Annotated in this window: 56 protein-coding genes and 1 pseudogene (2 of these 57 only partly in view); 18 read left to right on the top strand and 39 right to left on the bottom strand. The window is 73.8% G+C overall.

Going from position 1 to position 55201, the window contains the following annotated elements:
- A protein-coding gene (locus tag ACZ6ZT_RS03165) for a HAMP domain-containing sensor histidine kinase (RefSeq protein WP_469714972.1) crosses the window boundary here: on the top strand, positions 1 to 452 show its 3' portion. It extends 841 nt beyond the left edge of the window; only the last 452 of its 1293 coding nucleotides appear in the window; the start codon falls outside the window, past its left edge; it ends in the stop codon at positions 450 to 452.
- Between the two features lie 32 nt (positions 453 to 484).
- On the opposite strand, the gene ACZ6ZT_RS03160 is transcribed toward ACZ6ZT_RS03165, so the two are convergent.
- Positions 485 to 1231, bottom strand: a complete 747-nt coding sequence (locus ACZ6ZT_RS03160) for a COG4705 family protein (protein WP_469714970.1) — start codon at positions 1229 to 1231, stop codon at positions 485 to 487.
- Positions 1232 to 1434: 203 nt separating this feature from the next.
- Positions 1435 to 2568: a bile acid:sodium symporter family protein gene (locus tag ACZ6ZT_RS03155; RefSeq protein WP_469714969.1), complete on the bottom strand. Its 1134-nt coding sequence runs from the start codon at positions 2566 to 2568 to the stop codon at positions 1435 to 1437.
- 103 nt (positions 2569 to 2671) lie between these two features.
- Here ACZ6ZT_RS03155 and ACZ6ZT_RS03150 point away from each other — a divergent pair, with 103 nt between their 5' ends.
- Positions 2672 to 3490, top strand: a complete 819-nt coding sequence (locus ACZ6ZT_RS03150) for a COG4705 family protein (protein WP_469714967.1) — start codon at positions 2672 to 2674, stop codon at positions 3488 to 3490.
- On the opposite strand, the gene ACZ6ZT_RS03145 is transcribed toward ACZ6ZT_RS03150, so the two are convergent.
- The 7 genes from ACZ6ZT_RS03145 to ACZ6ZT_RS03115 all read right to left on the bottom strand — a co-directional run bounded on the left by ACZ6ZT_RS03145 (position 3471) and on the right by ACZ6ZT_RS03115 (position 9808).
- Entirely contained in the window at positions 3471 to 4847 is a 1377-nt protein-coding gene (locus tag ACZ6ZT_RS03145; protein WP_469714966.1) for a sensor histidine kinase, read from the bottom strand. The genes ACZ6ZT_RS03150 and ACZ6ZT_RS03145 overlap by 20 nt on opposite strands.
- Positions 4844 to 5506, bottom strand: coding sequence for a response regulator transcription factor (locus ACZ6ZT_RS03140; RefSeq protein ID WP_469714964.1), 663 nt, complete (start codon positions 5504 to 5506; stop codon positions 4844 to 4846). The genes ACZ6ZT_RS03145 and ACZ6ZT_RS03140 overlap by 4 nt, the downstream gene beginning before the upstream one ends.
- Before the next feature lie 31 nt (positions 5507 to 5537).
- On the bottom strand, positions 5538 to 6389 hold the full coding sequence (gene efeU, locus ACZ6ZT_RS03135) for an iron uptake transporter permease EfeU (RefSeq protein WP_469714963.1): 852 nt from the start codon (positions 6387 to 6389) through the stop codon (positions 5538 to 5540).
- A gap of 152 nt (positions 6390 to 6541) precedes the next feature.
- Complete coding sequence (efeO, locus tag ACZ6ZT_RS03130) at positions 6542 to 7684, bottom strand: iron uptake system protein EfeO (RefSeq protein ID WP_469714961.1); 1143 nt, start codon at positions 7682 to 7684, stop codon at positions 6542 to 6544.
- A gap of 158 nt (positions 7685 to 7842) precedes the next feature.
- Positions 7843 to 8517: a phosphatase PAP2 family protein gene (locus ACZ6ZT_RS03125; RefSeq protein ID WP_469714960.1), complete on the bottom strand. Its 675-nt coding sequence runs from the start codon at positions 8515 to 8517 to the stop codon at positions 7843 to 7845.
- A complete protein-coding gene (locus ACZ6ZT_RS03120) occupies positions 8514 to 9122 on the bottom strand; it encodes a phosphatase PAP2 family protein (RefSeq protein WP_469715036.1) in 609 nt (202 codons plus the stop codon). The genes ACZ6ZT_RS03125 and ACZ6ZT_RS03120 overlap by 4 nt, the downstream gene beginning before the upstream one ends.
- A 2-nt stretch (positions 9123 to 9124) precedes the next feature.
- Complete coding sequence (locus tag ACZ6ZT_RS03115; protein ID WP_469714958.1) at positions 9125 to 9808, bottom strand: DedA family protein; 684 nt, start codon at positions 9806 to 9808, stop codon at positions 9125 to 9127.
- 127 nt (positions 9809 to 9935) lie between these two features.
- Here ACZ6ZT_RS03115 and ACZ6ZT_RS03110 point away from each other — a divergent pair, with 127 nt between their 5' ends.
- A complete protein-coding gene (locus ACZ6ZT_RS03110) occupies positions 9936 to 10313 on the top strand; it encodes a BlaI/MecI/CopY family transcriptional regulator (RefSeq protein WP_469714956.1) in 378 nt (125 codons plus the stop codon).
- Complete coding sequence (locus ACZ6ZT_RS03105) at positions 10310 to 11245, top strand: M56 family metallopeptidase (protein ID WP_469714954.1); 936 nt, start codon at positions 10310 to 10312, stop codon at positions 11243 to 11245. Before ACZ6ZT_RS03110 ends, ACZ6ZT_RS03105 begins: the two co-directional genes overlap by 4 nt.
- 88 nt (positions 11246 to 11333) lie before the next feature.
- Here ACZ6ZT_RS03105 and ACZ6ZT_RS03100 read toward each other — a convergent pair whose 3' ends face one another.
- The 4 genes from ACZ6ZT_RS03100 to ACZ6ZT_RS03085 all read right to left on the bottom strand — a co-directional run bounded on the left by ACZ6ZT_RS03100 (position 11334) and on the right by ACZ6ZT_RS03085 (position 16431).
- Positions 11334 to 13103: a hypothetical protein gene (locus ACZ6ZT_RS03100; RefSeq protein ID WP_469714952.1), complete on the bottom strand. Its 1770-nt coding sequence runs from the start codon at positions 13101 to 13103 to the stop codon at positions 11334 to 11336.
- Positions 13091 to 14848, bottom strand: coding sequence for a helix-turn-helix domain-containing protein (locus ACZ6ZT_RS03095; RefSeq protein ID WP_469714950.1), 1758 nt, complete (start codon positions 14846 to 14848; stop codon positions 13091 to 13093). The genes ACZ6ZT_RS03100 and ACZ6ZT_RS03095 overlap by 13 nt, the downstream gene beginning before the upstream one ends.
- A complete protein-coding gene (locus ACZ6ZT_RS03090; RefSeq protein WP_469715035.1) occupies positions 14845 to 15546 on the bottom strand; it encodes a TnsA-like heteromeric transposase endonuclease subunit in 702 nt (233 codons plus the stop codon). Before ACZ6ZT_RS03090 ends, ACZ6ZT_RS03095 begins: the two co-directional genes overlap by 4 nt.
- A 267-nt stretch (positions 15547 to 15813) precedes the next feature.
- The gene (locus tag ACZ6ZT_RS03085; RefSeq protein WP_469714948.1) at positions 15814 to 16431 is read right to left on the bottom strand and encodes a hypothetical protein; all 618 of its coding nucleotides are present in this window, start codon (positions 16429 to 16431) and stop codon (positions 15814 to 15816) included.
- 265 nt (positions 16432 to 16696) lie between these two features.
- On the opposite strand from ACZ6ZT_RS03085, the gene ACZ6ZT_RS03080 reads away from it, so the two are divergent.
- Complete coding sequence (locus ACZ6ZT_RS03080) at positions 16697 to 18298, top strand: alpha/beta hydrolase (RefSeq protein WP_469714947.1); 1602 nt, start codon at positions 16697 to 16699, stop codon at positions 18296 to 18298.
- Between the two features lie 2 nt (positions 18299 to 18300).
- Here the strand turns inward: ACZ6ZT_RS03080 and ACZ6ZT_RS03075 are convergent, their stop codons facing one another.
- A complete protein-coding gene (locus ACZ6ZT_RS03075; RefSeq protein WP_469714945.1) occupies positions 18301 to 18726 on the bottom strand; it encodes a secondary thiamine-phosphate synthase enzyme YjbQ in 426 nt (141 codons plus the stop codon).
- Between the two features lie 119 nt (positions 18727 to 18845).
- Entirely contained in the window at positions 18846 to 20183 is a 1338-nt protein-coding gene (locus tag ACZ6ZT_RS03070) for a tetratricopeptide repeat protein (RefSeq protein WP_469714943.1), read from the bottom strand.
- Between the two features lie 318 nt (positions 20184 to 20501).
- Between ACZ6ZT_RS03070 and ACZ6ZT_RS03065 the strand changes: the two genes are divergently transcribed.
- From ACZ6ZT_RS03065 to ACZ6ZT_RS03055, 3 genes are all read left to right on the top strand, one after another.
- Positions 20502 to 21668 carry an alanine--tRNA ligase-related protein gene (locus tag ACZ6ZT_RS03065; protein ID WP_469714941.1) on the top strand — a complete coding sequence of 389 codons (1167 nt, stop codon included), beginning with the start codon at positions 20502 to 20504 and terminating at the stop codon, positions 21666 to 21668.
- A 54-nt stretch (positions 21669 to 21722) separates the two neighbouring features.
- A complete protein-coding gene (locus tag ACZ6ZT_RS03060; RefSeq protein ID WP_469714940.1) occupies positions 21723 to 22364 on the top strand; it encodes a TOPRIM nucleotidyl transferase/hydrolase domain-containing protein in 642 nt (213 codons plus the stop codon).
- Positions 22365 to 22446: 82 nt separating this feature from the next.
- On the top strand, positions 22447 to 22668 hold the full coding sequence (locus ACZ6ZT_RS03055; RefSeq protein ID WP_469714939.1) for a hypothetical protein: 222 nt from the start codon (positions 22447 to 22449) through the stop codon (positions 22666 to 22668).
- 5 nt (positions 22669 to 22673) lie between these two features.
- Here ACZ6ZT_RS03055 and ACZ6ZT_RS03050 read toward each other — a convergent pair whose 3' ends face one another.
- The 4 genes from ACZ6ZT_RS03050 to ACZ6ZT_RS03035 all read right to left on the bottom strand — a co-directional run bounded on the left by ACZ6ZT_RS03050 (position 22674) and on the right by ACZ6ZT_RS03035 (position 24223).
- Complete coding sequence (locus ACZ6ZT_RS03050; RefSeq protein ID WP_469714937.1) at positions 22674 to 22979, bottom strand: DUF4190 domain-containing protein; 306 nt, start codon at positions 22977 to 22979, stop codon at positions 22674 to 22676.
- A complete protein-coding gene (locus ACZ6ZT_RS03045) occupies positions 22976 to 23155 on the bottom strand; it encodes a hypothetical protein (RefSeq protein ID WP_469714936.1) in 180 nt (59 codons plus the stop codon). Before ACZ6ZT_RS03045 ends, ACZ6ZT_RS03050 begins: the two co-directional genes overlap by 4 nt.
- Before the next feature lie 167 nt (positions 23156 to 23322).
- Positions 23323 to 23745 (bottom strand): hypothetical protein, encoded by a 423-nt coding sequence (locus tag ACZ6ZT_RS03040; RefSeq protein ID WP_469714934.1) that lies wholly within the window; start codon positions 23743 to 23745, stop codon positions 23323 to 23325.
- Positions 23746 to 23974: 229 nt separating this feature from the next.
- The gene (locus ACZ6ZT_RS03035) at positions 23975 to 24223 is read right to left on the bottom strand and encodes a hypothetical protein (protein ID WP_469714933.1); all 249 of its coding nucleotides are present in this window, start codon (positions 24221 to 24223) and stop codon (positions 23975 to 23977) included.
- A 226-nt stretch (positions 24224 to 24449) separates the two neighbouring features.
- Here ACZ6ZT_RS03035 and ACZ6ZT_RS03030 point away from each other — a divergent pair, with 226 nt between their 5' ends.
- From ACZ6ZT_RS03030 to ACZ6ZT_RS03005, 6 genes are all read left to right on the top strand, one after another.
- Positions 24450 to 25505, top strand: coding sequence for an MBL fold metallo-hydrolase (locus tag ACZ6ZT_RS03030; RefSeq protein WP_469714931.1), 1056 nt, complete (start codon positions 24450 to 24452; stop codon positions 25503 to 25505).
- A 477-nt stretch (positions 25506 to 25982) separates the two neighbouring features.
- On the top strand, positions 25983 to 26216 hold the full coding sequence (locus tag ACZ6ZT_RS03025; RefSeq protein ID WP_469714929.1) for a hypothetical protein: 234 nt from the start codon (positions 25983 to 25985) through the stop codon (positions 26214 to 26216).
- Between the two features lie 176 nt (positions 26217 to 26392).
- Positions 26393 to 29050, top strand: coding sequence for a class III lanthionine synthetase LanKC (lanKC, locus tag ACZ6ZT_RS03020; protein WP_469714928.1), 2658 nt, complete (start codon positions 26393 to 26395; stop codon positions 29048 to 29050).
- Positions 29047 to 29190 carry a SapB/AmfS family lanthipeptide gene (locus tag ACZ6ZT_RS03015; RefSeq protein ID WP_469714926.1) on the top strand — a complete coding sequence of 48 codons (144 nt, stop codon included), beginning with the start codon at positions 29047 to 29049 and terminating at the stop codon, positions 29188 to 29190. Before lanKC ends, ACZ6ZT_RS03015 begins: the two co-directional genes overlap by 4 nt.
- 113 nt (positions 29191 to 29303) lie before the next feature.
- Positions 29304 to 31289: an ATP-binding cassette domain-containing protein gene (locus ACZ6ZT_RS03010; protein WP_469714925.1), complete on the top strand. Its 1986-nt coding sequence runs from the start codon at positions 29304 to 29306 to the stop codon at positions 31287 to 31289.
- A complete protein-coding gene (locus ACZ6ZT_RS03005; RefSeq protein ID WP_469714923.1) occupies positions 31286 to 33097 on the top strand; it encodes an ATP-binding cassette domain-containing protein in 1812 nt (603 codons plus the stop codon). The genes ACZ6ZT_RS03010 and ACZ6ZT_RS03005 overlap by 4 nt, the downstream gene beginning before the upstream one ends.
- A 39-nt stretch (positions 33098 to 33136) precedes the next feature.
- Here the strand turns inward: ACZ6ZT_RS03005 and ACZ6ZT_RS03000 are convergent, their stop codons facing one another.
- Positions 33137 to 33745, bottom strand: a complete 609-nt coding sequence (locus ACZ6ZT_RS03000) for a response regulator transcription factor (protein ID WP_469714922.1) — start codon at positions 33743 to 33745, stop codon at positions 33137 to 33139.
- A gap of 285 nt (positions 33746 to 34030) precedes the next feature.
- On the opposite strand from ACZ6ZT_RS03000, the gene ACZ6ZT_RS02995 reads away from it, so the two are divergent.
- A complete protein-coding gene (locus tag ACZ6ZT_RS02995; RefSeq protein ID WP_469714920.1) occupies positions 34031 to 34978 on the top strand; it encodes an alpha/beta fold hydrolase in 948 nt (315 codons plus the stop codon).
- Between the two features lie 38 nt (positions 34979 to 35016).
- On the opposite strand, the gene ACZ6ZT_RS02990 is transcribed toward ACZ6ZT_RS02995, so the two are convergent.
- The 3 genes from ACZ6ZT_RS02990 to ACZ6ZT_RS02980 are packed head-to-tail and all read right to left on the bottom strand — an operon-like array spanning position 35017 to position 37143.
- Positions 35017 to 35676 carry an HAD-IA family hydrolase gene (locus ACZ6ZT_RS02990; protein WP_469715034.1) on the bottom strand — a complete coding sequence of 220 codons (660 nt, stop codon included), beginning with the start codon at positions 35674 to 35676 and terminating at the stop codon, positions 35017 to 35019.
- Positions 35677 to 35725: 49 nt separating this feature from the next.
- Positions 35726 to 35953, bottom strand: coding sequence for a ferredoxin (locus ACZ6ZT_RS02985; RefSeq protein WP_469714918.1), 228 nt, complete (start codon positions 35951 to 35953; stop codon positions 35726 to 35728).
- Positions 35950 to 37143, bottom strand: a complete 1194-nt coding sequence (locus ACZ6ZT_RS02980) for a cytochrome P450 (protein WP_469714916.1) — start codon at positions 37141 to 37143, stop codon at positions 35950 to 35952. Before ACZ6ZT_RS02980 ends, ACZ6ZT_RS02985 begins: the two co-directional genes overlap by 4 nt.
- A gap of 113 nt (positions 37144 to 37256) precedes the next feature.
- Between ACZ6ZT_RS02980 and ACZ6ZT_RS02975 the strand changes: the two genes are divergently transcribed.
- A complete protein-coding gene (locus ACZ6ZT_RS02975) occupies positions 37257 to 37940 on the top strand; it encodes a TetR/AcrR family transcriptional regulator (RefSeq protein WP_469714914.1) in 684 nt (227 codons plus the stop codon).
- Positions 37941 to 37999: 59 nt separating this feature from the next.
- Here the strand turns inward: ACZ6ZT_RS02975 and ACZ6ZT_RS02970 are convergent, their stop codons facing one another.
- The 9 genes from ACZ6ZT_RS02970 to ACZ6ZT_RS02930 form a co-directional block, all read right to left on the bottom strand.
- Positions 38000 to 38431, bottom strand: a complete 432-nt coding sequence (locus tag ACZ6ZT_RS02970; protein ID WP_469714912.1) for a pyridoxamine 5'-phosphate oxidase family protein — start codon at positions 38429 to 38431, stop codon at positions 38000 to 38002.
- Positions 38432 to 38514: 83 nt separating this feature from the next.
- Complete coding sequence (locus ACZ6ZT_RS02965) at positions 38515 to 39558, bottom strand: terpene synthase family protein (RefSeq protein WP_469714911.1); 1044 nt, start codon at positions 39556 to 39558, stop codon at positions 38515 to 38517.
- 168 nt (positions 39559 to 39726) lie between these two features.
- On the bottom strand, positions 39727 to 41097 hold the full coding sequence (locus tag ACZ6ZT_RS02960; RefSeq protein ID WP_469714909.1) for an FAD-binding oxidoreductase: 1371 nt from the start codon (positions 41095 to 41097) through the stop codon (positions 39727 to 39729).
- 90 nt (positions 41098 to 41187) lie between these two features.
- Positions 41188 to 42030 (bottom strand): SDR family oxidoreductase, encoded by an 843-nt coding sequence (locus ACZ6ZT_RS02955; protein ID WP_469714907.1) that lies wholly within the window; start codon positions 42028 to 42030, stop codon positions 41188 to 41190.
- Between the two features lie 274 nt (positions 42031 to 42304).
- Positions 42305 to 42898 carry an NAD(P)H-dependent oxidoreductase gene (locus ACZ6ZT_RS02950; protein ID WP_469714906.1) on the bottom strand — a complete coding sequence of 198 codons (594 nt, stop codon included), beginning with the start codon at positions 42896 to 42898 and terminating at the stop codon, positions 42305 to 42307.
- 163 nt (positions 42899 to 43061) lie between these two features.
- Positions 43062 to 43724: an NAD(P)H-binding protein gene (locus ACZ6ZT_RS02945; protein WP_469714904.1), complete on the bottom strand. Its 663-nt coding sequence runs from the start codon at positions 43722 to 43724 to the stop codon at positions 43062 to 43064.
- A gap of 76 nt (positions 43725 to 43800) precedes the next feature.
- Positions 43801 to 44445, bottom strand: coding sequence for a GNAT family N-acetyltransferase (locus ACZ6ZT_RS02940; RefSeq protein ID WP_469714903.1), 645 nt, complete (start codon positions 44443 to 44445; stop codon positions 43801 to 43803).
- A 69-nt stretch (positions 44446 to 44514) separates the two neighbouring features.
- Positions 44515 to 45912: an alpha/beta hydrolase family protein gene (locus ACZ6ZT_RS02935; RefSeq protein WP_469714902.1), complete on the bottom strand. Its 1398-nt coding sequence runs from the start codon at positions 45910 to 45912 to the stop codon at positions 44515 to 44517.
- Between the two features lie 88 nt (positions 45913 to 46000).
- A complete protein-coding gene (locus tag ACZ6ZT_RS02930) occupies positions 46001 to 46732 on the bottom strand; it encodes an SDR family oxidoreductase (RefSeq protein WP_469714900.1) in 732 nt (243 codons plus the stop codon).
- 147 nt (positions 46733 to 46879) lie between these two features.
- Between ACZ6ZT_RS02930 and ACZ6ZT_RS02925 the strand changes: the two genes are divergently transcribed.
- Together ACZ6ZT_RS02925 and ACZ6ZT_RS02920 are read left to right on the top strand one after the other, a co-directional pair.
- Positions 46880 to 47485, top strand: coding sequence for a TetR/AcrR family transcriptional regulator (locus ACZ6ZT_RS02925; protein ID WP_469714899.1), 606 nt, complete (start codon positions 46880 to 46882; stop codon positions 47483 to 47485).
- A gap of 69 nt (positions 47486 to 47554) precedes the next feature.
- On the top strand, positions 47555 to 48112 hold the full coding sequence (locus ACZ6ZT_RS02920) for a pyridoxamine 5'-phosphate oxidase family protein (RefSeq protein WP_469714898.1): 558 nt from the start codon (positions 47555 to 47557) through the stop codon (positions 48110 to 48112).
- A gap of 12 nt (positions 48113 to 48124) precedes the next feature.
- Here the strand turns inward: ACZ6ZT_RS02920 and ACZ6ZT_RS02915 are convergent, their stop codons facing one another.
- The 7 genes and pseudogenes from ACZ6ZT_RS02915 to ACZ6ZT_RS02885 all read right to left on the bottom strand — a co-directional run.
- Positions 48125 to 48787, bottom strand: a complete 663-nt coding sequence (locus ACZ6ZT_RS02915; RefSeq protein ID WP_469714896.1) for a spherulation-specific family 4 protein — start codon at positions 48785 to 48787, stop codon at positions 48125 to 48127.
- Entirely contained in the window at positions 48784 to 49704 is a 921-nt protein-coding gene (locus tag ACZ6ZT_RS02910; protein WP_469714895.1) for an NAD-dependent epimerase/dehydratase family protein, read from the bottom strand. Before ACZ6ZT_RS02910 ends, ACZ6ZT_RS02915 begins: the two co-directional genes overlap by 4 nt.
- A gap of 7 nt (positions 49705 to 49711) precedes the next feature.
- Entirely contained in the window at positions 49712 to 50425 is a 714-nt protein-coding gene (locus ACZ6ZT_RS02905) for a nucleotidyltransferase family protein (protein WP_469714893.1), read from the bottom strand.
- 82 nt (positions 50426 to 50507) lie between these two features.
- The gene (locus ACZ6ZT_RS02900) at positions 50508 to 51509 is read right to left on the bottom strand and encodes a GDP-mannose 4,6-dehydratase (RefSeq protein ID WP_469714892.1); all 1002 of its coding nucleotides are present in this window, start codon (positions 51507 to 51509) and stop codon (positions 50508 to 50510) included.
- 62 nt (positions 51510 to 51571) lie between these two features.
- Complete coding sequence (locus tag ACZ6ZT_RS02895; RefSeq protein ID WP_469714890.1) at positions 51572 to 53044, bottom strand: hypothetical protein; 1473 nt, start codon at positions 53042 to 53044, stop codon at positions 51572 to 51574.
- Between the two features lie 377 nt (positions 53045 to 53421).
- Positions 53422 to 54954 (bottom strand): annotated as a pseudogene (gene pelF, locus ACZ6ZT_RS02890) (GT4 family glycosyltransferase PelF); the annotation flags it as partial.
- A 94-nt stretch (positions 54955 to 55048) separates the two neighbouring features.
- Positions 55049 to 55201, bottom strand: the 3' portion of a protein-coding gene (locus tag ACZ6ZT_RS02885; protein ID WP_469714888.1) for a hypothetical protein. It continues 2004 nt past the right edge of the window; only the last 153 of its 2157 coding nucleotides appear in the window; the start codon falls outside the window, past its right edge; it ends in the stop codon at positions 55049 to 55051.

Below are 55201 nucleotides of genomic sequence, written 5' to 3'. Positions count from 1 at the left end.
GGCCGGACACCGCCGAGGAGCATGCCGTCCCCCGCGAGCTGCTCGTCCAGGTACTGGCCCGCGCGGAGTCGCGCTGGCACGGCCCGCTCGCGGCCGCCGGACGGCGGCTGGAGCTCCGCACGTCCCCCGGGACCGACTCCTTCGAGGTCCCCGGCCGCACCACCGGGCAGATCCTCGACATCCTCCTCGACAACACGCTGCGACACGGCAGGGGTACGACCGTCGTGACCGTACGCGAGACCGCCGGAGCCGTCGCGATCGACGTGGCCGACGAGGGGACGCTCGCCCTCAACCCCGCTGCGGTCTTCGCGCGCGGCAGCACCACGGGCTCCGGTTCCGGCATCGGCCTGGCGGTAGCGAGGGAACTCGCAGAGGCCGACGGCGGAAGACTGAGCGTCCGCGCCTCGGCGCCCGCCACGTTCACCCTGCTCCTGCCCGGCCGGGAGGGCTGATCCCGGGCGCTGGCGCGCTAGCCCTGGCGCGCTCAGCCGGCCAGTGCGGTGGGGTGGACCTGCTGCGGCGTGTCGGCGCGGCTCACCTGGAGGTATCCGACGAGCGCGACGATGGGAACCAGCAGCGCGAGACTAACCAGCCCGGTGCCCCACCCCAGACCGTCGCGCGTGGCCGGGACGCCCATCCAGTCTGCGAACGATGCGCCGAGCGGGCGAGTGAGGATGTACGCGGCCCAGAAGGCTGCCACGGCGTTCAGCCCGAGGAAGCGGCGGCACAGGACCGGCAGCGCGATCAAGGCGGCGAAGAGGAACCCGGAGGGCAGGTAGCCCAGGTGCAGGGTGCCGGCGGTGAGGTCGCCCACCGCGGTGCCGAGGGCGAAGGTGGTGAGCACCGTCGCCCAGTAGAAGAACTCCCGGCGCCTGGTGTGGATGCTGTGGATGAAAAGGGTCCGCTCGCAGCCGTACCAGAGCGCGAGTACGGCACCCAGGGCGAGCGTGAAGCCCACGGCCGACACCGTGTAGGGAATGCCGGCGATGACGTGGACGACGTCCGCGGCCATCGTGCCGAACACGCTGACCATGACGATCGCCGACCAGTAGAGCCACGGCCGGTACCGTGCGGAGCGGAACTGCAGGACCAGCAGGGCCGTCAGGCCCGCGAGCCCCAGGCAGCCGGCCGGAACCGGACCCAGTGTCCGCGCCAGGAAATCGGAGGCGGTTTCCCCCATGCCGGTGGTGAGGATCTTCACGATCCAGAACCAGGCCGTGACCTCGGGCACCTTCGAGAGGGCCGCCCCGGCCCGGCCTGGACGGTGAGCTCCCCGCTCCGGAGACGTTATTGGCTGCCGGTGCGTCGTCGTCCTGCTGTCGGTCTCCGCCATCGTCGGTGCCCCCCTCCCGGCGCCGCGCGCGCCGCATAGCCGATGCTGGCCGGGGCAGCCGTCGGCGCCCGAAGTCCCGGGGGCGACCTCCCGACCAATGTCTACAGGACTGTAGACGATCGTGGAGGGGTGGTGGGACCGGGGTCCGGATGGCAGGCGGGCAGGGGCCGTTGGGGCCGCCGCCGGGACGGACGCACGGCATGCCCGGCGGCCAGCTTCTGCAGCAGGCTGTACGCGAGAACCGGAAGCAGGACATGGGGGCGGTCGGGCATGGCCGTGCCGATCAGTACGGCACTGGCGCTGCTGTTGTTCATTCCGCAGGCCAGCGTCACGCAGGTGCGGGCCCGAGTTTGGAGTCCCAGCAGCCGGCCGCCCGAGCGGCCCAGAAGGAACGACAGTGCGCACAGCGCAGCCGCGAGGGCCACGGCCACGGCCGGCAGAACGGCGTCCGGATGGTCCAGGAACGGCCCCAGGGCGCCACTGGCATTGAGGTACGTCAAGAGGAGCGAGGCGGCCAGCGCGGTGGGCGCAGCGGTCCGCAGGACGACGGGCAGCGCCCGCCGGGGCAGCACGAGGTGGCACACCAGTCCGGCCGCGCAGGGCAGCACGACGCCGGTGAGGGCGAAGCCCTGCCCCGCGATACGGGCCGCGCCGTCCAGGGTCCGGGCGTAGTCCCGGCTCAGCAGGGGGGCGAGGGCCCGGAGTGTGACGGGCAGGGTGAGCGGGCTGAGCAGGGTGGAGAGCAGTACGAGGCCGACCATTGTCGGCTGGTCGCCTTTAGCACGCGCGTTCCAGACCGTGGCCCCCGCCGCCACGGGCATCGCGGTGACTAGGATCAAGGCGGTGATTATTCCGCTGCCTCCGTCGGTGTCGGGGGTCAAGCGCAGCGCCGCCGCGAGAGGCGGGATGATCACCAGTGGAGCGGCGAGGTGCAGGGTGAGGCCGACCAGCAGGGTCACGGGCCGACGGAGCACGCGCAGCAAAGTCGTCGGTGGCACTTGAAGTGCGGCGGCGAAGAGGACGAGGGCGAGCAGGAGCGGGGCAGCTTCCAGCGTGAACCCGACACCCATGCCGTGCACGTGCCGCGGGTGGCGCAGCCACGTTCCCGGAGCGGCGAAGGCCGCGGCCGCGAGATAGGCGGCCGCGACGGCCCATCCCATGCGTGTGCGGATCTGTTCCCCGATCCGGGAGGACAACCGGGCACGGCCGGGACGCGGGGTGGGCGGGCGGATCATGGCCGGGACTGTAGCCCGCGCCCCTGCGCCAGGCGCGTTCGTCGGGGTGTGCCGCCATCGTGCTCAGGATGTGTTCAGGTTCGCGGTGGCACGGTCTGGTGCCATGACATCCGAGACATACAGCCGGCCCGGTGCCGCCCGTGGGCGCGGTCTGCGCTGGAACAAGGTGCCCGAGGTCACGGTCTTCTTCTGGGTCATCAAGATCCTGTGCACGACGGTGGGCGAGACGGCGGCCGACTTCCTCAACGGGCAACTGGGGCTGGGGTTGACGGGCACGTCGCTGGTCATGAGCCTGCTGCTGGTGGTGGCCCTGATCCTCCAGTTCCGTACCGACTCCTACCGGCCGGTGCTCTACTGGCTGGTCGTCGTGCTGGTCAGCGTGGTGGGGACACTGATCAGCGACAACCTGACGGACAATCTGGGTGTGCCGCTGGAGGTCACCACCGCGGTGTTCGCGGTGGCGCTGGCGGTGGTGTTCGTCAGCTGGCTGCGCAGCGAGCGGACCCTGTCCATCCACAGCATCGACACCGTGCGCCGCGAGGCGTTCTACTGGGCGGCCGTGCTGTTCACCTTCGCGCTCGGCACGGCGGCCGGCGACCTGGTCGCGGAGCGGCTGTCGCTGGGCTACTGGCTTTCGGCGGTCCTGTTCGCGCTGGCCATCGGCGCCGTCTGGCTTGGCCGTTCGCTGGGTCTGGACGCGGTGCGGAGCTTTTGGATCGCGTACGTCCTCACCCGCCCGCTCGGCGCGTCGATGGGCGACTACCTCTCCCAGCCGTCCGATGACGGCGGCCTCGGCCTGGGGACGGTCGTCACCAGCGCCCTGTTCCTGCTCGTGATCCTCGCTCTGGTGGTGTATCTGACGGTCACCCGTAAGGACGTGACCCCGCATGGGGAAGCAGAGCTCAGCCGGCCGGAAGCCTGACCACGAAGACCGCCCCCGCTGTCTGCTGCTCGTCCAGGAAGACATCCCCGCCCGCGGAGCGGGCCAGGCGGCGGGCGAGCGGCAATCCCAGGCCCGCCCCGTCGTGGCCGTCGCCCGGATCGGCCCGGCGGCCGGGCTGAAACAGGTGCGCGCGGAAGCCGTCGGGAACGCCGGGGCCGTCGTCGCCCACCTCGATGCGGACATGGCCCGCATCCCGGCAGGTCCGCAAGTGGACGGCTGTCGCCGCGTAGCGCAGCGCGTTGTCCCGCAGCGGGCTGACGATCCGCTCCAGGACTGCGGCGGGCACCCCGGCGACCACCTCTCCCTCTTCGCCGACGGCCAGGACGTGGACCCTGGCCCGGGCCGGGCCGGCGCCGGCCGCGAGCGCCTCCAGTACGGGGAGCACTGCGGTGGTGCCGGGCGCCGGGCAGGAATCCTCCCGGGCTTCGGCCAAGAGGGTGTCGCAGATGGTTTGCATGGTGCGGGCCGCGTCACCGATGGCCCGTTGCACGGTGAGCGTCTCGGCCCGGCTGCGGGGGCGGGCCTGCCACCAGTCGAGTTCGGCGACGATCGTGGCAAGCGGGTTGCGTAGTTCATGGGACAGCTCGCCGGTCAGCTGCTGTTCGTGGCGCAGGCCGGCCCGGATCCGGTCGAGGAAGGCGTCCAGCGAGGCGCCCAGCTGGGCGAGTTCGGCGGGCCGGGGGACCCCGCTGAAGCGTTCCTCAGAGGCGGTGGCACTCCATCGGGCAGCCTGGTCGGTCATCGTGCGGACAGGGCGCAGGGCACGGCCGACGGCGAGTCGGGTCACCGCGTACGTGCAGGCGAGCATGACGGTGTCCAGCGCCAGGGAGGCCATCAGCAGGGCGTCCCCCGACGCGCGGTAGGGGGTGAGGTCGAGCGCGGTGACCACGGCCGCGGTGCTCTGGCCTCCGCCCGGGGACGGTACCGGCCGCGCACAGAGCCGTACGTCCGCGCCGCCCTGCGAGGTGGTGGCGCACCGGGCGCCGCCCTGTGCTGCCAGACGGGCCGCCTCGCGGGTGGCGGGGCTGTCCGGCCCTGCGGAGGGGGGCTGCTCCACCAGCCTCCTCCCCTGGTAGATCCAGGCGTTGGCGTCGAGGAGGTCCTCCTGCGGGGTTTCCAGCACGCGCAGGAGGGGGCCGCTGGTGTCGATGGTGGCGGCGATGGCGGAGGCGCGGGCCCGCAGCTGGTCGTCCGCCTGGCGGGCCAGGTGCTGGTGCACGAACGCGTTGAAGGCGATCGTGAACATCGCCATGACGGAGGCGGCGGTGGCGAGAGCGAGCAGGGAGAGCCTTCCTCGCAGGGTGGCCGGCCGTGCTTCGGCCCGAGGCGGTCTCATGACAGGCGGTGCCCGACGCCCCGCGAGGTGGCGAGCGTCAATGTGCTGCCGGCCTTCCGCAGTTTGCGGCGCAGCCGGGTCAGGTATTGGTCGAGGGTGTTGTCGCTGACCTGGGCGCCTTCGGGCCAGCCGGCGCGCATCAGGTCCCGCCGCGGGACCAGGGCGCCCGCGGCGGCAAGCAGGGCGGCCAGGATCCTGAATTCGGTCGGGGTCAGGGGCACGGGCAGGCCGCGTACGGTGCATTGGTGGCGAAGGGCATCCATGACCACGTCTGCCGTGCCGGCAGGGGCGGCCGGAGGGGTGCGTTTGACGGCGGCCCGCAGTCGTGCGGCCAGTTCAGCGAGGTGGAAGGGTTTGGCGAGATAGTCGTCGCCTCCCGCGGAGAACCCGCTGAGCCGGTCCGTGAGGTGGTGGCGGGCAGTCAGGAAGATCACCGGGCGGTCGAATCCGTTGGCACGCAGGGCCTGACACACGTCGCGACCATCCGCGTCAGGCAGACCGATGTCGAGAACGACCGCGTCGACGCCGGCCACGGCCAGCCGCAGGGCCGCCGCCCCGTCCTGCGCGGGGGTGGCCTCGAAGCCCTCCTCGCGCAGACCGCGCAGCAGCACGTCACGCAGCCGGTGGTCGTCCTCGACGATGAGAACGTGTTGGCTCATGTGTACCCCTGTTCTGTCGGGCCGGCGGTGCTCAGCCGGTCTTCGCCGGCTCCGTGGCCGCACCGACGGCCGGTGGGGCGCTCTTGCCACGGGGGCGTGCGAGGAAGAGGGCCATCATGGGAACGACGTAGAGGGCCCAGACGGTGCTCTGGAGCAGGGTCGGGTTGGGCTGGAAGTTGAAGACGCCCTTCAACAGGGTCCCGTACCAGCTGTCGGAGGGGATGGCTGCACTGATGTCGAAGGCGAGGGTGTGCAGACCGGGCAGGAAGCCGCCTTCCTGGAGATCGTGGAAGCCGTACGCGAGGACCCCTGCGGCGACGACCACCAGCATGGCTCCGGTCCAGGTGAAGAACCTGGCCAGGTTGATCTTCAGGGCGCCGCGGTAGAACAGCCATCCCAGCACCACGGCGGTCACAAGTCCCAGCAACGCGCCGACCAGGGGGCGGACTCCGTCGCCGGTGGCCTGCACGGCCGTCCAGATGAACAGCGAGGTCTCCAGGCCCTCACGGCCCACGGCCATGAATGCGGTGAAGACCAGCGCGCCAGCGCCCACGGCGAGCGCGGCGTCGAGCCGGCCGTGGAGCGCGGACTTCAGGTGCCGCGCGGTGCGCTTCATCCAGAAGACCATCCAGGTCACCAGGCCGACCGAGATGATCGACAGGGTGCCGCCGAGCAGTTCCTGGGCCTGGAAGGTCAGGGTGGACGAGCCGAACTGGAGGGCGGCACCGAAGCCCAGCGACAGGGCGGCGGCCAGGCCGATGCCCAGCCACACAGGAGCCAGTCTGTCCTTGTGGCCGGTCTTGACCAGGTAGGCGATGAGGATGCAGGCGATGAGGCTGGCCTCCAGCCCCTCGCGCAGACCGATCAGATAGTTACCGAACACGGCGCGGGGTTCCTTCCAGTGGTCGCGTGAACAGCGTCCGGGCCGTGCCCGGTGCGCTCGCAGTTGCGGGGCGCAGATCTCTCACGCAGGACTTGACGTCCTCTCCAGCCCTCACCGCTCTGCCTGCTTCTGCTCTGCCGGCCGTGCCCGGGCTACTTGGCGGCGGCTGCGGCGAGCTTGGACAGCGGCTCGGCCAGCGCGTTGACGCCGTCCGAGAGCTCCTTGCGCTCCGCTTCACCGACCTTGTCGTAGGAGGTGAAGTCGTAGCCGTTCTTGTCCGCCCGGTACGTGTCCAACAGCGTGTTCAGCCCCGCGAACCGGGAGTCGAGGGTCTGGGCGAGCTCCGGGTTGTTCTTGACGGTGACCGGCTTCAGCAGCTCGTAGACCTTCTCCGCTCCCTCGACGTTGGCCTTGAAGTCGGCCAGGTCCGTGTGGCTGTAGCGGTCTTCCTCACCGGTGACCTTGTTGCGGGCGACCTCGTCGAGGAGTTCCTTGGCACCGTTGGCCATGGAGGTAGGCGTGAACTCCGCCGTGCCCACGCGCTTGTGCCACTCGGCGATGTCGGTGTCCAGCCGGGAAGCGAGAGCCTTCTCCTCGTCGCCGATCTTGTTGTCCGCCCACAGGGACTTTTCCAGCCGGTGCCATCCGGTCCAGTTCTGGCCGGGCTCCAGGCCCTCCTCGCGGACATCGGTCTTGGGGTCGATGTCCCCAAAGGATTCCGCGACCGGCTCGGTGCGTTCCCAGCCGCGCCGCGACGAGGCGAAAGCCTGCTTCGCGCCTTCCACGTCACCGGCGCGGACGGCGTCGGTGAACGTCTTGACCGCGGGCAGGGACTCTTCGACCTGGGCCAGTACGTAGCCGCGGTAGGCCGCGACTGCGGCATCCACCTCGGGGCTGTGCTCCAAGCCGCCGCCCTGACCGGTGGCCTTGACCTTGGTGCGGATGCCGTCACCCTTCATACCGGGCTTGCACGCGACCTCGTAGTCGCCCGCCTTGATCTCGGCCGCGATCACGGCCTTGGTGCCCGGGCCGATGTTCTCGCGCTCGGCAACAATCCTTCCGTCCGGGAAAAGGACGTACAGCTCAGTGACCTTGGTGCCCTTGTTCTCCACCTCGATGGAGACCTTCCCCGCCGGGAACTCCGTCCTGGAGACCTCACACGCACTGTCCGAAGCGGCCACCCGAAGCGCGCCCGCCGAGCCGACATCACTCTTCTGGGAACACCCCGAGGCTGCGGCCGTGACGATCGCGAGACCGGCGGCTGCAAGGAATACCGAGCGGGCGGATGAAGACATGGGTACTCCCAGGCATGGCAAAGCGGCGAGACCGCGGCAGACCTCGGCAAGGCAAGGCTACCCTTCCGTCTACGGAACTGTAGACGACAGGCGGCGATGCGTCTTCCACCCGGGGGTACGAACAATGTCCTTTCGGCGCCCCGCCACCGGCCGCCTCCTCATCGGTCGCTGCGGGCCGTCCTGCCCGGCCTCCTCCCGGCTGCGACCGCCAGGGCCGCGCTAAGCCAGGTGAGGGCGTAGAGCCAGCCGCCGAGGACATCGGTGGGCCAGTGGACGCCGAGGTAGACGCGGGTCAGGCCGACCGCGATGGCCCAGCAGGCCAGCAGGGCCCAGCAGAGCCGGGCCGTGGCCGGGGAACTCACGCGCCACGCTGCCCAGGCCAGCAGCCCGGATGCGAGCGCTGAGGTGGTGGCGTGTCCGGAGGGGAAGGCGAAGCCGGAGGCGTGCGCGGCCCAGTCGGTCACGGGCGGGCGCGGCCGGGCCACGGCGTACATGACGGCGTAGCGCACGCCTTGGGCGAGCAGTAGGAATCCGAGCGCGCCCGCGGCCGCCAGCAGCCTGCCACGGCCGGTCCGGCCCCATCCGGCGACGAGCCCGGCCGCTGCGGCGCACAGGTACGGGACGGGCCCGCTCCCGGTCGCGGTGATGCCCCGCGCGAGGGCCACCGCGACCGCGGGACGGTGTTGTACCGACCAGCGATGCAGACTCTCGTCGAGGGGGTACGGGGCACCGTGTCGAGCCGCGACCAGGGCGGCCAGCAGGGCGAACAGCACGGAGCACAGTGCTGCCGTCAGGGTCCAGCGGCCGGCTCGCGACGCGGGGCCGGTACTCACCGGGGAGCGACCAGGGGCCGCGGCGGTGAGGTGCCCAGCCGCTGCACGAGGCATGCCGCGCGGCGGGCCATGCGGGTCAGCAGCCAGGCGGTCACCGCTCCGACGGCCAGACCGAGGACGACGTCGTGGGGGTAGTGCGCGCCCACCCAGACCCGGGAGGAGGCCATCAGCAGAGCGGCAGGGACGGCGATGGCCGCGAGCCGGCGGTCGATGAGCCACAGGGCCATGGCCGCCGCGGCGGCGATGGCGGCGTGGTTGCTCGGGAACGACCAGTCGCCCAGCGGCGGACAAGCCTCCAGCGTGACCGTGTGCAGGCTCTGACAGGGTCGCTGCTCGCGGAAGACCGATTTGACGCCGGTGTCGATGAGGAACGCGGCGACCACGACAACGGGGGCCGCCAGCGCCATGGCCGTCCTCGCCGCCTCGACGCTCGCCCGGGCCCGCCACCAGGCGAGGACCATCAGTACGGCGAAGAGGCCGAGGCCGTACGTGGACCAAGCGGTGACCAGGCCGTCGAGCCATGAGGGCGCCTGCTGGGCGAGGTCGGTGATCCGGGTGTACAGGTTTCCGTCGACGGCGGGACCGTCCAGGGCGAGGCCGAGCAGGCTCAACACGAGCCTCCGTTCGAAGTGCGGGTACCCCGCCGGCGGAACACTTCCACGGCGATCGGGGTGAGGGAGACAAGAACCACAAGAGCGACGATCGGCAGGAGGTAACGGTCGACGTTGGGCACGGAGGAGCCGAGCGCGTAGCCGGCCAGCACCAGTCCCACCGTCCACACGAGCCCGCCGACGACCTGCCAGACCGTGAAAGTACGGGCAGGGACGCCCAGGGCCCCCGCCATCGGGTTCAGGACGGTGCGCACGACGGGGACGAAGCGCGCCAGAACGATGGCCTTCGCGTGGCCGTAGCGGCCGAGGAACTCCTCGGCCCGCTCGGCGCCCTCGTGGAGCTTGCGGCTGCGGCTGCGGGCCAGCAGGGCCCCTCCGCCGCGCCGTCCGATGAGGAAGCCGGTCTGCGCTCCGAGCAGGGCTCCGGCCACGGCCGCGCACAGCACCTGCGGGAGCGAGAGGTGGACCAGCCCGTGGTTGCCCGGTACGCAGAGCAGGCCGGCGGTGAAGAGGAGCGAGTCGCCCGGCAGGAAGAAGCCGACGAGGAGGCCGGTCTCGGCGAACAGGACGACCGCCACGCCGAGGGTGCCGAAGGCCGACAGGAGGGAACCGGCGTCCAGCAGGTTCACGGCCTGCGGGCTGAGTGCCTGCGACGCTGCGGCGAGAACGGTCAGGGCCATGTCGAACAGCTCCCATAAAGTGAGAGGGCAAGGGCTCGGTACAACGACACCCTTCCGAGCCATGACTACAGTTCCGTAGACGGTCTACAGAACTGTAGACGCTCAGATGTGTGGAGGAGTGCACCCCATGGGCGACAAGAGCGCGGAGCGGCGCCCTGCCGGCGAGCTGGAAGCCGGCGTGCTGGCGGCGCTCTGGGCGGCGGACGGCCCGCTGACCCCCGCCCAGGTGCAGGAGGCGCTCGGCGGGTCCCTCGCCCGTACGACGGTGACCACGATCCTGTCCCGCCTGCACGAGAAGGGCACCGTAGCCCGCAAGCGGTCGGGCCGCGGGTTCGCCTACGCCCCCACCGAGGACGCGTCCGGTCTCACCGCCCGGCGTATGCACGCGGAACTGGAGAAGGACGAGGACCGCGGAGCCGTACTCAGCCGCTTCGTCTCCCAGCTGAGCGGCGAGGACGAGCGCCTGCTGCGCGCCCTGCTCGACGGCGAAGGAGACACCACGTGATCCACGCCGCGCTTCCGCTGCTGGTGCCGTTCCTGGCCGGACCGGCAGGCAGGCGGCTGGCATCCACCCTCCCTCCACGGCGGGCGATCTGGCTGCTGACGACGACCGCTGCCGGCCTCGCCGCCGCCAGCACCTGCGCACTGGCCCTGCTCGTCGTGCCCGGCGCCACCCACCTGCGCGTCATCGCCGCGCTGGGCCACCTGCTCACCCCGCTCAGCAGCGGATCCCCCGACGCCGTCATCGCGATCGCCGTCGCCTCCGGGGCCCTCCTCGCCTGGTGCATCGTCCGGCTGGCACACGGGGTGCGGCGGCGCTGGACCCAGCTGCGCCGGGCCTCAAGGCTGGCCGCCCAGGCGCGCGGGGAACTCGTCGTGCTCACCGACGACCACCCCGATGCCTACGCCCTCCCGGGGCGCCCGGGACGCATCGTCGTCACCACCGGCATGCTGCGTGCGCTCTCGGCGCCCGAGCGCGAGGCCCTCCTCGCCCATGAACGCGCCCACCTCACCGGCCGTCACCACCTCTTCGCCGCCGTGGTCGACCTCGCCGGCGTGTGCCACCCGGCCCTGCGCACGCTGCGCGAACCCCTCGCCTACGCACTGGAACGCAGCGCCGATGAGTCCGCCGCCGACGCCGTCGCAGACCGCCGACTGGCCGCCCAGGCCATCGGCCGCGCCGCTCTCGCGACCCGGGCCTCCGCGGCCGTCGCCAGCGCCCGCCCCGGACTGGCCCTCGCCGCCACCGCAGGCCCCGTACCCCGGCGCGTCGCCGCCCTCCTCACCGAACGCCGCTCGCGCGGGCACGTAGCCTCATGCGTCGCGGCCATCACGCTGCTGGCCTGCCTGGCACTGTCGGCGGGCGCCTCACTCCAGGCGGCCGACGACCTCCACGACGGGGTCGAAGTGGCCCAGGGAGAATTCCCCCACCACTGAACGACTCACAACAAACCCTGTCGGAACAGAGGTCCGTTGCGGATCTTTTGCGGTCGAGGAACTCGCTGCGCAACCTCGAGTCGAGCCATCAGCGCCGCGGTGAGCCCCGCTGCGAAGGTTCGCGGGAAGGCGGCAAGGGTTCCTCTGGGCGGCGGCCGAGCAGATCATGGCGCCGTCCCAGGCAGCTGATCATTCCGAGCGAGAGGCCGGTCTCCTCTGCGAGCTCGCGGCAGGTGCGTCCAGCGGCGCGCTGGTCGCGGAGCCAGTCGAGATCGATCTGGCGCCAGCGGGTCGCTTTGCCCTCGCGCGTCATGCCGTATTCGCGGACCAGGACCTTGATCGCCTCGGCGTTCACGCCGACGTGCTCCGCGATCCACTTGAGCGACCGGTACTCCTCAAGGTAGAGGCGTGCGAACTTCTCTCTGGGGAGTGCGGCGCGAGCCTGGCGGATGACCGCTCCTCGCACCCACTTCGCGCTCGGCGTCTCGCTGGGAGGGGCCGGCTGTTCCTGCAGGACGAACCGGATGGTGTCATGACTGACGCCGAGACGGCGGGCGGCCTGCGCCGTCGTCAGGCATTCGCCTCTGATGAGGTGGTGCAGCATGCCAAGGTCTATGTCCCGCAGATCCCAGCCGGGCACCTCAAGATCGCGGATGATGTCCGTCGGCGGCTGCCAGGTGAGGGGTTCCCCGTGGATGCCCGCTCGGGTGAGGAACTCGGCGCCGTGTTGGTTGAGCTGGCCTGCCAGCGCAGGGGTGAGGTCGGTTTCGAAGGTCCGCAGCATGGTTCGCAGTTCCGGGTTGGTGGGCGCGTAGGCAACCGGGGCCATGGTCGCGGGGAGTCCGCTGAGACGCTCGAACAGCAACGCCCGGGCGAACTGGTGACGGCGTCCTTTCCCGGCTTCGAAGCCGATGTCCCGGCAGAGCTGCTTCCAGACGTCCAGCGGCAGTAGGTCCCGGTAGTCGACCGCGCGCCGGCGCGCGTAGTCGATCGGGGCCCCTTCCTGGTCGAGGTAGTCCGCCAGCACGGACAGACCACGGCTGATGGCGTTGAAGCGACCCCGCTGCATCAGCCGGAACGTGAGATGAGCTCCCACCTTCTCCGTGACCGGTGCGTGAAGGAGACGGGACGCCGCGCTGAAGCTCCCGGTGCCGCCGATCAGAAGGAGGTAGCACGACAGACCCGGGCGGATCGTGCGCGAGAGGGCTCCGTCCGCGGGACTCAGGCGGGCGGACCAGGACGGCCAGAGCTGCGTCGGAACGCGGCGGGCCCGCTCCGCGACCCGGGTTGCCGCCGAGCGGCCGGGCATCCTCGGAACCGGGTCCATACTGCGGAAACGAAGCTGCTCGACACCTTTGAGACGGGGTGCGAGGGCCGCGAGATAGACCGAGTCGAACACCGGGCTGGTGTGGCGCCACCGGAGAGCGACTTTGAGCGGGATGCTGCCGTCGGGTTCGCTGAGCAGATCGCGAAGAGCGGCTCCGGCCTCGTGGACGTCTCCGTGCTTGAGGACGTGCAGGGCCGCGCTGACGGCGAGAGCGGTGGTCGCGGCCCGCCGCGGGGCAAGACGTCCCGGACGGGTCTCCTCGACGGGATCGAAGGACCGCCGCTTCTCGGGCAGGGGCTCCTGGTGCAGTGCCAGGATCTCGGGTGCCACGAAGCCCGCCAGGCGGCCGGCGTCAGGGACACGGCGAAGGAGAATGCAGGCCAGCGCCCGAAGGTCTCCGAACAGCGCGAGGCTCGGCTGAGGACGCTCCTGGTAGACGCCGAAGCCGGCCTGCCCGCTGGAGATCGCCCTCTCGATGAGCTCCTGGGCCGCGACCACGGATGACTGCGCCGCGAGCGTCAGCGCCGGCACCTCCCCCAGCGGCTGGCCGCACCGTGACGAGGGGGAGTCCGTCCCCGAAGGGCTGTGACAGTGGCCCGGAGCAAGGGGGTGACGGGTGGTCGCCGCCATGTGCCGCGGCGTGCGGCGGCAGCGCGGGCAGGGGGGTCCAGCGCGGCGCCGTTGTAGCGCCGTCCGTGCAGGTCGATGCCGTAGTGCTGGATCCTGCGCAACTCCACCCGCAAGAACTCGAACGCCAAGTCCAGATCGCGCGGCACCTCGATGTAGCCCGCCCGGTTCAGCCCGTGCTCGAACATCGCCGCCGGCGACATCCGCAGCCCCGGCACCGAAGGATCAACCAGACTCGTGTGCGGCCGGTGGTGATAGACGCAGGCCACCCACTCACGGATGACCGCCTCCAGCTCGTGGAGGAAGAAGAACGCCTCCCCCTCCGGACGCTCCCCACGCGAGTGCAGATCGGGGCCCTTGTAGCCGGGCAGGGCCTGGAGCAGGTCCTCGCGCAGGGTCAGGAAGAACCGTTCCAGCGGACCCTTGTCCCGGCCCGTCCGCAGCCGGGCCGGCTGCACCGAGATCCCCAGCCGGCGGCAGACGCTGGTCAGATGCTCCGAGACGAACACCTTGCCGTGATCGACCAGCACCGTCTCCGGCACCAGCGTCGGCGACGCCGCCGAGCGCATCGGCCCCTCGAGCGCGGCGACGTCGACCAGCACCGAGCGCGGGATGCCGTGCTCAGGCCAGAGGGCGTGCGCCGGCCAGTCCGCCCCTGCGGGCCGCGGGCGGAACGCCTGGTAGAGGGCAAGGCTGGCATCGACGGCCTTGGTCGACACCGGCGTGACCCTGATCCCCACGACGCAGCGGGTGTACCAGTCCATCGCGACGGTCAGCTCCGCCTGCAGCCACTGCAGCGTGACCGGGTCCAGCGCGAAGACGTCCAGACGGTTGGTGTCCATCAGCAGGTACTCGCCCGGCCGGGTCGGCCGCAGCTTCCCGTAGACCCCGCCGGGCCGGGTGGCGATGTCCCGGTTTCGCTTCGTGCTCAGCCTGAACGTCGGATGACGCCGCTCCAGGTCCTCCAGGAGGCGGTAGGCCGTTGCCCGACTGGGCAGGTCCTCCTCGTCAAAGCCCCTGGCCAGCAGCCGGGCCCGGGTCCGCTCGATGACCATCTTGCGTGACGGCTTGGACCGGCCCGTGTGCTCGACCATCACCTCCAACGCCGCCTCTGACCACGGCTCAGCGTTCCGGTGCCCCGAGCGCGGCCCGCCGCGGGCCGGCACCAGTCCCGCCTCGCCGTCCCGGCGGAATGCCGCGACCCACCGCTTGACCGTGCGCGTCGCCACCCCAAGCTCGGCCGCCTTCGCCGCGTACCGGCTCTCCATCGGCTCCCCCGCCATGTAGGCGGGACGAGGCTCCCCCACCGACGGGAGTTCCTTGCTGCCGCTGCGGAACCCGGTGAGCACCTCCCTGACGTGCGCGGCGCGATCCAGCACCCGCTCCCGCTCGCCGGCGTCCAGCCGGTCCAGCACCACAGCCGCCGTCTCCTGCGGATCGTCGGAGGCCGGCCCGGGTGCGTCCGGGATGATGCGGGCGCGATCGGAGAGCAGCAGTTCCTTGACGGCCAGCCGCAGCAGCCGGCCCCGGCCGTCCTTCAAGACCACCTCGCCGCCCGCCCGCATGGCGGCGAATTCCACCACCTCGACGACCTCGCCGTCGTAGGCGAACCGGCTTCCCACTCCCACGCGCACCGCGGCCCGGCTCACGGCGCCGTCCTCAGCACGCTGCGGGCGCTCAGCGGAACGCTCAGGCCGGTCAGCCACTGCCGTTTCCAGAGCAGGCGCAGGACCGCGGCCCGCACCAGCGGAGCCGGGCGACCGGGCAGGCAGGTGAACGCCTCTCCCAGCGTGTCCCCGTCGGCGACCTGGCCGCGTACTTCGTCGAGGATGACCGGGTCGAACAGCCTCTCCGGCGCTGGATCCGCGTCCACCGTCTGCTCGTGCAGCCCCTCGGCCGTGGCCGGATCGAACAGCCAATCGCGGCGGTAGCCCGCAAGGAACCGGACGTTGGCCAGCTCGGCGTGCGGTGGTTCGCCCCAGACCTCGTAGTGCCAGCCGCGGGACTCGACCGCCTCGCGGGCCCAGGCAAAGGTGAACGCGTGCTCCGGCCTGGCCGCCCGGTGCCGCGGTTTGACGTCGACGACCAGCGGGCCTGCCGCGGTTGCCATCAGGTAGTCCGGGATGTGCCGGCACAGCACGCCGTCCACTTCGGCCCGCAGCAAGAAGGGCTGGGCCACGATCGCGGTCACATCCCGGTCGAAGTCCGCGTAGAGCAGCCGCGCAAGCTCCAGCCGCGACTCGTAGATCACGTGATCCGACTGCGTACTCGACCAGTACGAACCCGAGTAGTGCCGCTGCCCCATGTACCAGCGGAACGTCCGCCACGGCTCCGCCGCGTACAGCACGTCCAACGGCGCCGACTCCCAGGAGAGACCCTCGGCCCCCCTCTCCTCGGCAAGCCGAACACACACCTCCACAGCCACTAGCCACCCCCAGCACCCGCGTAACGGACCTTGATCGCAGGACAGTTACACGGGCACTGGAGCACGAACGATCACACGCACCTTCGATCACTCGAACGGGTGGCCATTCCGGACTTGGATCTCAGCACCACGTCATAAGTGCTACTCAGAGGTCATCGCTCGCGAGAAGATGACGCGGTTTCTGATTACCTACAGCCCCAGTTCCGTCATGATCCGCACCATGTCGGCCTGGTCCTTCAGGGTGAAGACGGCCAGGTTGAACTGGTTGTTCCGCTCGTCCTTGTACAGGGCTATCTGCTCGCCGACGCAGCCCGCACCGTCCGCGATCATGGCGGCCAGCCGGGGCCCCACACTGTCGGGCTCCGCGCACGACTCCATCACCGTCGAGCCCAGCCGGGTGAAGGTGGCACCGGAGGCGCCCTTGACCTCCGCCGGGAACAGGTCGGCGAGCGGTGCCATCGGCCGCCTGTCGGCGGGCGCGACGGCCGCGCCGCGCGCGGGCACGGGTGACGCGGAGAAGGCGCGTGACTCGGATGACGTGGGCGACGCGTTCGGACGGGCCGCGGCCGGGCGGGCCCCGGCGGGGCCGTCGTCGTCGGTGGGCCCTCCCACGTACGTGAGCACGCCGAACGTGGCACCCGCTGCCACCAGCACCCCCGCCAGGTTCACCGGCCACACCCGCCGAGGCCGCGGCTGCGGCGCGTGCGGGGAAGGCGGTGCTTCGGCTTCCCATCGCCGGACGAAGTCATTCCACTCGTCGTCGTCGGGGGCGTTGCGACCTGCGGGCACCTCGTTGTTGTTCGACACGCACGAACCTTAATGATCAGTTCAGCTCAAGTGAATAGCCGCAGGTCACAGCCTTATTACTCCGTCTGTCGCAGGGCGGCTCAGGAGCCTGTCCGCCTCGGCCCCGGCCGCCGGTGGGAGGAGGCGGAAGCGTGCCTTTCGGATCTCGCGCGGCCCGCCGTCTGTCCCGGCCGGGGCCATGGGTGCGAACCTGTGTGTGCGGCTCGGTGGAGCGTTCCCCGGGGCCGTGCGCCGGCCTGTCGGGCCGTCACGAGGAGACCCGCGCATGCAGATCCGTTCACCCGGTGACCCGCGCAAGCGCATGGCGTGGGCGGCCGGCCTCGTCCTCGTCGTGGTCACGGCCCTGTTCGGCGGCGCGCCCGCCACCGCGGCCACCGCCCCGCCGCCCGTGCCCGTACTGTCCTGGGGCCCCTGCGCGGACGACCAGGGCGACGGCTTCGAGTGCGCGACCGCCCGGGTACCGCTGGACTACCGCCGGCCCGCCGACCGGACGATCCCGCTCGCCGTCACCCGCAAGCGCGCCGCGGACCCGTCCCACCGCACCGGTGTCCTGCTGCTGCACCCCGGCGGGCCCGGCAACTCCGGCGTGGACTTCGCGCGTGACAGCTACGAGGCGCTGCCCGCCTCCCTCCGCGACGCCTTCGACGTCGTCGGGTACGACATGCGCGGCGTGAAGCGCAGCGGTCAGGTGGAGTGCTGGAACGACCAGGAGTACGCGGCCGCCGTCGACGCCGCGCGCGGCGTGCCGGAACCGGGCGCCCTGCGCACCGCCGTCCGGCAGGGCCTGGACTTCGCCACGGCCTGCGCGCAACGCTCCGGCGACCTCGTACCGTTCATCGGCACCGGCTCGAACGCCCGGGACATCGACCTGCTCCGCCAGGCCCTCGGGGAGGAGACGCTCACCTTCTACGGCCGTTCGTTCGGCAGCTACGTCGGCACCGTCTACGCGGCCCGGTTCCCGCGCCGGGTCCGCGCCATGGTGCTGGACGGCGCCTACGATCCGCGGCACTACGCCGACGTTCCCCACACCTACGACGCGGGGCAGTTCACCGCCCTGGACGCGGCGGTCGGCCGCTTCCTGGACTGGTGCGCGCGCAACGCCACGGCGTGCGGGTTCGGCGAGGGCAGGCCCCGGCAGGCCTTCGAGGAGCTCAAGCGGTCGCTGGACGCCGACCCGGTCATCACGCCGAGCGGACGCCCGGCCACCGGGTACACCCTCGCCTATCGGCTGATGTTCAACATCAACTCCGGCAAGGAGGTCTGGCCCGATCTGGGAGAGGGCCTGCGGGCGGCCCAGGAGCACCGGACTTCGTGGCTGCTGTCGCCGCCGTCCCCCGCGTCCTTCGACTTCCTCAACGTCAACATGGCCGTGGAGTGCGCCGACCGCGTCTATCCGGCGAGCCGGCCGCTGATGGGCGCGCTGGTCGGCGCGCACGTGGCCTCGGCGCCGCTGCTGGGGCCCGCCATCGGCCTCGGACCGCCGACGTACGACCACAACCACGCGCCCACCTGCGTCCAGTGGCGGGCGGACCGGCCGAGCCGCTTCGAGGGGTCCTACCGGGCGGCCGGATCCGCCCCGATCCTGGTCCTCGGTACGACGGGCGACCCGGACACCCCGTACCAGGACGCCGTGGCCCTCGCCGGGACGCTGGAGAACGGACGGCTCCTGACCTTCGCCGCCGAGGGGCACACCGGCTACAACCGGAGCGCGTGCGTCAGCGCCCTCGTCAACGACTACCTCGCCACGCTGGCGCTGCCCGCGCGGGGCACCGTCTGCGCGGACGAGGCGCCCCCGGGCTCGCCCGCCCGCCGCGCCACGGGCGTCGCGGTCGACGAGACGCGCGACGTGATCCCGATCCTGCGCTGAGGTCAGGTGCCGAGGAAGGACAGCCGGACCTGGCGGCGCGGGTTGTCCCGGTTGGTGTCCACGAGGGTGACGGACTGCCAGGTGCCCAGTTCCAGTACGCCGTCGATCACGGGGAGCGTCGCGTGGGGCGGGACGATCGCGGGCAGTACGTGGTCGCGGCCGTGGCCGGGAGAACCGTGCCGGTGGCGCCAGCGGTCGTCGGCGGGCAGCAGCGAGCCCAGTGCGGTCAGGAGGTCGTCGTCGCTGCCCGCGCCCGTCTCGATGACGGCGAGGCCGGCCGTCGCGTGCGGGGTGAAGACGTTCAGCAGCCCGCTCCGGCCCCGCGCGACCTCCGCGAGGAAGGCGGCGCAGGTGGCGGTGAGGTCGTGGACGGTCTCCCGGTCCCCGGTCGTCACGTCGATGGTGCGCGAGATGAAGGTGTCAGCCATGGCTCCATCCTCGCGCCTGCCCGGGCCCGCCCGCGGCCGCGACGCGGGCGGCGCGCGAGGCGGTGCGGGCGGACGCGAGGCGGTGCGGGCGGACGCGAGGCGGTGCGGGCGGGCGTCCGTCAGGCGAAGCGGCCGCTGCGGACGGGGCCCGGGGAGTGGATCCGGTCCCGGGGGCCGTTCGCCCACAGTCCGGCCGCGAGGGTGGCGAAGGCGGCGAGTGCCTCGTCCGGGTCGGGCGGCGTCTGGCCGTCACCCTCCTGCGGGGCGGGCTCGGCCGCCAGGATCGCCTCGGCCAATTCCTCGGCCGATCGCCCGTCGGGCTCCGAGCGCCGCGTCCCACCCTCCTCGGAGACGCACAGGCGGGGCTCCCAGGGTGCGGTCACGCTCTGCACCAGCAGGGTGCAGACGTCGGCCGTCGCGGCGGGCGCCTCGGTCCAGCGGACGGCGTGTTCGAAGAGCACTTCCCCCGGCGCCCGCTCGGGCAGCTCGGCCACCGCGGCGGGATCGCACGCGGTGAGGTCGTACGCGACCACCAGCACGTCCGGGGTGCCGGGCCGGTAGGGGGCGGCCGGGACACCGAGCAGGCGGGCCGCGGCCAGGCCGAGGGCCCGGCTGCCCCGGTCGGAGAGCAGGCCGACGGACGCGGGCGTGCGGCCGGTGGCCGCCAGGACCGTCCGCAGCCGCTCCAGGCCGTGCCGGCAGGAGTCGAAGTCGTCCTGGAGGAAGGCGAAGCGGCCGTTCATCCCCTGGTCGAAGCCGTGCGGGGAGAGGGTGGTGAGCAGCCCGCCGGTCAGGACGTAGTGCCAGCCGCGCAGGTCCCGGTCGCCGGCCGGCGGCAGGGCCGCGGCCCGGTCGAGCATCCGGCCGACCCGCCGGGCCGGTCGCGTCCATGTCCCGTCCGGCGCCGAGAGGCCGTCGAAGACCTGCCGTGCGGTGTCCGTACGGCCGCTCATCAGGGCGTTGTACACCGCCAGGTAGCGGTCCGGCCAGTCGGACAGCAGCGCGTCGTGCTCGCGCAGCAGGTCCAGTGCCTCGGCATGCCGCTCCTCCCGCTCCAAGGAGGTCACCAGCTCCAACAGCACGCGGCGGGGCGGGAATTGCGCCTCGGACCGCGACTTGCCCTTGCGGCGGAACAGACCCGTGCGCTCCGGAGCCGCGGGCGTCGCCAGAGCCAGGCCCAGGGCCTCCCGCAGCGCGGGAACGGCCAGGGCGGGGAGGCCGCGCTCGACGCAGGCGTACCCGAACGCGTAGAGCCGGCCGGCTTCCCCGGGCCGGGCCGCCAGCGCTGTCGAGGCCTCGGCGAGGTCCGGGAAACCGGCGCCTTCGGCCAGCTTGGCCACCAGCGGGGCGATCTCGGCGGAACCGGTCTCCTCGGCGGCGCGCCGCAGCGTCCGCATCGACCCCTGGGGGTCGCCGGACGCGAAGAGTTCCCAGGCCTTGGACAGTTCGGTGGTCATGTGTCTCCGGTGATCGGGGATGTCGGTCCCCGGGATGATCACCGGAGGCCCGGGGCGCGGGCAAACCCATTTCGCGGGGAAAAGCACGTGCCGTGGTGGGCGGGGCCGCGTTAGGGTCGTCCGTATGAACGTCAACGGCCCCAGCACCAGCGCGACCGCGCGAGCGACCAGCTCGCCGGTTGCCGCCGTCTGACCTTCCCCTCCCCCGGCGACCGGAAACGGTCCGTCGGCAGTGCCGTGGCGGCTTCGCCCCCGGCCGCAGACCCACACGGTCCCGTTCTCCGGCGCCTCCCCGCTCTGACGCGAAGGAGTCCTCCCGTGAAGACGGAAGACCTGATCAGTACGTTCATCGAGTACTTCGAGGAGCGCGGTCACCACCGGATCGCCGGCTCGACGCTGCTGCCGCCGCCCGGCGACCCCGTCCTGTTCACCACCTCCGGCATGCACCCGCTCACCCCGTACCTGGAGGGCCGCCCCCATCCGCTGGGCCGGCGCCTGGTCAACGTCCAGCGCTGTCTGCGCACCACGGACCTGGAGGAGGTGGGCGACGCCACGCACCTGACCGTCTTCGAGATACTCGGCAGCTGGTCTCTGGGCGACTACGAGGGCCCGCGCAGCCTCGACTGGGGGTACGGGCTGCTCACCGAGGGGCTGGGCATCGATCCCGGTCTGCTGCACGCCACCGCCCACGGCGGCGACGGCCGGACCCCGCCGGACACCGGTTCCGTACGGCTGTGGGGGGAACTCGGCGTTCCCGTCGAGCTCACCACGGAGGACAACTGGTGGTCCAACGGGCCCGTCGGGCCGTGCGGCCCGGACTCGGAGATCTTCCTGTGGAGCGGTGACGGGCCGCCCCGGTCGACGCCCACCCGCGACGACCGGTGGGTGGAGGTGTGGAACCACGTGACGATGAGCCACCGCCGGCTGGAGGACGGCACTCTCGTGCCCCTTCCCCAGCGCAACGTGGACACCGGCCTCGGCGTGGAGCGGCTGGCCTCGCTGCTCCAGGGCAGGTCCTCGGTGTTCGAGGGCGACGTCTTCGAGCCGTGGCTGCGGCTGGTGCCGGCCCTGTGGCCCATGGAGGAACGCTCGCTGCGGCTGGTCTGCGACCATCTGCGCTCGGCCGTCGTCGTGCTCGGCGACGGGGTGCGGCCGGCCGGCACCGGACGGGGTTACGTACTGCGGCGTCTGGTGCGCCGGGTGCTCACCGTGCTGTGGCGGGACGATCCCTCGCGCGGCGTCGGGGACCTGCCGGAGGAACTGGTCCGGCACACCCTGGACCACTTCCGGCAGGACGTGCGTCCGGGCGACGTGCTCCGGGTGGTGCTCGACGAGGAACGGCGGTTCCGCCGACTCCTGGAGCGGGGCCGCCAGATTCTCGCCCGGCCGCGCTTCCAAGGGCCGCTCGCCGAGGAGGACTTCCGCTACCTCCACGACACCCATGGTCTGCCGCGTGACCTGGTGACGGGCCTGCGGGAGGGATGAGGCGCACGGATATGGGGGTGCGGGGCCGGTCGGCGGGCGGGCAGAATCGCCGGCGTGGACGACATGAGCGCATTCCGGGAGGCGATGGGTCACTGGGCGGCCGCAGGTCCCGGGGAAGCGGCCGGAGAAGCGGCGGGCGCGCTGGCCGGTGCGCTGGCCGGGCGGCTGGGGCTGCGGACCGCCGTACTGCTGGAGGGACCGAGCGACCTCGCGGCCGTCGAGGCACTGGCGGCGCGGCGCGGCCGGGACCTGGCCGCCGAGGGGGTGTGCGTCGTGGCGATGGGTGGTGCGATGAGCATCGCCCGGTACGCCGCCCTCCTCGGGCCGCCCGGTCTCGGCCTGCGCCTGACGGGCCTGTGCGACGAGCGCGAACTGCCCTTCTACGACCGCGGTCTGCGCCGGGCCGGGGCCCCTCAGGAGGGCTTCTTCGTGTGCGTGGCGGACCTGGAGGACGAGCTCATCCGCGCGCTGGGGACGGACCGGGTCGAGGAGATCGTCCGCGACGAGGGCGACGTACGCGCCTGGCAGACCTTCCTGCGGCAGCCCGCGCAGCACGACCGCCCCCGCCGGCAGCAACTGCGGCGCTTCCTCGGCACGAAGAAGGGCCGCAAGATCCGTTACGGCCATCTCCTGACGGACGCCCTCGACCCGGCTCGCGTCCCGGCCCCCTTGGACGGTCTCTTCGCGAGCCTGTGACCGTCGCGCCGCCGTTGCCCGCCGGGCCAATCCCACCGGAAACGAGGGTGACCCGGGGCGAGGGCGTGTCGTTGGTCAGGGCATGGTGATCAAGAAGACGGTGATGCTCGTGCTCGCGGCGGGGGCCGGTGCCCTCGCGTTCGCCTCCCCCGCCGTGGCGGGCGGGCCGGAGGACCTGAACCGGCCGCTCGTCGGCCCCTCCTCCGTGGCCGGGGGCGTGGTGGACCGGCCGGAGGACGCCGTACGCGAAGTGGTCGGCGCGGTCGGCGGGGTGGCGCGGACCGGGGAGCTCTCCAACGGCTGAGGCGATCAGGTCAGGCCCCACGACCAGGTGCCGTCGGCGGTGACGAGACAGGCCAGGACCACGAGGTCGGCCACGCCCAGGGCGATGCCGAGACGGGCCCGGCCGGGCCGGGTGGTGTGGCGCCCCAGGGCGATGACGCCGAGGGCCACGGAAATCGGTCCGAGCAGCAGGTTCATCACCAGCAGCCCGACCAGGCCGAGGACGAACGAAGTGACGGCCATCGCGTCGGCGTCACGGGTACGGGAACGGGTGCGGGTTCGGGTCCGGGGACGCGTACGGGTCGAAGTCTTCGCGGCGGTACGGAGGTTCATCGCAGCCCCTCCCCACGCCGGCCGGAACGGTGGCGCGACAGCCGTTCACGCGCGGCGAAGAGGGCCAGCCAGAGGGCGATAGCGAAGCCGCCGACCACACTGACCGGCACCGGCACATGGGCCACGGCTCCGAGGACGACGCCCAGGACGAGCAGCGCGCCTACGAGGAAGAGCACGGGGTTCCTCCTGTCTTCAGGGAACAGTTGTCACCCGGCTACCCGCCCCCGCCCGGCTCACGCGGCCGACCGAGGACCGCCCGGAATTGATCGCTCTGTGGCCGGGCGGTCGCGTCGCGAGCTCAACTCCAGGCCCTGCAGGGCCCGTCCGGCCGCGCGCCCGGGGTTCAGGACGGGTCGATCTCCACGTGGCCGACGGAGGCCGCGCAGACGTCCCAGCGCTCTCCAGTGCGGCTCAGCTCCAGGACCACCGAGACACGGTCACCTTCGCGCGGGGTGAGGTCCACGTTGACCTGTGCCCGGCCGCCGCTTTCGGTGGAGGACACGATGCGGTGCTCGAAGACCGGCGCGATGCCGTGCAGCACGGCCGCCGGGTCCGCCTCGCCGCCCGGGCAGACGCTTCCCGGGCCGGTGGCCGGTGCGGGGGCGCCGAGACCCACCGTGTCGAGGTACTCGTCCACCGCCTGGTGCAACGAGCTCGCCCCCCAGACGTCGGTCATCGTGAACACCACCGCGATGACGGCCCCCGCCACGGCCACCGGCAACCCCACCGCCAGGGCCACCAGCCCCACCCCTCGTCCACGCCACACAGCCCCGCCCTCCAGCCGGCTTCCGGGCACGGCCCGGTCCGGCACTTCTCCGCTCTCCGGTCGCACGGAAGGACGCGGCACCGCGGGCCGCCGTTCCCGCCCGGGCGGCCCGGAGCGCGGGCCGCTCAGGCTTTCGCCGCGGGAGCGCCGGTGGACGCGGCGGAGCCCGGCCGGGACGTCATCGGCCCGGCCGGGCTCACTGCCTGCGGATGAGCGGACCTACACCAGGTCAGAGCCGCTCGCCGTGCAGGTCCTCTTCGCGCAGCAGCTCGTCCTCACGGCCGCGCGAGACATCCGACGGGCGGACGCGCGAAACGTCCGACGGACGGCCGCGCGAGACGTCCGACCGCTCCGGCCTCTGCGCCTGCTCCCGGACCGGCTTGCCCGGCTGGGGGCGCGCCGGGTCACCCGGGCGGTGCTGCCCCTGCTCCTCGCGGCCCTTGCCCGGCTCCTGGCGCTTGTCCTGCTTACCGCCCATGTCGGCGTCTCCTTCGACGTGTGTACGTGAGGTGTCGTTTCCTCGGGGATCCCCTGTGGGTTCCTCACCGCCACGCTGACACGTGCGGCCACTTTCCGCACCATTTCGATGACAGCGAGTGACCATCCCTCGTCCCGCCCCCGCCTGCGGGCCGACGTACGCTCGTCATCAGGGGGCCGCGACCGGCGCACCCGAGGGGCGGCCCGGCCAGGACCTCGGAGGAGCGATGACCGCGCTCGGTGACCTGATCGAGATCGACGAGACGACCGTGCTGGTGCTCGGGCAGGAGCTGGACCTCGCGCACGATCAGCCGGACGTCGGCAACGCGCTCGCGCACCGCGCCGGCGAGACCCTGGTGCTGGTGGACACGGGGGTCACCGCCGCCTTCCGCGCGGCCCTGCGGGCGGCGGCCGACCAGGTCCGGCCCTGGTCCCGGGCGCTGGTGCTGACCACGCACGGCCATATCGACCATGTGGGCAACAACGACCTGGCCGACGAGCTGGGAGTGCCCGTCGAGCATTACGTCCCCGCCCCCGACGTCGACCAGATGCGGGACCCGTTCTCGTACTGGGTGCGGTCCTTCGGCCGTATCGCCGGGGCGACGCCGCTGCCCGCGCCGCCTGCCGACGTCGCCCGCGCGGTGGTGTCGTTGTTCCGGCCGATGCGGCCGTTCGGGGCCACAGTCCGCACCTACGAGGAGCGGCCCCTGGAGCAGATCCGGATCGGCTCGGTCCGCTTCACCGGCTGGACCTTCGCCGACGGGGCGGTCCGCGTGCTGCGCAGCCACGGCCACACCGCCGGGCACGTCGTCGTGCACCTGCGGGACTCCGGCGTCCTGCACCTGTCCGACGAGGACAACGCGGCCTGTGGCGCGATGATCGACGCCGACCAGATGAAGATCCAGACGGTGCTGGGCGCCGCCGCCCGCCTCTTCGAGGACGGAGCGGCGGACCTCCTCACCGACGGGCACACCTTCGCGGTGCGCCGCGCCGCCGAGGCCGTGCCGTTCCTGGACGGGCTGCTGGAGCAGGCCACCGCCCTGCAGCAGACGGCTCTGGGGCTGACCGGGGAGCGCGGGCCGGTCCGGCCGGGCGCCTTCACCAGCCGGTACGGGCAAGCCATCGCCGAACTCGGGATCGAGGGCGCCAACCCGAACGCGATGTTCACCGCCATGATGGCCCTCAACCAGCTCCACGAGCTCGGCCTGCGGCCGGAGTCCACCGACGCCGGCGCCCCGTGGTCCCGGCCCGCGCTCCCGCCCCCGGACCGGCCGTCGGCCTGACGCCTCCCGCAGGCCCCCGTCGTCGCGCGGTGGCGCCCCACACCGGGGCGGGTCCGCCGCCCATCCGGGGGTTGTCCAGAACGAGTTGGGATGCGTACGCCCGTCGGTGGCCGGGCGGCTCGTCGGCCTCGACCGGATGACCCCGCCGCCCCGGCACCGGTATCGCGCGCGCCCGCCGGCTCCGGTGGCGAACGCCCAGCCGCCCGAGATGACGGGTCGCAAAAGGGTGACTAGGATGCTTATAAGGCGGTCGTAAAGCGCGGGAACCGCGTACACCGCTTGCTGCCTGCGGTCATCCGCAGGGCTTGAGAACTGCGTTCCGGTCCAGAAGGTCCGTGGCTCGACGAGTCGCGTTGACGGCGGATACGCACTCATCACCTTCATCAATGCCAGGTACATCCTCCGTGCACTTTTCCGAGAGGAGGACGAACGCTTCTCGCCGCATCGGCGGCAGTTCCACAAGAAGGGTTTCGAACCATGCAAGCACTGCGAGTGAAGCGACTGTTCGCGGTCTCCGCGATCGGCGTCCTGATGGCCGGAGGCGCCGCGCTCGGCGCCGCGGGAACGGCCTCGGCGGCCCCCGCCCACCCCGTCACCTCCGTCAGCTCCTTCCACCACGGTGGCGGCTGGGACGACGACGACGACAACGGGTACGGCGGCTGGTACGACAACGATGACGACTGGGGCGGCGGCTACGGCAGCGACTGCTGACCAGCGGAACACGCTGTGCGGCCCGGGAACGGGCCGCACAGTGGTCTGCCCGGGGCACCCGGGCCGCGCACGTGGTGACTCGTGCGTATTGCACACCTCGCCGGTGACAGCCGTGACTGTCGCGGCCTCCCGGCCGCGTGACAGCGTGGGGCACGTCACCGACCGAGGGAGCAGGTGTGAACAAGGGGTACGCCGCCTTCTGCGACGCCGACCGCTGGTTCTACGACGCGCCGTACCGGCGCGCCGAGGAGAACTACCCGGCCGCGCTCGCCCCCGTACCGGCGGGGTGGCAGACGCACCGCAGCGGGGACTGGCTGGCGCTGCGGCCCCTCGGTGACCGGCTGCCCTCCCAAGGCTGGAAGATCCACGTCTCCGCCGGTCTGGACAACGCCGAATCCGTCCTCGACCGGGTCTACCGCTACTGCGTGGAGCGCGAGATCGCGTTCAAGTTCGTGCCGAGCCGCTACCTGCTGCACCTGCGCAACGCCAAGTACGCCGACCGCGGAGCGAGCGGCAAGTTCCTCACCGTGTACCCGGCGGACGAGGAGCGGTGCGGGCGCATCGCCGAGGAGCTCGACGCCCTGCTGGCGGGGGAGAGCGGGCCTTACATCCTCAGCGACCTGCGCTGGAACGACGGCCCGGTGCACCTGCGTTACGGCAGCTTCACCCTGCGGCACTGCTACGACGACCACGGCGAACTCGTCCCGGCGATCGAGGCCCCGGACGGACGGCTGGTGCCGGACCCCCGCGGCCCGGTGTTCCAGCCGCCCGAGTGGGTCGAGCCGCCCGCCTTCCTGGCCGCGCACCTGGCCCGGCGGGCCGGCGTCACCCTCGAAGGACTCCCCTACACCGTCGAGCGGGCGCTGCACTTCTCCAACGGGGGCGGTGTCTACGCCGGCCGCGACCTGCGCACCGACGAGCCGGTCGTCCTGAAGGAAGCCCGCCCCTTCGCCGGGCTGGCGGCCGACGGGGCGGACGCCGTGACCCGGCTGCACCGGGAGCGCCGGGCGCTGGAGCAACTGGCCGGGCTGGACTGCGTACCCTCCGTCCACGGCACCTTCACCGTCGGCGACCACCACTTCCTGGTGATGCAGTACCTGGAGGGCAAGCCCCTCAACACCTACTTCGCCCGTCGGCACCCCTTGATCGAGGCGGATCCCGACCCCCGGGAACTCGCGGAGTACACCCGGTGGGCGCTGGAGATCCACCGGCAGGTGACGCGGGCCGTCGAGGCGGTGCACGCCCGCGGCATCGTCTTCAACGACTTACACCTGTTCAACATCATGGTGGCGGAGGACGCGGAGAGCGGTGAACCGTCGGTCGCGCTCCTGGACTTCGAGGCCGCGGCGCACATCGACGAGGGGCTGCGCCAGACCGTCGCCAATCCGGCGTTCGTCGCGCCGGCCGGCCGCAGAGGCTTCGCCGTCGACCGGTACGCCCTGGCCTGCCTGCGGCTGGCCCTGTTCCTGCCGCTCACCAGCCTGCTGGTGCTCGACCGGGCCAAGGCGGGGCACCTCGCCGACATCGCCGCCGAGCAGTTCCCGGTCCCCCGGGCGTTCCTGGACGAGGCGGTACGGGAGATCGTCGCCGAGGCCGACTCCGAGGCCGATGCCGGCTCCGGCCTCGGTGCCGGCCCGGCCGCACCGCGCCGCGCCTACCTGCCCGTCGAACCGGGCGACTGGGAAGCGGCCCGCGCCTCGATGACGGCGGCGCTGCGGGCCAGCGCCACCTTCGACCGCGAGGACCGGCTCTTCCCCGGCGACATAGCCCAGTTCACCACCGCCGGCGGCGGTACCGCCTTCGGGTACGGAGCCGCGGGCGTCCTGTACGCGCTCGCCGAAACCGGCGCCGACCCCTGGCCCGAAGCCGAGGAATGGCTGCTGGACCGGACGAAGGAACCGCCCTCCGGCACCCCGCTCGGCTTCTACGACGGCCTCGCCGGCCTGGCCTGGACCCTGGAGCGGCTCGGCCACCGCGACCGTGCGCTCAGCCTGGCCGAACAACTGCTGCGCCAGCCCTGGCAGTCAGCCGGTCCCGATCTGCACGGCGGTCTCGCCGGCATCGGGCTGGCCCTGGACTCCCTGGGCGGGAGCACCGGCGAGGGCGCCCTGCACGCCGCGGCCCTGCGCTGCGCCGACCTGCTCTCCGCGACCACCGCGGAGCCGCGACGGGCCGGCCTGCTCCACGGCCACAGCGGAGTCGCCCTGTTCTTCCTGCGGCTTTACGAGCGCACCGGCGACCGGGAGTTGCTGGTCCGGGCCGGCCGGGCGCTGCACCGCGACCTCGACCACTGCGTGACCAGCGTCTTCGGCACCCTCCAGGTCAACGAGGGCTGGCGCACGATGCCCTACCTCGCGGGCGGCAGCGTGGGCATCGGCATGGTGCTGGACGACTGGCTGGAGCACGGGCGGGACGAGCGCTTCGAAGGGGCCCGCCCGGAGATCGTCCGGGCCGCCCAGGCGACGTTCTACGCCCAGCCCGGGCTGTTCCGCGGCGCCGCCGGAATGATCCTCCACCTGGCGCGGACCACGACGCCCGGACCGGGCACCGCGCCCGGGGACATCGCCCGGCAGATCGACGCGCTGGCCCGGCACGCCATCCCGTACCAAGGCCATCTGGCCTTCCCCGGCGAGCAGTTGATGCGGCTGTCCATGGACTTGTCCACGGGCACGGCCGGCGCGCTCCTCGCCCTCGGCGGAGCCGCGCCCGGCGGGCGCGCGCACCTGCCGTTCCTCCCGCCGCCGCGGTCCACCGCGGCGGCCCCAGAGCCGGTCCCCCTCGTGGGGGCCGAGTCCCATCGGAAAACCACCACAGTGAAGAGGATTCAGACATGACGCTCCTTGACCTGCAGTCGATGGAAACCCCGAAGGAAGAGACCACCGAGGCCGCCTTCGGCGGTGGCGGTGGCGGCGGCAGCCGCGCCAGCCTGCTCCTCTGCGGGGACAGCAGCCTGAGCATCACGACCTGTAACTAACCAGGTCCTCCGGGCCCGGGCGGTTCACCGCCCGGGCCCGCACCACGTCCACGGACCACATCAGTGGGCCACGCCCGTGGACCACCCCGGAGCCACCCCTGGAGCCGCCGCCCATGACTGCGCCCGATCCCACCGGCGAGGCGGCGACCGCGCTCGGCGCCGACCGGGCGTTACGGGCGGCCGCGCGGCACAGCGCCGGCCGGCTCGCCGCCGTGTCCGCCTCCTCGGTGGCCGCCGCGGGGGCCGCCCTGGCCGAACCGGCCCTGCTCGGCCACACCCTCGACCTGCTGCTGCGGCAGGACCCCGTCGGCGCCCGCTGGACCGCGTGGTGCGCGGGGGTCATCGCCGCCGAGGTCCTGTTCGACGCGGCGACGGCGCGCCTCACCGGCGGCGTCGACGCCCGTTCCACCGCCCGGCTGCGCCGGCTCGGCCTCGCCCGGCTGCTGCGCACCGCCCCGCACCACGCCGCCCGCCACGCCCCCGGCGACGTCTCGGCCCGGCTGACCACGCACGCCACCGCCGCCGGAGCCGTACCGGCCGCCGCCGTGAGCGCGGCCGTCGCCCTGCTGCCCCCGCTCGGCGGGCTCGTGGCGCTCTTCCTCGTCGACATGTGGACCGCGCTGGCCTTCCTCGCCGGACTCCCGCTGCTCGCCGTGCTGTTGCGGACGTTCACCCGCGCGTCGGGCGCCAGCGTCGGCCGGTACCAGGAGGTGCAGCTCGCGATGGCCGGCCGCCTCCTGGAGGCCCTCGCGGGCGCCCGTACGATCGCCGCCGCCGGCACGGCCGAGCGCGAACAGGCCCGGGTGCTGGAGCGGTTGCCCGAGCTGGGCGCCGAAGGGCGGCGGACCTGGCGGATCTACGGCGCGACCATGGCACGGACCGGCGCCCTCATGCCGCTGCTGCTGTACGTGGTCCTCGGCGTCGGCGGGGTCCGCCTCGCGACGGGGGCCCTCGGCGTCGGCGGCCTCCTCGCGGCGGTCCGCTACGCGGGCCTCGCGGCCGGGGTCGGCGCCGTGACCGGACGGCTGGCGGCCGTGGTGCGCGGCCGTACGGCGGCCCGCCGCACGGCGGTCCTGTTCGGCCTGCCCGGACTCCCCCAGGGGGAAGGCCGGTTGCCGCCGGACGGCCCCGGCACCCTGGAACTGCGCGGCGTACGGGTCGACCGGGCGGGCACGGCGGTGCTGCGGGACGTGGACCTGCGGATCCCGGGCGGGACGACCACCGCCGTCGTCGGCCGCTCCGGCTCCGGCAAGTCGACGCTGGCGGCCGTCGCGGGCCGGCTCACCGCCTGCGACGCGGGAGAGGTACTGCTGGACGGCGTCCCGCTGGAGGAACTGTCTGCCGGGGAGCTGCGCCGCGAGGTGGGGCACGCCTTCGAGCGTCCGGCGCTGTTCGGGGCGGACGTCGGGGCCGCCCTGGCCTTCGGCGCCGGTCCGCCGCCCGGCCCGGCGGCCGTACGCGCCGCCGCCCGGGCGGCCGGAGCCGACGCCTTCGTCCGCCGCCTGCCGGAAGGCTACGGAACGGCGCTGCCCGACGCGCCGTTGTCCGGCGGGGAACTGCAACGCCTGGGCCTGGCCCGGGCGTTCTGCCGGGCCGGACGCCTGCTCGTCCTGGACGACGCCCTCTCCAGCCTGGACACCCTGACGGCACGGGAGGTGGAACGCGCCCTGACCGACACCGTCCGGCCCGGCACCCGCCTGGTCATCACGCACCGCGCCGCGACGGCCGCCCGCGCCGACCTCGTCGTCTGGCTCGACGCGGGCCGCGTCCGCGCCACGGGCACCCACGCCCGCCTGTGGCGCGACCCCGCCTACCGCTCGGTGTTCGCCGACACCCCCCGGCCGGGCCCGGAGCCGCCCACGAGGCCGGGGGCCGGAGCACCCGCGGAGGCGGCCGAGGGAGCGGGCGCCGGATCACCGGGCGCGGAACCGGACGCCGGGGCGATCCCCCAGCGGTGCCCCGGAACGGACGCCGGCCCGGCCGCGCGGCCGGACGGGGACGCGGGGGCGGGTGGGGGCTCGGGGGCGCCCGGCGGGGCGGACCGGGGTCCCGCACCGCGGGGCGTGCCGGAGCCGGGCGCGCGGGAGGCCGTGCGGTGAGCGAGTACGGCACCTGGCGTCGGGTGGCGGGTGAGGGGCGCCGGTTCCTGCGCGGGCAGGTCCGCCCGCTGCGGCGGCTCGCGCTCTGGTCGCTGCTGGAGTCCGCCCACACCTTCCTCGGCGGCTACGCGGTGGCCCGCGCCCTCGACGACGGTTTCCTCGCCGGCCGGACCGGCACCGGCGTCGGCTGGCTGGCCGTGGCCGCCGGGGGCGCCCTCGTCGGGGCCGTCGCCCTGCGCGGGGTGTTCGGCGGACTCGCTGACCTGGTCGAGCCGCTGCGGGACGGCCTGGTGCGGCGCGCCGTGCGCCAGGCGATCGGGCGGGCCGTCGCCGACCCGTGGCGCGCTGGTGACGAGGGTGCCGTCTCGCGGCTCACGCAGCAGACCGAGATGGCCCGGGACTCCTTCGCCGGACTGGTCCTCGTCGCCCGTTCGTTCGTCTTCACCGCCCTGGGCGCGCTGCTCGGGCTGGCCGCGCTGGCCCCCGTCCTGCTGGTCCTCGTCCTGCCCGCGCTGCTCCTCGGTACGGCCGGGTTCCTCGCCACGCTGCACCCGAGCGCGCGCGTCCAGCGTGCGGCGCTCGATGCCGACGAGGCGCTGTCCGCGCGTACCGGTGAGCTGGCGGCGGGGCTGCGCGACGTGGTGGCCTGCGGCGGCGGGGCGAGCGCCGGGGCGCCGGTGGAAGCTCTGATCGCCGAGCAGGAGCGGCTGACGCGGCGCCTCGCGCGGTGGACCGCCCTGCGGACGCTGAGCCTGGGCGTCGCGGGCCGGCTGCCGGTCGTCGTCCTGCTGGCCGGTACGCCCTGGCTGCTCGGGCGGGGGGTGAGCACGGGGGCGGTGGCCGGGGCCCTCACCTACCTCGTGCAGTCGCTGCTGCCCGCCCTGGACGCACTGATGACGGCCCTGGGCGCGGCGGGCACCCGCCTGCTGGTGGTCCTGGACCGGTTCTGCCTCCCCCGGCCGGCCCCGGCGCCGCCGGAGGAGCCCGCTCCCGCCACGGCGGCGGGCCCGGCCGTCGTCGTGGTGGAGCGGGGCGCTCCCGGTCCGGCGGCGCTTCCGGTGCCGCCGCCGCGCGCCCCCGCAGGGCCGGTGCCCGCCGTCGAGTTGCGGGGGGTCGGCTTCGCCTACGGGCCGGGGGCGCAGCCGGTGATCGACGGGCTCGATCTGGTGGTGGGGGCCGGTGAGCACCTGGCCGTGGTGGGGCCGAGCGGCATCGGCAAGTCCACGCTCACGGCCCTGATCGCCGGCCTGCTGCCGCCCGGCCGGGGGACCGTACGGGTGGCGGGCGGGCCCGCGCGGGGTGGCCCGGGGCGCGGTCCCGACCTCCGCCGGACGCTGCTGCCGCAGCAGGCGTACGTCTTCACGGGCACGGTCCGCGAGAACCTGACCCACCTCCTCCCCGGCCCGGTGCCCGGGGAGGAGGTGGAGCGGGCCGCCGCCGCCCTCGGGGCGGACGCGCTGATAGCCCGGCTCGGGGGACTGGACGCGGTCCTCGACCCGGGGCGGCTCTCCCCGGGCGAGCGGCAGCAGCTCGCCCTGGCCGCCGCCTACCTCTCCCCCGCCCCCCTGCTGCTGCTCGACGAGGCCACCTGCCACCTCGACCCCCTGGCCGAGGAACGCGCCGAGCGGGCGCTCGCCGAACGCCCCGGGGCCCTCGTGGTGGTCGCCCACCGCATCTCCTCGGCGGCCCGGGCCGACCGGGTCCTCGTACTCGACGGGACCCGGGCGGTGTGCGGCACGCATGCGGAGCTGCCGGCCAGGTCGCCCCTGTACCGGGATCTGGTGGGCTTGTGGAACGAGCGCGGGTGAGGCGCGGATGAGGCGGGGACGCGGATGCGGGCCGGCGGCTCAGACCCAGCCGGCCCGCCGGGATATCCGGATGGCGTCAACCCGGTTGCGGGCGCCGGTCTTGCGGGTCGCGGCGGCCATGTAGTTCCGTACGGTTCCGCTGGCGAGGTGCAGGGCGCGGGCGATCTCGGCGATCGAGTCGCCCTCGGCGGCTCGGGCCAGGACGCTCAGTTCGCGCGGGCTCAGCGGCATGGGATCGGCTTCCATGAAGGCGGAGGCGAGGGTGGCGTCGATGAAGCGTTCTCCCGCGGCGACCTTGCCGATGGCGCGGACCAGCCGGCCGGGCGAGCCGTCCTTGTCGACGTAGCCGAGGGCCTGGGCCTGGAAGGCGCGCCGCAGTGCGCCGGGGGTGTCGGCCCGGGCGAGGACGAGCAGGGGGGTGGGCGAGTGGGGCAGCAGGCGGACGGTGCCGGCGTCCGCGAGGAGGGCGGCCGACACCTCCGGACAGTCGAGGTCGACGACGGCGACGTCGGGTCGTAAGAACTCCGCCTGGCGGGCGGCGGTACGCCAGCCGGCGGAGGTGACTTCGAAGTCGCCCTCGGATCTCAGCAGTGCGGCCAGGGCGGACCGCACCAGGCACACGCTGTGCAGCACCAGGACCTTGGTCATCGGGGTTCCCCTCACGTGGCGATCGATCGGCACCAAGCGGGTGCCCAGCTACCGTAGGGAGAGAACGTGGCCGCGGGAGGCGTGCGGCGGCGTGTGGCCGAAGCCCTCGCTCCCCCCGGCGCACCGGCGAGCCGTCTCCACGGACGCGACCTCGGCGGACGTCGGTGGGCCGGTCGCGAAACCCGGCGGGCGGCGGCAAGCGGATGGGCTGATTCCGCCCACGTTTCGGCGCTGCGCGACCGTCCCGGGATGGCGGATGGGGCGCCTGAGGCGGAGGCTGGGGGTATGCGAGGGCGTGTACTCGGCGCGGCCGCCGCCGCGTCGGCGGCCGTCCTGCTGCTGGCGGCGACGCCCGGGCCGGGCGGCGGCGCGGACCCCGGGCGGCGGGTGGACATCGGCGGCGGGCGCGGTCTGTACCTGCACTGCGCGGGCTCCGGTAGCCCGACCGTGGTGCTGCTGTCCGGGCTGCACGACTCCGCCGACCCCTGGTCGCTGACCGACACCGTCCCGCCCGTACCGAAGGCCCCGGCGGTGCTGCCGGGCGTGGCCTCGTTCACCCGGGTGTGCGCCTACGACCGGCCGGGCACCATCCGCTACGCCGAGCCGCCCGCGCTCACCGACCGGAGCACGCCCGTACTGGGCACCCGCACGCTGGCCGCGATGGTCCGGGACCTGGACCGGGTGCTGACGGCCGGCCACATGCCGGGCCCCTACCTGCTGGTGGGGCACTCCTTCGGCGGGATGCTGGCCCTGCGGTACGCGCAGGAGCACCCGGGGCGGACCCGCGGGCTGGTCCTGGTCGACGCCCTGGGGCCCGGGCTCAAGCCCGCGATGGGCAGGGACTGGGCGGCGTACGTCCAGGCGCTGCGGCATCCGAGGACGCCGTTCGACGCGGATCCGGACTTCGAGCAGGTGGACATCGACGGCGGGGTCGCCGCCCTCGACCGCGGCGGCCCGCTCCCGCCGGTGCCGGTCGCGGTCCTCAGCAAGACGGCGCCCTTCGCGGCGCCGCCCGCCATGGCCAAGGACCTCCTCGCGAAGCTGGAGCGGGCCTGGCCCGGGGCGCAGCAGGCGTTGGTGAACCTGCGGCCGCGGACGCCGCACCTGCTGGCGACCGGCAGCGACCACTACGTCCAGGTCCACGACCCGGACCTGACGGTCGCGGCGGTCCGCCTGGTCGCGGACCGCGCGGCGACACTGCCCGCTCCGGCTCACGCCCCGCGGACCCCGTAGCCGCCTCCTCGGTGCGCTGTGGCGGTCGCGTTCGGCGTCTACACCGGTGTGCGGGCGGGGCGGGTCCCGTACGCGAAGGCGAGGATGTCGTCGGCCGCCTCGCGCAGACTGCCGAAGTGCCGGTGTACGCCCTCCACCGCGTCCGGCGTGTTCACCCCCCACACCGTCATCCCGGCGCGCAGCCCGGACCGTACGCCGGACGGGGCGTCCTCGATGACCAGGCAGTCCGCCGGCCGGGCCGCCAACCGCGCGGCGGCGCGCAGGTAGGGCACGGGCGACGGCTTGCCCTCCTCGACGGCGGCCGCGTCCACCAGGACCTCCGGAACGGGCAGACCGGTCCGGGCGAAGCGTCCGCGCACGCGGTGCTCGTAGTTCGAGGTCACCAGCGCCCAGCGGCCCGGCGGCAGGGCGCGCAGCAGCTCCGGCGCGCCGTCGAAGGCCGCGTAGACGCCCGACCGGACGTCCTCGTCCTCCAGTTCGTGCAGCGCGGCCAGGCACTCCGCCGGATCCCGGTCCGGGGCGACCTGTGCGAAGGTCTCCGCCGGCCGCGTCCGCAGTGCCACCCGGTGGACCTCGGCGGGATCCAGCCCGTACCGCCGCGCCCAGGTGTGCCAGACCCGGCGCTGGTTGTCGAGGGCGTCGATCAGGGTGCCGTCGACATCGAACAGGACGTACTTCGCCGCGCGGGGCGCGGGCATCTCGTCGGTCACGCCATGATCATGCCATCAGGCGCGCGCCTGCTCGCGGTCAGTCGGGGCGGGGGCCGATCACGCGGGTGCCGTCGTGGACCGTGATGGCCTGCGCGGGGCACATGTCGGCCGCCTCCAGGATCCGTTCCTCGGCGGCGACCCGGTCCGTGCGCGGCCGGGCGTGGTCGTCCTCCAGGACGAACACCTCGGGGGCGGTGCCCGCGCAGATGCCCGACCCCAGGCACAGTCCGGCGTCGACCCGTACGGTCCACGTCACGGCGCTCACCACCCGACCGGCATGACGCGCGGCCCGCGCACCAGCATCTCGGTCTTCCACGTGACGTCCCCCGCGAGCTTGAGCCCGGGGAAGCGCGCGAGCAGCGCCCCCAGAGCCTCCTGGAGCTCCATGCGGGCCAGCGGGGCGCCCAGGCAGTGGTGGACGCCGTGGCCGAAACCAAGGTGCTGGCCGGCCGGGCGCCGGATGTCGAGGGCCCCGGGGGCGGTGAAGCGCAGCGCGTCGCGGTTGGCGGCGCCGATCGCGACGAGCAGCGGGTCCCCGGCCCGGACGCGGGTGCCGCCGACCTCGATGTCCTCGGTGGCGTACCGGGCCTGGCTCGCGCCGCTGCCGAGCGGTACGAACCGCAGCAGTTCCTCCACGGCGTTCGCGATCAGGGCGGGGTCCCGGCGCAGCAGTGCGAGCTGGTCGGGGTGGTCGAGGAGGGTGAGGACGAAGTTGGGGATCTGGGAGGCCGTCGTCTCGTGCCCGGCCACCAGGACCGCCACGCACAGGTCGACGAGCTCCAGCTCGGAGAGCCGGTCGCCGTCGGCGTCGCGGGCCTCGATGAGGGCCGTCATCAGGTCGTCCCGGGGGTCGCGGCGGTGCGCCTCGATCAGCCCCGCCATGTAGGCGCGCAGTTCCTCGCGGCTGGCGTGGAACTCCTCGGCGGTGAGCGAGCTGGTCGAGAGCGCCGCGTCGCTCCACACCCGGAAGCGCGGCCGGTCCTCGACCGGGACGCCCAGCAGCCGGCAGATCACGGCCACCGGGACGGGCAGCGCGTAGCGGTCGACGAGGTCGGCCGGCGGGCCGGCCGCCTCCAGTTCGTCGAGCAGCCCTTCGGCGAGCGCGCGCACCTGGGGCCGGAGCTTCTCGACCTGCCGGACGGTGAACGCCTTGGCCACCAGGGACCGCAGGCGGGTGTGGTCGGGCGGGTCCATGCCCAGGATGCCGCTGTCGGTGCGGCCCTCGGACTGGCGGGGCTCGTCGTGGGCGGCGCCCGCCGCGCGGCTGAACCGCGCGTCGCCGAGCACGAGGCGGGCGTCCGCGTAGCGGGTGACCAGCCAGGCCGGTTCGCCGTACGGCATCTGTACGCGTAACAGGCCGGGCCGGTTGCGGACGCGCTCGTACTCCTCGGCGAGCTGGAGTCCCTCGGCGGTGTTGAAGGGGTAGGCGTGCGGGGTGGTGCCGGTGGTCGTCACTGCGGCCTCCCTGAGTGTAAGCAGCTGCTTACAAACCTAGGACGGGCCAACCCGCCGGTCAACGACGGTTTGTGGCCGTTATCCTGACGGGCCTTCCGAGAGGACCATCAGCCGTGGACGAACCCTTGCGACCGCAGCCCGCGGAGCGCCCCCGCAACGCCGCGGCCACCCGCCTGAAGCTGCTCGACGCGGCGGGTGAGCTGTTCGCCGAACGGGGCTACGAGCGCACCACGGTCCGGGCGATAGCCGAGCGCGCCGGAGTCAACCAGGCGCTGCTGTTCCGCTACTTCGGCTCCAAGCACGGGCTGCTGAGCGAGGTCATCGCCCGGGGAAGCCTGGAGCAGCTGCGCGCGACGGCGCCGGAGGACCTCTTCGAGACCGCCCTGCGCTCGATGCTCACGCGCAGTGCCCCGGGGGGCGACCGCTCCCTGGAGGTGTACCTGAGGTCCGTCGGGCGGGGCGACGAGGCGAGCGGGACGCTGCGGGAGCTGGGCGCGGAGTACCGGAAGGTGCTGTCGGGGCTCACCCCCTCCGGGGACGGGGACGGGGACGGGGGCGCGAGCAGCGAGGGGAGCGGGGACGGCGCGCTGCGGGCCGACCTGGCCATGGCCTGGCTGCTGGGCATCGGCCTGATGCGGACCGTCGCCGCCCGTGAGCCCCTGGCGAGCGCCGATCCGGACGAGGTGTGCCGGCTCGTACTGGCCACCCTCGACCGTTTCTGGACCATGCCGGCGCAGGCGCCGCGCCCGCCAGGGGACGGCGCCGCACCTCCCGCCGGTCCGGACGCGGGCCGCTGACCAGCGGCCCGCGCTCCGGTCGGCGGGTGAGGGGACGCGGGGATCAGGGGTCGGCCGCCTCAGACGCTGCCGAGGTCCGAACTCACCCACCGCTGCGGCCGCATGTGGATCACCACCTGCTCCCCGTGCTCCTTCCAGGCGAAGTCGACGTAGCCCTCGACCTTCTCCGCCGGCAGGTACCGGGAGGACATCTCCACCAGCAGCTCGCGCGTGCCCGGAGCCGTCGAGACGACCGGCCCCTCGACGGACACGTACCGGATCGTGGGCTCCAGCCGGTCCACCATCAGGGTGAACCGGCCCGCGGCCCGGATGAGTTCGGCCTTGCGCGAATCGCGGCCGGTCATGATCCAGACGTCGCCGCCGGGTGCGTAGTGGTACCAGATGGGGACCGTCAGCGGGGCGCGGTCGCCGTCCGCTCCCGCGTTCACCGCGAGGGCGGCGATGTGGGGCTCGGCGAGGAACTGCTCACGTTCTGTACTGGACAGGGCCATGGCACACTCCTTCGACAGCGGGATCCCCCGAGGGACCCCGTCACCGTGGAAACCTGCCCCGCGCCGGGCCCTTTCCTCGCGCGTCACCCGCCCGGCGCAGGCCGGGACGGCCGGTCGGCGTCCGTGCGCAGCACCCGGCCGAGGTAGCCGGGCCCCGAGGGCGGCACGACCTGGGGTGCGGTCCGGTAGCGCTGGGTTCCGGTCTGCCAGGCGTGGTAGCCGCTCATCCACGCGGCCATGACGCGGACGTATCCGGCGACGTCGGCCCGTTCCCGCTCACAGAGGGCGAGCTGCGCGCAGACGCCGGGCACCTGTCCGGCCAGGTCCTGGAACCGCAGCACGCGCCGGTCCACCTCGTGCCGGGCCGCGATGAGGGCTTCGGCGCGGGTGAGGTGCCGGGCCCGTTCGAGGACGAGGACGAGGTTGTCCATGTCGCCGCGGGCCTCCTCCTTCTCCAGGGAGTACACGTCGTTGCACATCAGGGTCACGTCGATGGCGGACCGGCGCATGATGCGCAGCTCGGGGCTGTGGAAGGCGGCCGGGGGGACGGTGACGCCGGCCGCGCGTTCGCCGAGCGAGAGGGGCAGGTCGGTGGCGGCGACGCCGCGCCGGACCTGGAGGTAGGCGTCGAGATCGGCCGGGGTGCCGCGCAGCCGGCCCCGCGCTTCGTGGGCCTGCGCGGCGAAGTAGTACTCCCATTCGTGCGCGGTACGGGCGGTCCAGGCGGGATGGGCGCCGTCGGCGGCGCGGGCCCGGATGTCGGCGAACGCCCTCGTGCACGGGTCCGCGCCGGGCGGCGGCGGGGCGCCGTGCGCCACGTCGATCAGCGTCCGGCACGCGCGGGCGGTCCCGGCGGGGTCGCGGCCGAGGGGGCCGTCGAACTGGTCGTCGAAGACGAAGAAGAACCCCATCGCGTCCGCGCACAGGTCCAGGGCCGGGCCCCGGGCGTGCGGGAAGCCGAGTGCGGCCAGGCGCGGCATGTCCCAGGAGACGTACCAGGCCAGGGACCGGTCGTCACCGACCAGGCCGGTACGGCGCACCCAGTCGAGGTTGTGCCGACGGGCGCTTTCGAGGTCGGGGCTGATCTCCGTGGCGGCGGGGAGGTCGAAGTCCATGTCCTGGGGCACGGGTCCTCCCGGAACCGTAGTGGGTGGCGCGGAGCAACCGCCCACCCTGCCCGGGCCGCCCGCGTCCGGGCAGGGGGCGCGCGGTGTGGCCCGACGCAACCACGCGCACCCCGTGTACCGTCGTGCGCCCCGTACGCCCTCCCGCGCTCCGGCACGCGCCGGTCTGGTTCAGGGCGTGATGTTCTGGTTGAAGTGGAACAGGTTGTCCGGGTCGTAGGCGCGCTTGACCGTCACCAGGCGGTCGTAGTTGCCCTTGTAGTTGGCCCGGATCCGGTCCTGGTCGTCGCCGGCCATGAAGTTGACGTATCCGCCCTCCTGCGAGTGCGGGGCGATCGCCTCGTAGTACTCGCGCACCCAGGCGGTGTTGGCCTCGTTGTCGGCGGGGTCGGGCCACATGCCGGCGATGACCGTCGCGAACGAGGCGTCGCGGTAGGCGAAGGCCGTCGCGTCCGGCGCGACGTCGTGGCAGGCGCCGTTGATCGGGTAGATGTGGACGGTCGAGTTGACGACGGGGACCCGGGGGCCGTGCCGCAGGTGCGCCTCGATCGCCTCGTCGGTGAGCTCGCCGGCGAAGTTGGCCTTCCAGTAGTGCTGGAGCCCCGGCGGGACGAGGCCGTCGAACGCGGCGTTCAGCGCCGGGTAGGGCATGGGTCCGACGTGCTCGGCGACCACGGGCGCGAAGGCGCGCAGCGGCTCCAGGGCGCGCTCGCCCTCCTCGACCGGGCCGGCCCAGCAGGCCACCATCAGGATGAACGGCTGCCCGTGCCGGTCCTCCGGGATGAACGGCAGCGGCGGCGCGATCTGGAAGGCGGGGAAGCAGCCCAGCTCGCGGGGCGCGTCGGCGATGAGGTCGCGGTAGCCGCGCAGCACGGCGCCCGCGTCGTCCAGTTCGTACAGGATCGGACCGCCGTAGACGTCGCCGACCGGGGCCAGCCGGAATTCGAGCGAGGTCACGGCCCCGAAGTTGCCGCCCCCGCCGCGCAGCGCCCAGTACAGGTCCTCGTTCTCGTCCTCGCTCGCCACCAGCAGCCGGCCGTCCGCCGTCACCACGTCCGCCGAGAGCAGGTTGTCGCAGCTCAGGCCCTGCCCGCGGGCGAGGTAGCCGATGCCGCCACCGAGGGTGAGGCCGCCGACACCGGTGGTGGAGATGATGCCGCCGGTCGTGGCCAGGCCGAAGATCTGGGTGGCCGCGTTGAAGTCGCCCCAGGTGGCTCCGCCCTCGGCGCGCGCCGTGCGCTCACCCGGATCGACCCGTACGCCCCGCATCCCGGACAGGTCGGCCACGACGCCGTCGTCGCAGGTCCCGAAGCCGGGCACGCTGTGGCTGCCGCCGCGGACGGCGAGGCCGAGCCCGTTCTCCCTGGCGTAGTCAACGGCCGCCATGAGATCGGCGGCGCCGGCGCAGTGCACGACGACCGCGGGCTTGCGGTCGATCATGGCGTTGTAGACCTTGCGCGCCTCGTCGTAGGCGCCGTCCTCGGGGGTGACGACCGTGCCGCGCACCCGTTCGCGCAACTGGTCGACGGAGATCTTTCCCATGGCCGATGCTCCTCGCGCCCGTACCGCGCACCGGCGGAGTCGCCGGGGAGCCGGGCCTCACTCCTCACGCTACGCCGATGGGGGCGGCCCTCAAGCCGAAGCCGGCGGCGGCGGGCCCTGGGCGAGGATCCTGGCCGCGGCGAACTCCTCGCGCGCCTCCTGCTCGGCCAGCTCCAGATACCCGTACGCGTCGTCGCCGACCGGGATCCGCAGGGGCGTGGGGGCGTCGGCTGCGACGACGGCCAGGACCCGTGCCGCGAAGTCCTCGGGGCGGCCCGTATCGGGGTGGTCAACGAGGCCGCGCGAGCCCTCGAGCATCGGGCGGTTGGTCGCGTCGTACGCGGGGACCCGGTGGCGCGCTTCGGTCATGGACGTGCCGTAGCGGGTGGCGTACATGCCCGGTTCGAGCACGGTGACCCGGATGTGGTGTGGAGCGGCTTCGACGGCCAGGGCCTGGCTCATGCCTTCGAGGGCGTGCTTGCCGGCGGTGTAGGCGCCCAGGCCGGGGAAGGCGATCCGGCCCACGACGGAGGAGACGTTGACGATGTGGCCGTGTCCCTGGGCCCGCATCAGCGGCAGGACGAGGCGGGTGAGCCGCCAGGGGCCCACGACCAGGGTCTCCAGCTGGTCGCGCAACTCGGCGTCCGAGACCTCTTCGACCGCGCCGAACAGTCCGACGGCGGCGTTGTTGACCAGGACGTCGATCCCGCCGAGGCGGTCGGCCGCGGTGCGGACGGCGTCCTCACAGGAGGCGGCGTCCCGCAGTTCGAGCGGGACCGGGATGATGCGGCCGGGCCAGGCGGCGGCCAGTTCCTCCAGGTCGGCGGTCTTGCGGGCGGTGACCACCAGTTCGTCCCCGGCCCGGGCCGCGGCGATGGCCAGCGCGCGCCCGAGGCCGGAGGAGCATCCCGTGACCAGCCAGCGTCTTCCCATGGTTCCCCCCGAGGTGAACGAGCCGAGCCGGGCCGGATGCCCGTGGCGGCCGCCGCGCCGGCCCGGGCTCGCGCGTGGCCGGTTCGCGACGGCAGTTCATGGTCGGGGCGGCCCGGGCCCCCGGTCATCCCACGTGCGGAGGCGCGCGGAGGCGCGCGGGCGCACGACCGGGCGCGCACGCGACCCGCCGGCAGCGGGAGCCGGCACCGTCCTCAGGGGTGACGGGCGCTCTCAGGCGAGGAGGGCCACCGTCGCCGCGCGGGCGTCCCCGCTCTCAGGCGAGGAGGGCCGCCGCCTCCCGGCGGGCGTCCTCCAGCCAGGCGGCGCGCTGCTCACCGGTCGAGTCGCCGACGGTCCGGAAGACCGTCCGGCGTACGTCGGACACGCCGACGTACGGCAGCACGCAGGCCGACCAGATCCGCTGGAGGGGGTCGCCGAACTCGTCCTCTTCCCGGTCGGCCGGCGTATCGGAGGTGTTCAGCACGAGCGCCCGCCCCGCCCGAAGGAGCCCCGCGGGTTCCCCTTCCGCGGTACCCAGCTTGTAGGCGACACCGGGCACGAGGACGCGCTGCACCCAGCCCGCGAGCACGGCGGGCGGCATGCCCCACCAGTTCGGGTGGACGAACGCCAGGGCGTCGAGGGCGGCCACCTCCGCCCGGTGGAGCGCCACGTGCGCGTCGGGTGCCCGCGCGGCCGACTCGACCGTCCCCGTCTCCTCGGCGGACAGCAGGGCCGTGAACCCCTCGGCGTACAGGTCGTGGGCCCGTACGTCGGCTCCCCCGGCCCGCAGTTCCGTCACCACCGCGTCGAACACGGCGTGGTTGAAGCTCCCCGGCCTCGGGTGGGCGAGGTAGACACCTATGCGCATGGTTCCCCCGGTTGACGCGGATACGGATGTCACGCGGACACCCGCCCCCCGCGCGCCCTCAGCCTCACACACGCCGGTGCCGCACCGCCCACCGCCCCCGTGCGCTCAAGTGGCGTGCGCCGCGCGGGGGTTCGTTCTGCCGCCGGGCCGGGGTGGGCGCACGTCAGTGGTCGGCCAGGGCGGAGATGGCGTCGTGGGTGTGGATGTGCGTGCCCGGGTTGGCGCCGTCCAGGGACGCGATCATGGCGGCCGCGAGGCGGTCGGCCGCGATCGGGCGGTACGGGCGCAGCGGTCCGGCCAGCAGCGGGCCGAGCGCGGAGGCCAGGGTCATCGTGGCGCGTTCGGCGGGCCGGCTCTCGGGGCGCTCGCCCAGCAGGAAGGAGGGCCGGAAGATCTCGGTGCTCCGGTATCCGAGGGCGATGACGTCCCGTTCGGTGTCGCCCTTGACGCGGAGGTAGAAGGTGCGGGAGGCGGGGTCGGCGCCCGCGGAGGAGCACAGGGCGATGCGCTGTGCTCCCGCCTTGAGGGCGAGGGCGGCGACCGCCACGGTGTAGTGCTGGTCGACCCTGCGGAAGGCCTCTTGTGAGCCGGCCTTCTTGATGGTGGTGCCCAGCGTGCAGTACACGTCGTCGGCGGCGGGCACCGAGGCCTCGTCGAGGGCGGAGAAGTCCACGAGGCGGACGTCGAGCTTGTCGTGGGCGTGTGCCGGGGGCCGGCGGACGAGGACCGTGACCCGGTCGTAGCGATCTCCCGCCAGCAGCCGGTCCAGCAGGAGGGTGCCGACGAGGCCGGTGGCTCCGGCGAGCAACGCGGTACGGGAGGCCATGACGGGCGCCTTTCGCGGCAGGGCACGCCGGGTGGGTGCCGGGTCCGGCCGTTGCCCGTGGCGGCTCCGACCGTGGTCAGGATGTCATGCGCGGCGCCTCGGGGCGGTCGAGGAAGGCCAGTACGGCCCGCTTCTCGGGGAGGTGGACCTCGGGCAGGTCGATCTCCGGGAGGAGGATCTCCCCCTGCTGGACGAAGCCGAGCCGGTTCAGCAGGGCGACGGCCTTGTCGTTGCGGGCGTCGGGTTCGCCCACCGCGCGCAGCACGGCCGGGTCGCGGAAGGTGAAGCGGATGAGCGCACCGAGCAGGGTACGGCTGAAGCCGGGCCGGGGCGGCCCGGCGGCGGGCGCCAGCATCAGGTGGACGCCGATGTCGCCCTCCCGTACCTCGTAGCACTCGCTGATGCGGTCCTCGGCCGGCTGGTACGTCTGGAACAGCGCCACCGGTTCGTCGTCCAGCCGGACCATGAAGGCGTGATGGGTGTCGCGGCGGTCCACGTCCTCGTAGATCTCCTGGACCAGCTCACGGCTGATGCCGTTCATCCCCCAGAACCGGGCGCGCTCCTCCAGGACCCAGGAGTGCAGCACGGCCGAGTCCGCCGCGGGGTCGACCGGGGTGAAGCGGACGGTGCCGAAGCCTTCGATGGTCTCGGTGCGGGCGTCCGGGCGCGGGGAGCCGGAGACGTGGGGGTCGGAGACGAGGGAGGCGGACTCGGGTCTCATGGGGTTCCTGTTTCTCGTACGTATTAGGTAAGGCTGCCCTAATCATACGGGCCGGTAGGGCGCATGGTCTCAACTGCCGGACAGGGTCTTCTGGAGCCAGTCGAAGACGACCTCGCAGTGCAGTTGCGGGGCCATCGGGGAGCAGTGGAGCTGCGCTCCCTCCGCCGCGGTCAGTTTCACGTAGTCCTTGGACGAGGTGAGCTTGTCGTACATCTGGCGTGGCTGCCCCGGGTAGAACTGCTCGCCCTCGTAGTCCAGTACCAGGGTGGGCGCCTTGATGCGGCCGACCACGGAGGTGACGGCGAGCGCCTGGATGCGGGTGGCGGGGGTGTAGAAGTCGGTGAACAGCTTGCCCTGGCGGGCTTCGAGCATGGCGTCGGCGGAGAAGGGCTCGAACCTCTTCTTCATCACGGCGGCGTCCTGTGGGGGCAGTTCGGGGGCGACCTCCTTGTTCCAGATGTCGTTGGTCTCCTGCTTGCCGGGGGTGAGGATCTTCCGGATCTCGGGCGGGAAGCCGAGCCACGGCTCGACGCAGCCCGGCATCGCCACCAGGGCCGCGATCCGGTGGTCGAAGGCCGCGGCGCGGGGGGCGAGGTCGCCGGCCATGCTCAGACCGGTCAGGGCGATCTTGCCGGTGTCCACGTCGGGGCGGGCGGACAGCCAGTCGATGAGGGGGCCGACGACCTTCTCCCAGGTCGGGGTGAACACCACGCGGTCGACGAAGAGCAGCTGCCCCTGACCCGGGCCGTCGTAGACGAGGGCGTTCCAGCCCCGCTGGAGGGCGGCCTGAACGCCGTACGTCCACATGTCGACGTTCTGCCCGTCGCTGCCGTTGGTCAGGATCACGGTGGGGCGGGGGGTGGGCGTCTCGTCGGGACGGAAGAACCACACCGGCAGGGGCGTCGAGCCGTAGGGGACGGTGGCCTTGACCGCGGCGGGCTCGCACAGGTCGCAGAAGGTGTCCCAGGCACCGCGCCCGGCCTTGTACAGCGCCTCCTCGCTGCCCGGGTCCTCGGAGCCGAGGACGAAGAACAGCGCCTGGCCGTAGTACTGGGCCGCGCGCAGTGCCCGGAACCGCCTCGTCTGGCCGTCCGCCGGTGCGCCGGGCGGGGGCCGCAGGAGCCGGTCACCGAGCGCGCGGAACGTCTGGACGTACGTCTGCGCGGACACGCCGGCCTGGTTGATCGCGTCGACGGCGGTGAGGACCTCGCCGACCTCGGCGGCGCCGGCGCCCGAGGCACCGAGCGCGAGGAGGCCGTTGAAGTTGTACGCCGGGTCCTTGAAGAGCGTCATCACGCCCGGGGTGAGGCCGGCCGGCCTGGGTGGGGCGGAGCCGCTGGGCGCCGGCGCGGCGGGCGCGCCCGGCGGGGCACAGCCCGCGGCGAGCACCGCCCCCGCGCCGGCACCGGCGACGAGCAGGGCACGGCGGGTCGGGCCGGACTCGGGGTCGTTCGGTAGGCGCGTCATACCGGCCGAACGTAGCCCCGCGCCGCCGCACCGACCTCCCGACTGCTCCGAACGGCCCCGTCCGCCGCATCGGGGACGGGGCGGCGCGTCAGGCCTGCGCCGTGGGGCGTACGACGATGTCGCCGACGTCGACGCCATCCGGCTGTTCGATGGCGAAGGCGATGGCGCGGGCCACCGCGTCCGGGGACAGGGCCGTCTCCATCATGGGGGCGATCCGGGCCTTCGCGTCCGCGCCCATGCGCTCGGTGAAGTCCGTACGGACGGCGCCGGGCGAGACGACGGTCACGCGCAGGCGGTCGCCGGCCTCCTGGCGCAGACCCTCGGAGAGGGTGCGTACGGCGTTCTTCGTGGCGGCGTAGACCGACTGGAGCGGCACGACGCGCAGCCCGGCGGTGGACACGGTGTTGACGAAGTGTCCGGAACCCTGCTCCCGGAAGACGGGGAGGGCCGCGGCGATCCCGTAGAGGACGCCCTTGAGGTTGACGTCGATCATCTCCTCCCAGTCCTCGACGCGCAGTTCGTCCAGCGGGGAGATCAGGCCGACCCCGGCATTGCTGACGAGGACGTCGAGCGCGCCGTACCGGCCGCGGGCCAGGGCGACCAGGCCGGCGAGGTCCGCGCGGCGCGTCACGTCCGTACGGACCCAGGCGGCTTCGCCGCCGGCCTCCGCGATGCGGGCCGCGACCGCTTCGAGGCGCTCCGGGCGGCGCGCGCCGAGGACGACCTTCGCGCCGCGCTCGGCGAGCAGGAGGGCGGTCGCCTCGCCGATTCCGCTGCCGGCGCCGGTGATGGCCACGACTTTGCCTTCGATTCCCGACATGGGGGTGGGTCCCTTCAGAGGAACGGAGTGAGGGCGGGGCGGGGCGGACCCGCCCTGCCCAGGAGTGAAAATGGAGGCGCCGCCACTTCACTGAAGAGTAAGTGGAGGCGCCTCCGCTTAGCAAGCCAGACAGGACGGGAGAGCCTCGTGGCCACTGATTCCGGACGCCCGCTCAGGGCCGACGCACGGCGCAACCGGGAGAAGATCCTGGCCGCCGCGGTGCGCGTGTTCAGCGAGGAGGGACTGGACGCGCACCTGGAGCGCGTCGCCCACGAGGCCGGCGTGGGGACCGGCACCCTCTACCGCAACTTCCCGACCCGGGATGCCCTGATCGAGGCGGCCTACCGCAACGAAGTGGCCCGGCTGTGCGACTCGGCCCCGGCCTTGCTGGCCGCCGCGCCTCCGCACGAGGCGCTGCGCACCTGGACGCGCCACTTCATCGACTACGCCACCGCCAAACTCGGCATGGCCGACGCCATGCGCGCCGTGCTCGCCGCCGGAAGCAACCCGTACGCCGACAGCCACGCGATGATCCAGGACGCCCTGGCCTCCCTCATGGAAGCGGGTACCGCCGCGGGGACGATCAGGTCGGACATCAGCGCGACCGACATGTTCGCCGCCCTCGCCGGCATCGCCCTCACCTCGGCCCGCCCCGAGCAGCGGGAGCAGGCCGAACGCCTCCTCGACCTCACCCTCGACGGTCTGCGCTCCGCACCGCCCCGGCCGCCCGGCGGCCGGGCGGGGCGGGCGTGATCCCCCGGCGCGGCGCGGGGCGCGGCGGCGGGCGGGCGGTCACCATGGGGCGGACGAAGGAGGTGCGCCTTGTCCGCACAGGGATCCGCGCAGCGGCCCACGACCGAACTGGACGCCCGCTACAGCTCCGCGCTCCACCCCCGCCCGGGCGCCGAGGACATCGCCCCCACCCCGTGGGACGAGGCCCAGCGGCACCTGGAGGCCGCCGAGATCTTCTGGGTCTCCACCGTCCGGCCCGACGGCCGGCTGCACGTCACCCCCGTGGTCGCCGCCTGGCACCGGGGGGTGCTCTACTTCTCCACCGGCCCGTCCGAGCAGAAGGCGAAGAACCTCGCCCACGACGGGCACTGCGCGCTGACCACCGGGGGCAACTCGCTCACCGCGGGGCTGGACCTCGTGGTCGAGGGGACGGCGGAGCGGGTCGCCGACCCGGCGGTGCTGGAGGAGGTGATCACGGCGTACGAGACGAAGTACGGGGCGCACATCACCTCCCCCGAGGGGACCTTCCACGGGATGTCGGAGGGGTTCCGCACGGGCGACGTGCTGGTGTTCGCGCTGGCCCCGGACACGGCGTACGGCTTCGGCCGGGACGACGGGGTCTACTCGCACACCCGGTGGACCTTCTGAGACGACGACCCTTCACGCCTCCGGTGTGGTGAGCGCCGGAGTGGGTTCGCTCCAGGGGTTGGGGAGCGCTCCGGTGACGGGGCCGCAGACGGCCGCGCCCCGTTCGCCCGCCGTGCGCACGGCGAGCGGGACGAGGGCCGCGGGGACCGCGTAGACGAGGTGGCAGAACCGTTCCGGCGGATGGCGGGCGGTCCACTCGGGCCGGCTGAACCCCGATACGTACGTGGACCAGTCGCCCTCGAACGTGACGACGAGGTCCGCCAGCCGCAGGTACCCCGGATCGGGGTGGACGCCCGGGTTGAGCACGACGGTCGCCGCGCCGAGCCCGCGCAGCGAGCGGACCAGGCGGCGGCAGGCGCGCAGCCCCTGCCGGTCGGCCGTCACCCGGTCCAGGAAGACGCCGTCGACCCCGTACCACTCCTGGTAGCGGAGGATCTCGACGCTGGCCTCGGCGCCCTCCCGTGCCCCGTACGCGGTGTCGACGTAGCCCAGCAGCCGGGCGCCGGCCGTGCGCAGGGCGGCCGCCGCCGCCGTGAACGCGGGGTCGGGGCGCGGGCCCGGACCGCTCGCGGGGTTGAGGACCACCGCGTAGGTCCGGGGCGCCGCCCCGATCAGCCGCGCCCAGGCTCCCGGGTCCTCCGCCGGGTGGACGTAGAGCGGAACCAGCAGGCTCATGGCACGCGGCTGCCGTCGCGGGAGGCGGCCGCCTGCCAGAGCGAGGCCAGCATGTCGTCCAGCCGCAGGGCCGGCCGCCAGCCGAGGGCCGTGGCCGCGGCGGTGACATCGGAGCACTGCCAGGACACCTGGGCCGAGCGGGCGGAGCCGGCCGCGCCGCCGGCGTCCTCCTCGATCCGCCCCTGGAAGCCGGCCCGGCGCGCCAGCCCGCGCACCAGGTCGCGTACCGGTACGGCGTCGCCCATGCTGACGTTCAGCACGGACGGCAGCGGCCCGGGCGCGGTGACGGCGAGTTCCACCGCGCGGGCCAGGTCCCGTACGTCGACGAAGTCGCGGTACGCGGACAGGTCGCCCAGCCGCAGTACCGCCGCCGGGTCGGCGCCGGCCGCGCGCAGCAGGCCCGTGAGCCTGCCGGGCAGACCGCCGGCCGGTGCGCCGGGGCCCACCGGATTGCCGACGCGGAGCACGACCCCGTCCAGGCCGGAGGTGGCCACGGCGACCGTACCGGCGAGTTTGGTGGCCCCGTACGGGCTCACCGGCCGGGTGGCCGCCGACTCCGCCACCCGGACGCCGAACGCGCCCGGCCCGTACTCGGCTGCCGAGCCCAGGTGGACCAGGCGGGCCGCCGGGGCGGCCTCCCGCAGCGCCGCGCACAGGACGGCGGGGCCGCGGGCGTTGACCTCCGCGAGCGTGACCGGGTCGCCGCCGGTCGCGCCCGCGCAGTTGACGACGGCGTCGGGGGCGGCCGCCGCCAGGGTCCGGGCGAGCCGACCGGGGGGGTCGGCGGCGAGGTCGACCGTGAACTCGGCGCCGGGCGAGCGCCCGGCGCCCAGGACCCGTACCGCCGGCAGGGCACGCAGCCGGTCGGCGACATGGGCGCCGAGGTAGCCGGTGTGCCCCAGGACGAGGATGCGCATGGCGTGCTCAGGCTCCCTTGAGCAGGAGGGACTTGCGGCTGGTGAACTCGGCGTTGGCCCGGTCGTAGTCGTCGGGGCGTCCGATGTCGAGCCAGTAGCCGTCGAAGTCGTAGGCGTGCGGCGGGTTCTGGGTCTTGAGGAGGTCGAGGACGAGTTCGTCGAAGCCGAGCGGCAGGCCGGGGGTGTAGCCGTCGAGGGTGTCGCGGCTCAGTCCGTACACGCCCATGGAGACCCGGTAGTCCACGCTGGGCTTCTCGGTGAAGCCGACGACACGGCTGGCGTCGGTGGTGAGCACGCCGAAGTCGATGCGCACCTGGCGCGGGTAGGTGGCGATGGTGAGCGGGGCGCGGGAGGCCTCGTGGCGGCGCAGCACGTCGGCGTAGTCGAGGTCGGTGAGGACGTCGCCGTTCATGACGAGGAATCTCTCCGGGAGCCGGTCGCGGAGGTTGAGCAGCGGGCCCATGGTGCCGAGGGGGCTCTCCTCGGTGGCGTAGTCGACGGCCATCCCCCACTGGGAGCCGTCACCGACGTAGGCGCGGATGATCTCGCCCAGGTGGCCGATGGCGAGGGTGCAGTGGGTGAATCCGGCGGCCGACAGCTGGCGCAGGACTATTTCGAGGATGGCGTGCTGGTCACCGATGGGGACGAGGGGCTTGGGGAGGGCAGTGGTGTAGGGGCGCAGCCGGACGCCCTTGCCGCCGGCCAGGATCACTGCGTACATGGGGAGTTCCTCCATCGGTCGGGTGATGAGCCGTGGTGGTGGGGGGACGTGGGTGAGCGGGGGGTGGGGTTGGCGGACGGTGTCAGACGTTGTAGATGCCGGTCTTGTAGCGGGCCAGGTGGGCCGGGTCGCGGAAGAACTCGACGGTGCGGGCCAGGCCCTGTTCCAGGCTGTGCGCGGGCTCCCAGCCGGTCGCGGCGGTGAGCCGGCTCGCGTCGGCGACGAGGCGCATCACCTCTGAGGCGGCCGGCCGCAGCCGCTCGGCGTCCTCGCGCACGTCGATCGGGGCGTCCATCACCTTGCCGATGAGCGCGACGAGGTCGCCGACCGAGATCTCCGTGCCCGTACCGGAGTTGAAGGTGCGGCCGACAACCTGTTCGGCGGGGGCGGTGCCGACGGCGAGGAAGGCGGCGGCGGTGTCCTTGACGTAGCTGAAGTCCCGGGTGGGGCGCAGGTCTCCGAGGGTGATGACGCGTTCCCCGGCCGCCACCTGGCCGATGACGGTGGGGATGACGGCGCGCATCGACTGGCGCGGCCCGAAGGTGTTGAAGGGGCGCAGGGTGACCACGGGGGTGGCGAAGCTCGCGTGGTAGCTGTCGGCGAGCCGGTCGCCGCCGGCCTTGGAAGCGGCGTACGGAGACTGCGTGTTGATGGGGTGGTCCTCGGTGATCGGCACGGTCCGCGCGGTCCCGTACGTCTCGCTGGTGGAGGTGTGCACCAGGCGGGGCGTGCCGAGGGCGCGGACCGCCTCCAGGACGTTGAGGGTGCCGGTGACGTTGGTGTCGACGTAGCTGTGCGGGGCCCGGTAGGAGTACGGGATCGCGATGAGGGCGGCCAGGTGGTAGGCGCAGTCGGCGCCGTCGAGCAGGCCGCGGACCGAGCCGGGGTCGCGGACGTCGCCGAGGACGATCTCCACCTGGTCCAGGACGTCGGGGGCGAGGGTCTCCAGCCAGCCGTAGGAGGAGAAGGAGTTGTACTGGGCCATGGCCCTGACCCGGTAGCCGCGGGCGACGAGGGACTCGGCGAGGTGGGAGCCGATGAAGCCTTCGGCTCCGGTGACGGCGGCGAGCGGTGCGGAGGTCAACCGACCTCTCCTTTCGGTGGGTGGTGCGTGCGTACGGATACGGGTGCGGGTGCGGCGGGGCGTCAGGCGTGCGGGGCGGGGCGGCCGAGGAGCCGCAGCGTGGCGCCGATCAGGCACAGCGCGGCGGCGCCGCAGCACAGCGGCAGGACCGACGGCCCCGGCGGCGGGCCGAACAGGGTGAGCGCGCCGGCGGTGCCCGCGGCCGTGAGGCAGATCAGGGCCGGGGTCCAGGCGACGGCGAAGGCCTGGAGCAGCAGGGCGGTCCACAGGGTGGCGGCGAGCAGCGGCAGGGTGGCCGGGCCCGCCCCGGTCAGCAGGGCGGCGGGCAGCAGCGGGAGGGTGTAGGCGAGCAGGCACAGGGCGAGCACGCCGGTGGCCCGCAGCCGGAAGGCCGCGGGGGTCGCGGAGCGGCCGAGCGCGGTGGCCGACAGGCCGCGGAAGCGGTAGAGCAGCCATTCGGCGGGCCCCATGCTCACGGTGAGCACGATCACCGCGTACGGTTCCCGGCGGCCCGCCAGCAGCACCAGCAGGGCGGCGGCCAGCCCGAACAGGCCGTACGGGACGGAGCGCGCCGGCCGGGGCCCGGCGGCCCCGCCGGCGGCGGGCGGGGCGGCGTACTCGGTGCGCAGGGTGCGGGCGGCGACGGCGAGGGTGGCGGTCAGGGCGAGGAAGACGAGACCGACGCGCAGCGGCGGGCCGGGTGACCACCAGGGCAGGACGGCGGTGCCCGCGACGAGCGGGGAGAGGGCGGCCAGCAGCAGCGTTTCCCGGCCCAGGACGAGCAGTACGCCCGCGGCGGCCAGGTAGAGCGACTGCGCGGCCGCGATGCCGGTCATCGCCGGGTCCGGGGCGGCGACGGCGGCGGCCGCGGTCGCGAGGGCGGCGCCGAGCGGGGCCCCCCGCAGCAGGGTGCGGGCGGCCTCGCGGCGGCCCACGACCATCCACAGGTAGGCGCGGTGGCCGAGGGCCTGGCCCCAGGCCCAGGAGACGACGCCCGCGGTGACGATCCCGGCGGCGTGCTCGCCGGGATGCCACAGGGGGGCGGTGAGCAGGTAGGCGAGGGCGGGCAGCGCGAACAGGACGCCGCGCAGCAGGCAGCGCAGGTGGTCGGGGCGCCAGGGGTCGGCTCCCGGGGCGGGCTCGGGGAAGACGCGGGGCACCCGTTCGTAGAGCGCGGCGGCGAGGGAGAAGATGTCGGGGTGGCCGTAGCCGCGGCGGATGGTGTCGGCGGACAGGCCGTCCGCCTCCAGCAGCGCGGCCACTTCGTAGGGGTGGACGGCGGGTCCGACGCGGTCGGCCATCTCGGCGGCCAGCTGGTTGACGGCCTCCCCGTAGTGCAGGGGGCCGGGGCCGGGCAGGCGCAGGGTGAGGGTGGTGGCCGGGTCTGCGCCGTCCGGTTCGGGCAGGCGCAGGGCGAGGGTGACGTGGTCGCCGGAGCGGCGCCGGCGTGTGGTGGGCCGTTTGGGCACGGCCAGCCGCAGCATCAGGGTGTCCTCGCGGCCGTCGGGCGGTTCGAGGTCGATGGGGCCGCTCATCCGGCGAGGCTCCCCGTGCTCGTGCCCGCCGTGGCCTCGTCGGGGCCGGGCCCGTCCGGCTTGGCCCAGGAGGGCACGGGCCGTCGCGCTCGCCCCCGGACGGGGACGGCGGCGTCGGCGCCGGGCCCTGCGGCACCGGGGTCCTGGGCGGAGCCGGCGCCACCCGGCCGCACGGCCGCAGCCCCGGCTCCCGCTCCATGCGGCTCCGCAACCCCCCGCAGGGGATGTGCGGCACCCGGTTCCGCCACCCCGGCCGCCCGGCCCGGCCGGCCACCAGCCGAGTGCGGCCCCGCCGCCACGAGCGCCGACCCGGCTCCCACCACATGCGGCCCCGCGACCACGAGAGCCGGTGCCGATGCCGATGCCGGGCGGGTGGTCGGGGTGGCGGTGTCGGGCCGGGATGCGGGCCGGGTCGTCGCCCGGGTTTCGGCGGGCGCCGCGATGCGGGGTCCGGTGGCCGACGCGCGGGCGAGGGACGGCAGTTCCAGGTAGATCGACCGGAAGGTGTCGATGGTCTGCCGCAGCGTGAACTGCTCGATCACCCGCAGCCGGGCCGCCGCGCCCATCTCGGCCCGCCGCGGGGCGTCGGCCAGCAGTTCCAGGGCGGCGGCGGCCATCGCGGCCGGGTCGCGCGGCGGCACCACGAGCCCCGCTTCGCCGACGGCCTCCCGTACGCCGCCCACATCGGTGGACACCGTCGCCCGGCCGCACGACATGGCCTCGATGAGCGTGAAGGGGAAGCCCTCGCTGATGCTGGAGAGCATCACGACGTTGCCCGCCGCGTAGGCGTCCTTGATGTCGTCGACGCGGCCCTCGAAGACGACGGCGTCGCCGTGTCCGAGCTCGCGGGCCAGTGCCTCGCACCGCTCCCGGTACGCCTCCCCGCCGCGCGGGGTGCCGCCGAACAGCCGCAGCCGGGCCTCCGGCACCCGCCGTCTGACCAGGTCGAAGGCACGGATCAGCGTCTCCAGGTCCTTGATCGGGTCGACCCGGCCGGCCCAGCTGAGCGTCGGGACCTGCGGCTCAGGGCCGGCCGGGGGGAACGCGGCGGGGTCGACGCCGTTGTAGACCGTACGTATGGACTCCGGTGCGGCGCCGCCCTCTTCCTCCCAGAGCCGGTTGTAGCGGTTGCCGGGGGTGATCAGGGCGGCCCGCCGGTAGGTCTCCTCGGCGAGGAGCCGGAAGAAGCCGAGGACGAGGGCCTTCACGGGCCAGCGGTAGGGCGCGGTGCGGTAGCCGATGTAGCGCTCGCGCAGGTAGACGCCGTGTTCGGTGAGCAGCAGCGGTACGTCGTACTGTTCCAGGCCGGCCAGTCCGGGCAGGACGGCGACGCCGCCGCTGACCGCGTGTGCGACGCCGTCCCGTGGCGGCGGCGTGGCGAGCGGGCGCAGGGCGTGTTCCAGCAGGGAGGTGGCGGTGAGCGCGTCGCGCAGTGTCGGCCGGGACGCGCGGACGGCCAGCCCCGGACGGTTCCACACGGCGGCGAGGAGGGAGATGGCCCGGTTGCCGCGCAGGAAGGGGCTGAGTTCCCCGTCGGCGGCGGCGCGGGCCATCGCGTAGAGCGCCGGGGCGAACCCGGCCTCGGCGCGCGGGTCGAGCAGCGCCGTGAGGAAGCGTTCGTACGCCTCGGCCAGCCTGCGTTCTGCGCGGCCGCGGGGGCGCCGGCCCTCGGGCGGAGCCCCCCACATGGGGACCGAGCGCACGTGGCGGACGTGCGCGGGGAGGTCCCAGGCCAGGGGTTCGCGGCCGGTGCCGGTGACGGCGATGACGTCGAAGTCGAGGTCGGGCATGCCCTGGACGAGCTGGTCGCACCAGACGCTGACGCCGCCGTGACTGTGCGGGTAGGTGCCTTCGGTGAGCAGGGTGACGCGCGTCGCGCCGGAGCGTCTCGCGCCGTGGTGAACGTGCATGGGTGAGCTCCACGGCCGGAATGTGGGGTGGCAGGTGTCGGACGGCCTGGCCGTCCCGGCCGCGCAAGGGGCGGCCGGGACTCGGGTACGCCGGTCAGCCCCGGTGGGTCGCGGGGCCGGTCTCGCGCACGGCCGCCGGGACGTACGTGCGCGGGGCGGGAGCGGTCCGCGTGGCCGGCCGGGCGAAGGGGGCCGGGCCGTGCTGCCCGCCGCTGCCGGCGGAGGCCGTCGCGGGCGCTGCCGGGAG

The sequence above is a fragment of the Streptomyces sp. NPDC102258 genome, assembly GCF_055584685.1.
Note: the sequence above shows the minus strand (reverse complement) of the source record. Positions and strands in the feature narration are given on the sequence as shown.

Bases quoted from the DNA above. Each gene is read 5' to 3' on its own strand.
- ACZ6ZT_RS03155 (WP_469714969.1), bottom strand. From the start codon at position 2,568: ATGATCCGCCCGCCCACCCCGCGTCCCGGCCGTGCCCGGTTGTCCTCC.
- ACZ6ZT_RS03150 (WP_469714967.1), top strand. From the start codon at position 2,672: ATGACATCCGAGACATACAGCCGGCCCGGTGCCGCCCGTGGGCGCGGT.
- ACZ6ZT_RS03145 (WP_469714966.1), bottom strand. From the start codon at position 4,847: ATGAGACCGCCTCGGGCCGAAGCACGGCCGGCCACCCTGCGAGGAAGG.
- ACZ6ZT_RS03140 (WP_469714964.1), bottom strand. From the start codon at position 5,506: ATGAGCCAACACGTTCTCATCGTCGAGGACGACCACCGGCTGCGTGAC.
- efeO (WP_469714961.1), bottom strand. From the start codon at position 7,684: ATGTCTTCATCCGCCCGCTCGGTATTCCTTGCAGCCGCCGGTCTCGCG.
- ACZ6ZT_RS03115 (WP_469714958.1), bottom strand. From the start codon at position 9,808: ATGGCCCTGACCGTTCTCGCCGCAGCGTCGCAGGCACTCAGCCCGCAG.
- ACZ6ZT_RS03110 (WP_469714956.1), top strand. From the start codon at position 9,936: ATGGGCGACAAGAGCGCGGAGCGGCGCCCTGCCGGCGAGCTGGAAGCC.
- ACZ6ZT_RS03080 (WP_469714947.1), top strand. From the start codon at position 16,697: ATGCAGATCCGTTCACCCGGTGACCCGCGCAAGCGCATGGCGTGGGCG.
- ACZ6ZT_RS03075 (WP_469714945.1), bottom strand. From the start codon at position 18,726: ATGGCTGACACCTTCATCTCGCGCACCATCGACGTGACGACCGGGGAC.
- ACZ6ZT_RS03070 (WP_469714943.1), bottom strand. From the start codon at position 20,183: ATGACCACCGAACTGTCCAAGGCCTGGGAACTCTTCGCGTCCGGCGAC.
- ACZ6ZT_RS03055 (WP_469714939.1), top strand. From the start codon at position 22,447: ATGGTGATCAAGAAGACGGTGATGCTCGTGCTCGCGGCGGGGGCCGGT.
- ACZ6ZT_RS03050 (WP_469714937.1), bottom strand. From the start codon at position 22,979: ATGAACCTCCGTACCGCCGCGAAGACTTCGACCCGTACGCGTCCCCGG.
- ACZ6ZT_RS03035 (WP_469714933.1), bottom strand. From the start codon at position 24,223: ATGGGCGGTAAGCAGGACAAGCGCCAGGAGCCGGGCAAGGGCCGCGAG.
- ACZ6ZT_RS03030 (WP_469714931.1), top strand. From the start codon at position 24,450: ATGACCGCGCTCGGTGACCTGATCGAGATCGACGAGACGACCGTGCTG.
- ACZ6ZT_RS03025 (WP_469714929.1), top strand. From the start codon at position 25,983: ATGCAAGCACTGCGAGTGAAGCGACTGTTCGCGGTCTCCGCGATCGGC.
- ACZ6ZT_RS03015 (WP_469714926.1), top strand. From the start codon at position 29,047: ATGACGCTCCTTGACCTGCAGTCGATGGAAACCCCGAAGGAAGAGACC.
- ACZ6ZT_RS03010 (WP_469714925.1), top strand. From the start codon at position 29,304: ATGACTGCGCCCGATCCCACCGGCGAGGCGGCGACCGCGCTCGGCGCC.
- ACZ6ZT_RS03000 (WP_469714922.1), bottom strand. From the start codon at position 33,745: ATGACCAAGGTCCTGGTGCTGCACAGCGTGTGCCTGGTGCGGTCCGCC.
- ACZ6ZT_RS02995 (WP_469714920.1), top strand. From the start codon at position 34,031: ATGCGAGGGCGTGTACTCGGCGCGGCCGCCGCCGCGTCGGCGGCCGTC.
- ACZ6ZT_RS02990 (WP_469715034.1), bottom strand. From the start codon at position 35,676: ATGCCCGCGCCCCGCGCGGCGAAGTACGTCCTGTTCGATGTCGACGGC.
- ACZ6ZT_RS02970 (WP_469714912.1), bottom strand. From the start codon at position 38,431: ATGGCCCTGTCCAGTACAGAACGTGAGCAGTTCCTCGCCGAGCCCCAC.
- ACZ6ZT_RS02960 (WP_469714909.1), bottom strand. From the start codon at position 41,097: ATGGGAAAGATCTCCGTCGACCAGTTGCGCGAACGGGTGCGCGGCACG.
- ACZ6ZT_RS02955 (WP_469714907.1), bottom strand. From the start codon at position 42,030: ATGGGAAGACGCTGGCTGGTCACGGGATGCTCCTCCGGCCTCGGGCGC.
- ACZ6ZT_RS02950 (WP_469714906.1), bottom strand. From the start codon at position 42,898: ATGCGCATAGGTGTCTACCTCGCCCACCCGAGGCCGGGGAGCTTCAAC.
- ACZ6ZT_RS02945 (WP_469714904.1), bottom strand. From the start codon at position 43,724: ATGGCCTCCCGTACCGCGTTGCTCGCCGGAGCCACCGGCCTCGTCGGC.
- ACZ6ZT_RS02940 (WP_469714903.1), bottom strand. From the start codon at position 44,445: ATGAGACCCGAGTCCGCCTCCCTCGTCTCCGACCCCCACGTCTCCGGC.
- ACZ6ZT_RS02935 (WP_469714902.1), bottom strand. From the start codon at position 45,912: ATGACGCGCCTACCGAACGACCCCGAGTCCGGCCCGACCCGCCGTGCC.
- ACZ6ZT_RS02930 (WP_469714900.1), bottom strand. From the start codon at position 46,732: ATGTCGGGAATCGAAGGCAAAGTCGTGGCCATCACCGGCGCCGGCAGC.
- ACZ6ZT_RS02915 (WP_469714896.1), bottom strand. From the start codon at position 48,787: ATGAGCCTGCTGGTTCCGCTCTACGTCCACCCGGCGGAGGACCCGGGA.
- ACZ6ZT_RS02910 (WP_469714895.1), bottom strand. From the start codon at position 49,704: ATGCGCATCCTCGTCCTGGGGCACACCGGCTACCTCGGCGCCCATGTC.
- ACZ6ZT_RS02905 (WP_469714893.1), bottom strand. From the start codon at position 50,425: ATGTACGCAGTGATCCTGGCCGGCGGCAAGGGCGTCCGGCTGCGCCCC.
- ACZ6ZT_RS02895 (WP_469714890.1), bottom strand. From the start codon at position 53,044: ATGAGCGGCCCCATCGACCTCGAACCGCCCGACGGCCGCGAGGACACC.